Source organism: Chachezhania antarctica, assembly GCF_003646465.1.
Classification (GTDB): Bacteria; Pseudomonadota; Alphaproteobacteria; order Rhodobacterales; family Rhodobacteraceae; genus Chachezhania; species Chachezhania antarctica.
Genome location: NZ_QZEX01000004.1, coordinates 110,456 through 166,996, shown reverse-complemented (window position 1 = coordinate 166,996; position 56,541 = coordinate 110,456). Strand labels below are relative to the sequence as shown.

Genomic DNA, 56,541 nt, shown 5'->3' with positions numbered 1-56,541 from the left:
GCCCTGCATCCGGTTCATGAAGAAGATCCAGACGCCGATCAGCAGAAGCACCGGCAGAAGCGTGATCAGGAACGACTGGAAGCCCGATTGCTGCTGTTTCACGGCCTGGATCGGGATGTTCTCCTCGATCAGCAGGTTCGTGATTTCGGCGTCCTGCGGCTTGATGGTGACGTATTCGTTGCCATCGCTGCCACGGAAGCGGACCTGCTCTCCGTCAAGGGTGACCTGAGTCACCTCCTGGTTCTGGACCCTGTTCACGAACTCCGAATAGGGCATCTCCCGGCTTTGCAGCGTTCCACCGCCACCACCGAAGATGTTGAAGAGCGCGAGGATCAGCAGGAACAGCACGACCCAGAAGGCGATGTTGCGCGCGTTGTTCAAGGAAGGTCTCCTGAAATATCAAGGCGGGGGACAATGTCCCCGCGTTCTGTATAAGATAGAGATGCTGCGCTCAGGTTCAATGCGATAATGGTCAGCGAAGGAACGCGCCGCGTGTGTCGCAGACCGCCTGCCAGCCGTTTTCGAGCCCCGCAAGGGGGGCTGCGACCAGTCTGTCGCCCTTCCAGACCGCGGGCGACGCAACCAGCGCGTCCCGCGGACGGCCGGTTTCGCGCCAAGCCTTGCAGGCTTTCAGGCCTTCGTCCCCAAGTGCGCGGATCCGTAGCTTGTCGTCATACGGACCGGTCAGGCGCCAGCGCCCGTCCCACACCGCATCTGTCCGTGATTCCAGTTCCTCGACCGCCTGCCTTTCCCGGCAAAGCCGCGCCGTGTCGCCCGTTTGCAGCAACCGGCAGCCGCCCAGCGTCGTCTGCTCCCCCCGGATGGCGGCGGCGACCAGCGCCATCAGGGGCGTGCGCCTTGGTGGATAAGTGTCTCCGGCAATCCACGCGACCGCCCGGGCGAAGAGGCGGCGGGCCAATTCCTCGGGAAGCGACGACAGGCCGGCCCTGTCGAACAGCAGATCGCCTGCATCGACGCTCACGATACCGTGCGCGGCCCGTGTCACGGCCCAGTCGAGCGCGGCACGGCTGCGGGCCATGTTGCCCGCCACCTGTGCCAGGGCGGCAGAATCGATGCCCAGCGGCGCAAGTGTCCTTATCGCCTGACGCACGCGGACACGTTCGAAGCGGGGGTCATCGTTGCTGGGATCGTCGCACCACGCGATACCCTGCGCGCCCAGATGCGCGCGCAGGTCCTCGCGGGAGATGTCGAGAAGCGGCCGCAGAAGCTCCACCCCGCCTTCGACGCGACGCGGGGCCATGGCCGACAGCCCGTCCACCCCCGCCGCCCGGCCAAGCCGCATCAGCACGGTTTCGGCCTGATCGTCGCGTGTATGACCCAAGGCGATCGTGGGCAGATCGTGCGCCGCCGCCCATTCGGTCAACAGCCGGTACCGCGCCTGTCGGGCGGCATCCTGCATGTTGCTGGTGGCCTTGGTGCCATCCCAAGACAATACGTCATGCGGAATACCAAGCTGTGCAGCGATCTGCCCGGCGTGGCGGGCTTCGTCCGCGGCCTCGGGCCTCAGCCCATGATCGACCGTCGCGGCACGCAAGCGTGTACCTTCGAGCTCCAACGCCTTGTGGAGGAGATCCATCAACGCCAGCGAATCCCCGCCCCCGGACACGGCGATACCGATGGCGGGCGGAATGTCATTGCCCAAAGCCGCGCGGACCCGGTCCACCAGATCGCGCGGGCCGGACATTACTCGCAGTTCAGGCGAACACGTTCGGCCTCGGCCCGCGTCACGGCAGAGGCGCCCGGGAAGCGGACGCGGACTTCGCCCAATGTCAGGCAGGCCTGACGGCTTTGCCCCAGCTTGCCAAGGGATGTGCCCAGAAGCGTCAGCGCCTCGGCCGCGCGGGGGCCCTGCTGGTCAGCGGTGAAGGCCGCAAGATAGGCCCGCGCGCCTTCGCGGTGATCGCCCATTGCTTCCAGCGCATTGCCGCGGCGCAGGTAGGCATCCACGGCCAGCGGGCTGCCGGGATAGGCCTCGTTGAACTGGCCGAAAAGCTCGGCCGCCTTCTGGTTGTCGCCGGCGTCTGCCGCGGCGACGGCGGCATCGAAATCCGCCCGCTCGCCCACCGCCAGCGCGACGTCGGGTGTACCGGAATCGGGCGTCGACGGCTGCACCGGCGACGGCACCGCGCCAGGCTGCGCATCCCCGCCGCCCAGCGTTGACGTTTCGCCCAGGCTCCCGATATCGCCGCCTTCCAGCTCGACCAGCCGGAATTCGAGATCGCCGATACGGTTGGTGCCATCGGCCACCACCTGTTCGATCCGGTGCTGAAGCGCTTCCGTCTTGGCGGTCAGATCCTGCAACGCGGCCTCGATCGCCGCGACGCGGTCTGGCAGGCTGCTGCCGCTGGTGCCCGACGCCGCACCTGTCGTGGACAGTTCGCGTTTCAGCTTCTGCATCTCGACATTCAGCACCGTCAGTTCCTGACGGATATCGGCCAGCGTTTCGGACCGCGCGCTGTCCTGCGCCGCGACGGGCGCGGCGAGACAGCACAGAACCAGCAATGACAGCAGCGTGCGCATGATCACCCCGACAACCCGCCCGACAGCACCGTCACGGCGCGGCGATTCTTGGCATAGCAGCTTTCTTCGGAACAGATCTCGAGCGGCCGTTCCTTGCCGTAGCTCACGACGCTCAGCCGGTTGCCGGCCACCCCTCGCGAGATCAGGTAATCGCGCGCCTCGTTGGCGCGGCGCGCACCAAGGGCAAGGTTGTATTCGCGCGTGCCCTGTTCATCGGCGTGGCCTTCGACTGTGGCGGTGTAGCTGCCATTGTTGTTCAGCCATTGCGCCTGCGAATTCAGCGTCTGCCGGGCCTGTTCGGTCAGGCTGGACTGATCGACAAGGAACAGCACCCGGTCGCCCACGGCCTGCTGGAAATAGACCGGTGACGACGGGTTCGAAAGCGCGCTCCCGGCGCCCGCCCCTGCAGCGGCGCCTGCGCCGCCGTCCAGGTTCCTGGCATTGGTGCAGGCCGCCGCGGTCAGGACCGCGGCCACCAGCACGCCCATGCGGAAAATATTCATGCCCAGTGCCTCATGTTTGGTTCTTCCGTGACGGTTAACACAGCGCTTGTGTCCTGTGAACGTGGCGTTCAGTTCTGCAATGGCGACCATGCCGCATCCGACGCGCCATCGGGTGTGGGGACCGGGCGCAGGTTGCGCCCCGTGATGTCGATGGAATACAGCCGCGACTGTCCTTCCGCCCCCCGTGTTTCCCGCGTGAACATGATCACGCGGCCATTGGGGGCCCAGGTCGGGCCTTCGTCCAGAAACGATGCCGTGAGCAACCTCTCGTTGTTGCCGTCAGGGCTCATCACGCCGATATGGAACCGTCCGCCCGATTGCTTGGTGAAGGCGATCAGATCGCCCCGCGGCGACCAGACCGGCGTGCCATAACGGCCCTGACCGAAGCTGATGCGCTGCGCCTCACCCCCGCCGGCGGGCATGACGTACAGCTGCTGCGTGCCCGACCGGTCGCTTTCGAAGACGATCCGGCTGCCATCCGGCGAATAGCTGGGCGCGGTCTCGATCGCCGGTCCGTCGGTCAGCCGCCGCAGGTTCCCGCCGTTCACGCCCATCGTGTAGATGTCGGTGTTGCCGCCTTCGGTCAGCGAGAAGATCACCGTGCTGCCGTCGGGCGAAAAACGCGGCCCGAAGCTCATCGTACCGGGTTTCTGTTCCAGCACCTGCTTGCGCACGCGGCCCACGTCCAGGATGTTGATCCGCGGCACGCCGGTGTCATAGCTGGTGTAAAGCACGCGGCCGCCATCGGGCGAAAAGCGCGGGTTCAGCACGATGGACGAGCTGTCGGTCAGATACTGCACATTGGCGCCGTCGTAATCCATGATCGCCAGCCGCTTCAGACGGTTGGCCTTGGGTCCGCTTTCCGACACGAAGACGACCCGGCTGTCGAAATACCCCTGTTCGCCCGTGATCCGGCTGTAGACCGCATCCGACACCTTGTGCGCCACGCGCCGCCAGCCTTCGGGGCCGGCCACGAATTGCAGGCCCGATCCCAGTTCCGATCCGGCGAAGACGTCGTAGATCCGGAACTGCACGATCAGCTGGTTGCCCGACACCGCCACCGATCCGGTGACCAGCGCCTGGGCGTTGATTGTCTTCCAGTCGGTATAGCGCACGGGGGCCGAGAAATCGGTGATCTGGCTGATATAGGCGTTGGCCGGGATCTCCCGGAACAGGCCGGTGCCGGTCAGATCGTCCCGCACCACCTGGGTCAGGTTTTGCGCCACCTCCTGCGCGGCGGGGCTCGTCGCCACGAAGTTCGGGATCGCGATCGGCATCGGTTCGATGACACCTTCCGTGATCTCCAGCCGCAGGGGGCCCGATTGCGCCATGGCCGGCGCCGAGAACCCGATCAGAGCGACACAGGCCGCCAATATGCCAAGAACACCCGTCTTCATCGGATCCGCATCCCTTCAGGGTTGAATGTCATTTCGATGTCACGCCATTGCGCGTATTTTTCCGCCGGCAGATCAAAGCCGCTTGCCCCGCACCGGATGATCGCCCGCCGCGCGGCCTCGAAGGCTTGTTTCGCCGCAGCAGACTGCCCGCCCGAGCTGGATATCAGCCGGATCGAGTTGGTATCGGGCCGTGCGCTCTGGTTCAGGGTCATGCCGACAACCACAGTGGTCTGCAATGCCTCCGACGACAAGGACCCCACGTTCCAGCACGACGCCACGGCGACACGCAGCGCATCCATTTCCTGCGCCGTCATCCGCGGACCGGTCGGCGCCTGTATCGGCGTCGGCGACGAGGCCTGTGCCTCCGGCTCGCTCGCGCCACCCAGCGCTTCGGCCAGCGCGGCCGCGACCGCATCTTCGCGATCCGCCGGATCCTCCGCCGGTTCGTCCACTGGCGGCTGGGTCTGGCCCAGGTTGGCCGGGCGGCTTTGCGGGCGCTGCGACACGTCCGGCGCGCGCGGGGCCTGGACGTCTTCGGGCACTTCCACGGAACGCTCGATCGCGGCTTCGGCCACCGATACGTCCTGTTCGGGCGCGGGCGTCTCGGCGTCCTCGGTATCGCTGATCGCGGGCTGCGGCGCTTCCTGCGGCGTCACCTCTTCGGGTGGAACCGGGGCGGCTTCGGGCGCGATCCGCGGCACGTCGGGCGTTTCCGGCTCAGGCGCTTGTTCAAGCGCCGCGACCGGTGCTGGCGGTTCCGGCGTCGGTTCGGGCTCGGGCTCCGGTTCGACCACGGGTTCGGGTTCCGGCTCGGGCTGGGGTTCGGGCTCCGGCGCGGGTTCGGCGATTTCAGGCTCGGGTTCCGGTTCCGGCTCCGGTTCGGGCGCAGGCTGAGGCTCCGGCACCTCGACTTCCGCCGCGGGTTCCTCCGGCTCAGGCTCCGGCGCGGGCGCTTCCACGGCCGGCGCGTCCTCGACCACCGGCGGCGCCTGTGTCAGCGCGTCGAATTCCTCGGCGGGAATCAGGGCCACATCTTGTATCTCCACAGGCGGCAGGCGGTCGGCCTGGAACTGGCCCGCGACGAGCGCCCACGCGATGAACAGCACGTGCGCCCCGGCAGAGATCTTGGTTCCGGTCTGCATCCGGCCCCTCCGGCCCTATTGCCCGTCGGCATCCAGTGTCGGACCGCCGACATCCGTCACCAGGCCCACATCGGAAAACCCGCCCGCATTCAGGGCACCCATCACTTCCATCACGTCCCGATACGGCACCGCCCCGTCTGACCGCAGGTAGACGCGGCTAGAGGTCCGCTCCTCGGCAATTGCGCGCAGCCGGGTGATCAGCTCCGCGCGCGGTGTATCGGTGGTCATGATCTGAACGGTCCCGTCTGCAAGGATGGTAACGGACAGGGGCTCCTCTTGTTCCCCGGGCAGCGGATTGGCGGCGGTTTTCGGCAGCTCGACCGGCACGCCCACCGTCATCAGCGGCGCCGCGACCATGAAGACGATCAGCAGCACCAGCATCACGTCGACGAAGGGAGTCACATTGATCTCGGCCATGGGCCGCATGGTCTGACGCCTGCGCCGCCCGCGCCTGCGGCCGCCGCCTCCCCCGGATTGAACGCCCGCGCCCATGGCTACCCGCCCGTCTGACGCGACAGGATGGTCGCGAATTCGTCGGCGAAGGCCTCGTAGCCCGACACGATCTTGTCACTGTCGCCCGACAGCTTGTTGTAGAAGATGACCGCCGGGATGGCCGCCAGAAGGCCAAGGCCCGTGGCGAACAGCGCCTCGGCAATCCCCGGCGCCACGACGGCCAGATTGGTGTTCTGCTGCTCGGCGATCTCGATAAAGGCATTCATGATGCCCCAGACCGTGCCGAAAAGGCCGATGAAGGGCGCCGTGGCGCCGATCGTTGCAAGGATCGGCAGCCCGCTTTGCAGCCGTTCGCTTTCGCCGGCCAGCGTCACGTCCATCGACCGGTCGATCCGGCTCATCGCGCCAGGGATCAGCCCGCCGTCACCCTTGTGGCTGCGGCGCCATTCTATCATGCCCGCGGCAAAGATCCGCTCGGAACTCCCGCCGGGATCCGACCCGATGGTGTCGAACAGCGCGTCCAGCGGTTCGCCCGACCAGAACGCCTCGTCGAAGCGCGCGGCTTCGCGTCGGGCGGACCGGTAGGTGATGTGTTTCTGGATGATGATGGCCCACGACCAGACCGATGCTGCCAGCAGCAGCAGGATGACGAATTTCACCGTCAGAGTGGCGCGTGCGAACAGGGCCCAGACCGAAAGATCCACTGCCTGCGCCTGTACCAGTACGTCAGCTTCCATGCTCTTCCTCAACTCGCTCGCCGGGACTGTGCCGCCCCGTTACACCCGTTCCCTTGGCACACGAAAGGCCCGGAATGGCAAGAGCCTATCCCGGACGGGCGCCAAAGGCCATGTCACGCGCGATCCAAGGGGCCCGGATCACGCCCGCAATGCGCAAATCTCCGCCGGCAGGCCGACGGGCCGGCCCGCCTGCGTCATGCAGACCACGGTCACCTGCGCACGGAAGAGCGCGGTCTCCCCCCGGTAGACGGTCTGCGTCAGCCCCATCTTCACGCGGGTGAGCGAGGCAAGCTCCGTCACCACTTCCAGCCGGTCCTCGAACCGCGCGGGGGCAAGGTAATCGGCCTCGATCCGTCGCACCACGAAAACCAGCCCCTTCTCCCGCATGGCGTTCTGATCCAGCCCCAGTTCGCGCACCCAGTCCGACCGCCCCCGCTCGATATAGCGGAGGTAGTTGGCATGGTAGACGATGCCCGCCATGTCGGTGTCTTCGTAATAGACCTGAACGGGAAAGCGGTGGGTCATGTATTGTCCGTCTTGATAAGGCCCGAGAACCCGGCGACAGCCAACAGCGACAACGCCCAACCCAGGGCGATCTGCACCCACAGATAGTACCGCGCATACCGGCCAACCCAACCTTGGGTTTCGTCCGGGATCCAGAACTCCTGCATCTCCATCGCGACGATTGGAAGGAGCGTGTCGGCTGAATAGATCCAGTGATTGAACACTGGATAGGATTTCGCCTCGGGCTGTTGGAGGAAGCAGTCTAGCTGTGATTCAGCCGGTGCGGCTTCCGGCCGGGCGGAAAGCATGCCATCGGTTGTTGTGTAGCTATCCCGGCAGGCCGTCCATTCCGGGCTACGCAGAACGAAAGGATTATTGGGCTTGATCGCGTCATGCTGCGCTGCCGCAAAGAACACGCCACAGCCGATCAGCCAAATGGCAGCCAACCACGCGAACGCCAGCAGCGGTCGCCGTCCATAGCGGGTGGTTACTGCCATAAGCATATCGCCTAACCACAGAATTCGTCGCTCTATGGTACCCACCTTCTGCCGCCGCCATTGCCGCTGTCGCCGCTCTTTGTCGATCAGCACGCGACATGCATCTTCGCCGTGTCCCATCTCGCGCAAAACCTTCGCGCATTGCTCCCAAGGCTGCGGCCAGAAATCTTTGTCAAATTTGGACCAGTCCTGCAGACCCAGCCAACGAATCCGCGCTTTAGCTGAGACGTCTTTCCCCATGAACGCGCCATATCGGCACCGGTCTAACACCAGGTTTCCTTTTTGCGGCCATGAGTCGTCAGTATCGTTGATCGCGCCAAGTTCAGCATTGGATAGGTCGAGTACGCCGTCGACTTTGGTACCGTCTTTCAGAAAAAAACCGCCCAAAACGCGTACACTGTCGGCTTGCAAAGCCCATGAATCGGGGGCTGCGGAAAGCTCTGCCCCCACGCAGCAGAGTTGGCTGCCGATCTCGGCACCAACTAAACTTATCATTCCCTGAGCCTTGAACGCCAAGGGACCGTCTGCATTGAGAAGCAAGCTGCCCGATATACGCGCACGCTCTGCAATCAGCGCATCGGCCCCTTCCGCCCCGAGCAGTTTGGCGCCGCTACAATCGAGGTTGTCACCGATATGGGCGCCTGTGAGGTCGATTGTTCCGGTTGCCTGAAAGGAGGTTTCTGCTCGAGCCCGCAGATGGACGCCTCCGCGAGTAATCAGCCGTTGCGCCTCTAGCCCCGGTACCGCTGAGCCATCAAGGTATAGCCCACCAATTTCGGACGAGTTCAGAGTCGGCGCGTCATCAAAATGGCAGTTGTAGAGAGACAAGTCGCATCGGCACTTCGCCCCATACAAATCCAGTTCATCAGTGACCCGCGCGCCAATGATCGCGACGCCGATCTCGTGTACGGGGTATTCCAGACCTTCGCAGCCACCCAGCATGAGATAGCGGATGAATTCGCCTCGGATCTGGCGGTCCTCCCCGGCGGTCGCTGTAGGGCGGCCGAGCCCAACTAGGACACCCCTGCCCAAACCGATTCCGTCGCGGACCTTCTGTTCCGCCGGAGTCAGGTCCCCAAAATCCGCCAGCTTGCGTCTCACTCCGATTTCTCCATCCGGGCGGCCAGCCGTAAAGCAAAGGACGGATCGTCGGCCGAAGACGGCAGGACCGGGTCGTAGGCGGCGCGGATGACGTCGGCGATTTCGGGGCGCAGGATCGTGTTGCCGTCGACCACCGCCAGCGGGGATTGCCCGCGGAAAGCGGCATCGGACCACATCAGCATCGACTGCACCACGTGGGACAGGGCCAGTACCTCGGCCGGGAGCTTGGCCATCTGGTCGTCGATGCGCAGGAACAGCAGAACCGCCTGGATCGCACCCGTGTCGTCGACGCGGAAGGCGCGGTACTGGCCCGCTTCGGCCTCCTGCAGGCGCGCGGCAAGCTTGTCGATGCCGGGGACGAGCTTCTCCATGTGCTTCGCTGCGGCCAGCTGGGACCAGTCCGACACGCAGAAGACCGGCGCGTTGGTGCCGAGGTCCGGGTCCGTCTCGGCCATCTTGTGCCCGGCGAGCGTGACCACCGCCTCGAACGCGCCCTTGAAGACGCCGATGGTGGCGTCGTCCACGCCGAAGACCACGGGTGCTATGGGGCGGCCCCAGCGGGCGAAATGAAAGCTCCCGTCATCGCGGGTGAATAATCTGGCGATCTCGTCCGGTGTCACTGGCGGGCTCCGTTTCTCTGGTCCGGGGCACGCTACCCTTACCGGCGCGCGGGTCCAACCCTAGCCCAGGGCCTGCGACAGCGCGGCAAAGCGGGAAAAGCGGACCGGTTCCGGCGGCAGCGGGCCGCGGGCCATCCGGGCCTCAATGCCGACACGGTCCAGCCCGCACTGTTCCAGCACTTCGCCAAGGCCGGTTTCGGGCATCGTGTCGATGCGGATGAAGGTTCCCGGTTCGGCCAGCGCCACGATCAGGGCCAGCGCCGTGGGCTGATCGTCGGCCACCACGGGGCCGATCACCTTGCCCCGCCCGAAAGGGCGGATGGCGCCGAAGCCCGCCTCCCCGATCAGGATCCGGCCGGCCTTCAGGATCTCCTTCAACGCCAGGGTCCGGTCCGCGCCGATGGCATCGCGGTCCATCGCGGCCAGCGTCTCAAGTTCCCCCGGCCCGGCCAGCCGGAACCCGGGGCTGTGGACCGGCGGCACGGCGGTCATGATCCCCTGGTATTGCAGGACAGCGCCGGTGGGCACGAAGCCCAGCTTCTCGTACAGCGGCTGCCCGTCGGACGTCGCCGTCAGGTAGAGCGGCGTGTCGCCGGCCAGCGCCATCGCCGCCTCCATCAGCCGCCGGCCAAGGCCGTGGCCGCGCAGGGCTTCATCGACGATGATCAGGTTGATCGCCGCGCGGTCCCCGAAATCGGAGCAGAGCGCCGTGCCCGTCACCCGGTCGCCCTCCATCGACACGACCCCGCGCGACAGGGTGAGCGCGAAGTGCCAGTCCTCCAGCCGATGCGGCCAGCCGGCCTGCTTGGAAAGCGCATGTGCGCCGGGCAGATGGGCGTCGGTCAGGGGATGGAGCGTGATGTCGGCGGTCATGTTGGAGAACTCCGTCAGGGCGCCTGCCGACGGGGTGGCGCATGGCCCTCGATGCCGCGAAACGGGGGCGCGTTCAAGGGCGCGGGCCTAGTCGAACAGGTCGCTTTGCGATCGGGGCGGCGCGATCCCCATATGCCGCCACGCCGCCTGCGCCAGCATTCGCCCGCGCGGGGTGCGCTGGATCAGGCCCTGCTGCAGGAGGTAGGGCTCGATCACCTCCTCCAGCGCATCGCGGCTTTCGGACAGGGCCGCGGACAGGGTTTCGATGCCCACAGGGCCGCCCTGGTAGGATTCGGCGATCAGTTTCAGGTAGCGCCGGTCGGCCCCGTCGAGGCCAAGCCTGTCGACGCCAAGCCGTGTCAGCGCGCTGTCGGCCAGTTCGCGGGTGATGGTGCCGTCGCCTTCGACCACGGCGAAATCGACGACCCGGCGCAGCAGCCGCCCGGCGATCCGCGGGGTGCCTCGGGCCCGCCGCGCGATCTCGCGCGCCCCTTCGGCCGCGGCGGGGGCGCCCAGCAGGCGGGCGTTGCGGGTCACGATCTCGAACAGCTCGTCCTCGGTATAGAATTGCAGGCGCGTGGGGATGCCGAACCGGTCGCGGAGCGGGGTCGTCAGCAGGCCCATCCGGGTGGTGGCGCCGACCAGCGTGAAGGGCTGCAGTTCGATCCGGACCGTCCGCGCGGCAGGGCCTTCGCCGATCACGAGATCGAGCTCGAAATCCTCCATCGCCGGGTAGAGCACTTCTTCCACCGCCGGGTTCAGGCGGTGGATCTCGTCGATGAACAGCACGTCGCGCGCTTCGAGATTCGTGAGGATCGCCGCCAGATCGCCTGCCCTCGCCAGCACGGGGCCGGAGGTCATGCGGAAGTTCACGCCAAGCTCGCGCGCAAGGATCTGGGCCAGCGTCGTCTTGCCCAGACCGGGCGGGCCATAGAACAGCGTGTGATCCATCGCCTCGCCCCGCTGCCGGGCCGAGGCCACGAACACCCGCAGGTTCGCGCGCGCCTCGGCCTGCCCGATGAAGGCATTCAGCGTCTCGGGCCGCAGCGCCGCGCCCGAGGCTTCGGTGTCTTCGGGCAAGGGTTCGCCGCGGAGGGTGGGGTCGGCTTCGGTCATGCGTCTATCCTGCCGGTGCCAGCTTGCGCAGGGCGGCGCGGATCAGGGCGGCGCTGTCGAGATCCGGGGTTTCGCCAAGCACTTCGGCGACGGCGGAGGCGGCCTCGCTGGGGCCGTAGCCCAGGTTGGTCAGGGCCGACATTGCGTCGGATTGGGCGTGGACCGGTGGGGCGGCGGTGGGTGTTGGGTCAGTCGTGGGCTCGATCACCGCGGCTTCGTCGGCGGGGGCGGACTTGTTCGAGGACGCGGGCGCCGACATGGCCATGATCGTGGGCGCCTTGTCCTTCAGGTCCAGCACGATGCGTTGCGCCGTCTTGGGGCCGACGCCCTTGGCGGCCTTCACCATCGCCCAGTCGCCAAGTGCTATGGCGCGGCTGACACCATCGGGGCCCAGCGCCCCGAGGATCGCAAGCGACACCTTCGCGCCCACCCCCTGCACGCCCGTCAGCAGGCGGTGCCATTCCTTTTCCACCAGTGTCGGGAAACCGTAGAGCTGGATCAGATCCTCGCGCACCAGCATTTCGGTGAAAAGCGACACCGGCTCTCCCGGTCCGGGCAGCGCGGCCATCGTGCGGGAAGAACAGTAGACGACGTACCCCACGCCACGAACGTCGATCAGCACGTGATCGTCGGCCCGGTAGGCCAGGATCCCGCTGAGCCGCCCGATCATGCGCGAACCTCGACCGGCAGGCGGCCGCCCGCGTAGAAGGCATGGCAGATGGCCACGGCCAGCGCATCGGCGGCATCAGGGCCGGCCGGGGCGCAGCCGGGAAGTTGCAGTTTCACCATGTGTTCGACCTGTCGCTTGTCTGCGTGGCCCACGCCCACCACCGTCTTCTTGACCTTGTTGGGCGCGTATTCTCCCACGATCAGCCCTGCCTTGGCCGGCACCAGCAGCGCGATCGCGCGGGCCTGCCCCAGTTTCAGTGTGCCCACCGCATCCTTGTTGACAAAGGTCTGTTCCACCGCCGCTGCATCGGGCGCGTAGGCGGCCATGACCTCTTCAAGCTGGTGATAAAGCGACAGGAGGCGCACCGCCAGTTCCTTGCCTTCCGACTTGCACAGCCCGTTGGCAACGTGGCGCATGCGCGGGCCGTCGGCCTCGATCACGCCCCAGCCCATCGTCCTGAGCCCCGGGTCGATCCCCAAAATCCGCATGCTGCTTCGCCTCGCTGCCCGAATCGCCCGCGTTGGCCGCAGGCCTTTACCGGTCGGATTATGGGGCACAGGTGACCGGAACCGGCGCGCCGCGCCCGATGTCCAACCGCCGTGCCCGTGTTTTTTCACCGGCATTTTAAGCATTAGCACGAAAGGCGAACATCCGCCAAGGGTGGCGAGACCGTTTGCAAGTAGCCGCCCCCTTGTGCATTCGCGACATCGACTTTCCCGAAACCGACCGCGATGGCGGAAAACGACCAGCGCCGTCCTGTCGGCGACACGATTTGATCATTTTAACTTTTTGAAACGTTTACAAATACTTCAAGGAAATCCCGACCTATGCAATAGCTGCATATGGACCATGTCTTATCCCGTCTTGCGCGTTCTCAAACCGCTCAATAGATCAGCATCACAACGAGCGTGGGGTGCCGGACAGCGGAACCTGCACGCATCTTTAACACAAGTGTTCAGGAGAACGGCTATGGCTGCATTTGATACCCACCGCACCGCTTACGGCGCACACGGCCTTTTTGGCCGTCTCGGATTCCCTCTCGCTGCGCTGGTTGGCGCTGCAAGCTCGTGGAACGACACCCGTATGACCCGTAACGAACTGCAGAAACTGAGCGATCGCGAACTCAACGACATCGGTCTGGTTCGCGGCGACATCGAGCATATCGCGACCGGTCGCTGATCTCGACGAGACGGACAGGTATGCGGACAGGCCGTTTGCGGCCCGACGCACGCCCCACAAAACGGTGCTCTGTTGGCTCAGGGCACCGTTTTTTTGTGTGCGGGCCACAGGCGGTCGTCACGGTGTTTGGCACAGGAAGCTTGATCGGTGCGGCGTTGCCCTTAACTAATCGGTAGCCCTAACAGATCCCGGAGCCCCCGATGTTACCCCGCATAACGAAGACAGGACCGCTGTTTCTTGCCGCCCTTGCCCTGCCCGGTCTCGCGCTGGCCCAGGACCGTCCGCCAAACCCGGTCGAGCTTGCCAAGATCGAGATCGCGCTGACCGATGCCGGCTACACCAGCTGGGAAGAGATCGAGTTCGATGACGGGCTATGGGAGGTGGACGACGCCATGAAGGGCTCGGACCCCACGGAATACGACCTGAAGATCGAGCCCGAGACGTGGACCATCGTGCGCGAGCGCGTGGACGACTGACCTGCGCGAGCGAATGGACGATAAAGTTCAGGCCGCCTTGCGCAGAAGCAGTGTCGTCCAGTCGCCGATGACCTGACGGTCTGCAAGGGTAGCGCCTTCGCCTTCGTAGACAGCGATCACGCCATCTGCCTGTTCGTTGAGGATGCCCGACAGGATCGCCGCACCGCCCGGGGCGAGGTTCGTCATCAGGTCCGGCGCCAATGCGATCAGCGGGCCCTTCAGGATATTCGCAAAGATCAGGTCGAACGGTGCGGCCGCGGCCAGCCCCGGCGCGCCGAATCCCGCGGCTTCCAGACAGTCGATCTTCCCTGTCAGCCCGTTCGCCTCGACATTGGCCCGCGCCACGTCGACCGCGACCGGGTCGATGTCGCTGGCCAGGATCTGTGCGTCCCACATCCGCGCCGCACCCATCGCCAGCACGGCCGTGCCGCAGCCGATATCGGCCACCTTGGCGGGCGAAAACCCTTCGTCGATCAGCCGGTCCAGCGCTTCAAGGCAGCCCTTCGTGGTGCCGTGATGGCCGGTGCCGAAGGCCATCGACGCCTCGATCAACAGCGGCTCGACCCCGTCGGGCACCGTGTCGGCATCGTGGCTGCCATAGACATGAAACCGCCCCGCCGAAACAGGCGCCAGTTCGCGGCGCACATGGGCGACCCAGTCGGTTTCGGGCACTTCGGAGACGGTGAAAGGCTTCGCGCCATGGGCCGCGGCCAACAGGGCCAGGCCGATCTCGTCGGGCGCTTCTTCGAAATAGCCACCGACTTCCCACAGGCCCGATCCGTCCTCGATCTCGAACACGCCGACACCGCCGGGCGCGGGATCGAGGGTCTCCATCGCCTCGCCAAGGATCTCGGCTTGGGCCTTGCCGGCCAGGGTGGTCAGCGCGGAATAGGTGGACATGGGATCTTCCCTTGGCTTAGCCGGCCAGTCGTGCAGCCTCGGCGGCTTCTTCGGTCATCGTGCGGCTCAGATACCGCACATAGCGCCAGCCGCAATAGCCCGCGACACCGCCGACCAGGACCGACGCGGCCGCCTGCGCATAGATCACGCCATTGGCACCGTACCACGCCGCGAAGACCATCCCCAGTGGCAGCGTGATGATCCCGTCGCGGATCCAGTTGAACCCGGTCGACCACAGCGGCCGGCCCAGCGTGTTGAAAGCCGCGTTGGACACAAACAGCGCCGACACGAACAGGAACGCCACTGCCGCGTAATCGGTGAAGGCATGGACGACAACGGCGGCCTCCGCCGGCAGGCCCAGCCCGTTGATCACGCCATCGGCCAGCCAGGCCAGCAGCAGCCACGTGATCAGGGTATAGCAGGCACCGAAGATCATCGCGTCGCGATAGGCCGTGCGCAGCCTCTCGGGCTGTTTCGCCCCGTAGTTCTGCCCGAAGATCCCGCCGATGGCACCGGACAACGAGAAGATGCCCGCGAAGGCCACCACGGTCATCCGGCCGATCACGGTCCAGCCGGCAATCGCGGCATCCCCGAAAGGCGCGATCACGGCAGTCAGCAGGGCATTGCCCACCGGCGTCGAAAGCTGCGTCGCGATGGCGGGCACGGCGACAGCGAAATGGGCGCGGAAGTTGTTGACCACGTCGGCGATGCTGGGCTTGGCCATCAGGTCGTGCACGTAGATCGTGTAGCGCAGGGCCTGGAAGCACATCACGAGGCGGAACAGGTCCACGCCGTAGGCCGCGCCATCCAGCCCCCATTCCAGCGTGTAGATCATGATCGGATCAAGGATCATCGCCACGACGCCTGCAGACAGCGTCACCATCAGCGACCGCCGCGCATCGCCCTGCGCCCGCAGCGTGCCCATGCCCACCATGCCGAAGGCCATGATCGCGATCGTCGGCAGCGACAGCACAAGGTAGCGCGAGGCGAGAGCGGCCGTGTCCGCGTTCGCGCCCAGAAGCTCCAGCAGCGGATAGCGGAAGACGATCAACAGCGTCGCGACAATCGCCTGCACCCCGCACGCGGTAATGGCCGAGCTTGTCGCCAGCCGCCGCGCCCGGTCCTTGTCACCCGCCCCGATGGCGCGCGAGACCAGCGCCACCGCGCCGATCATCATGCCCACGCCCGTCGACACCGAAACAAGCTGCAGCGCGAAGGCAAAGCCCATCGCCGCCAGCAATTGCGGATCGCCCAGAAGCGAGATCCAGAACAGGTTCGCCGCGTCGACGACGAAGACGAAGGTCATCCCGAAGGCGCCCGTCAGCGTCATCCGCACGACATGGCCCATGGTCGATCCGGTCAGGAAGCGTGCTTGTTCGGCCATTCTCGCGCCCTCACTCTGCCGGGGCCGGCATCGGCGCCGACAGGATGGTTTCGTGCCCGGGCTCCGGATGGCGCGGGATCAGCAGCGACAGGCCCAGCGACACCATCGCCATCCCCGCTGCCAGCGCGAACACCGACGAGGGCGAGACGAGCCACAACAGCCCCAGCAGCACCGGCAGGAACACGGCGGCGATATGGTTGATCGTGAAGGCCACGGCCGCGGTAGGCGCGATATCACCGGGATCGGCGATCTTCTGGAAATAGGTCTTCAGCGCCAGCGCCAGCCCGAACAGGATGTGGTCGATCACGTACAGGATCGCTGCCAGCATCACGCCCCATCCGAACCAGTAGATCCCGCCATAGGCCAGGAACACCAGCGTCAGGCCCACGTACTCGAAGGCCAGCGCCCGGCGTTCGCCGAAGCGGGCCACCAGCTTGCCAAGGAAGGGCGCGAAGCCCATGTTGACGACGAGGTTTATCAGGTACAGCGACGTGATCTCGTGCACCTGAAAGCCGAATTTCTCGACCATCATGAAGCCGGCGAAGACCATGAAGATCTGCCGCCGCGCGCCGGACATGAACTGCAGCGCGTAATACAGCCAGTAGCGTTTCCGCAGCACCATCTGCTTCAGCTGCGGGTGCGGCGCCTCGAACTGGGGATAGGCGAACATGCAGAACAGGGCGATCCCCGCGGTCGTGAAGCCCGCGACCATGAACACGATGTCATAGGTCAGGTTCAGCGTGTCCCACATCATCACGATCAGCACGAACACGACGATGGTCGTCGCCGCCCCCGCCGACATGAGCCAGCCCAAGGTCTGCGGCGCCTTCTCCTTCGGCAACCATTGCAGCTGCAGCGACTGGTTCATCGTCTCGAAGTAGTGAAAGCCCAGCGACGAAAAGAAAGTCAGGAACAGGATCCCGCCCAGCGTCGGGATCCATGCCGTGAAGGCCGTGGCCACGCCCAGCAGAACAAGCGAGGCCAGCGCCAGCACCTGTTCGCGCACGAAGATGATGATCGCGATCACGCCGATGGCAAGGAAGCCCGGGATCTCGCGCACCGTGTGCAGCAGGCCATTGTCGGCCCCGTCGAAATGCGCGACCTCGACCACGAAGTTCGTGATCAATGCGTACCAGGCGTAAAACCCGATGGGCATCGTGAAGGCCATGACGAAGAGAAGGCTGACCGGTCGTCGCCAGAAGGGCAGCGACTCGGCCGCCGCGATGGGTACGATCCGTGTCATGGCTATGGCCATAGCGCCGGGATTGACGTTTGGGTAGATGCAACGTGACGGCGCATGGCCGCTCTGCATCACGGCACAGATCGCCTGCAGCACCCGAAACCAGTGCGCGAGCGGCGGGTCGGCCTCACATCTGTCACCCGGCGGCGCGCTGCCGCACATCCTCGGCAATCGCCGGCGCCTCCATGCGGATCTGGCCAAGCTGGCCCATGGTCGAAGCCGCGTAGGCGCAGAAGTAAAGCCCCTTGCGCGCCGAGGGCCCGCCGCAGACCTTCGGCCGCCCCCGGTCGTCCAGCACGTCGCGGGCCTGTCCCAGCATCGGCCGCAGATCCACCCGGTAGCCCGTGGCCAGCACGATGGCGTCATAGGTGCCGGTCGTGCCATCGACGAACCGGACGATGCTGCCCTCGAACGCCTCCAGCCCCGGCCGGACGGTGATCCGGCCCGCCTTGATCGCGCCCAGCGTACCGATGTCGATCAGTGGCACGCGCCCGTCCTCGCGGATCTGCGTCACCGGCCCTTTCGCGGGGCGCCTCAGCCCGTAGGCCGTGTAATCCCCCAAAGCCCACCGCAGCACCGGCGCGGTAATCGCATCGGCCACGCGCGGCGGAAAGATCTTCTGCAGGACCCCCATCGACTGGATCGGCCGCCCGAACAGCTCCTTCGGCAGCAGGTTCACCGGGCTGCGCACGGCGATATCGACAGGCATCCCGGCCTCCGCCAGATCCAGCGCGATCTCGCCGCCGGAATTGCCGAATCCCACGACGAGCATGCGCTTGCCCTTGAACGGCGCCGGGTTGCGGTATTCCGACGAATGGATCACCGGCCCCGGGAACCCGTCCTGCCCCGGCCACTCCGGCAGAAACGGCCGCTGCGACAGGCCGGTGGCAAAGACCACCACGTCGCCGCGTTCAACGCCGCCGCTGTGGGTCACGGACCAGCCCGCGCCATCCTCGGCCACGCCCGTCACCTCGACCCCGAACAGAAGCGCAAGCCCGTTCGCCTGCGCGTAATCCTCCAGGTACTCTACAACCTGCCCCCGCGACGGATAGCGCGGCCAGTCCTTCGGCATCGGCCGCCCCGGCAGATACGACAACCATTTCGGCGAATGCAGATGCAGCCGGTCGTAGTGGCGATGCCAGCTCGACCCAACACAGGTTTCGCGCTCCAGCACCGCCACGTCCGCCCCATCCTGCTTCAGGCAGGCCGCCACGGCCAGTCCCGCCGGCCCCGCCCCGATCACGATCGTCCGCATCCACAGCCCCCGCTTCTTTGGTCCCCAAATACCTTGGGGGAGTCCGGTTCGCCAGAACCGGGCGGGGGTAAAGCCCCCCCGGACCCCTTCAGTAGAAGCTCTGCGGATCGATATCGACGCTCAACCGCAGATCCCCCTTCAACCGCAACGGCGCAATCCACGCCGCAAGCGCCGCCTGCAACGGCGCCCCCTTGTCGGCCTTCACCAGAAGCCGCACCCGGTGCCGCCCCCGGATCCGGGCAATCGGCGCCGGCGCGGGGCCAAAAACCTCCGCCCCGATCTTGCGCAGGGCCGCATCGTTCCGCGCCAGGTGCTCGCCCAGGTCGAAGACCTGCCCGACATCGCCACCCGACAGGATGATCCCCGCCATCCGGCCATAGGGCGGCACGCCGGCGGCCTGCCGTTCCCCGGCCTCGGCCGACCAGAACGCCTCCTCCTCGCCGCCAAGGATGGCGCGGATCACCGGGTGTTCGGGCTGGTGGGTCTGAAGCAGCGCCACGCCCGGCTTGTCCGCCCGCCCGGCCCGACCCGCCACCTGCCGCATCAGCTGAAACGTCCGTTCCGCCGCGCGCAGGTCGGACCCTTGCAGGCCCAGATCCGCGTCGATCACGCCCACCAGCGTCAGCCGCGGGAAATTGTGTCCCTTGGCCACCAGTTGCGTGCCGATGATGATGTCCGCGGCCCCGTCCGCGATCTCCTCGATCGCTGCCTTCAGCGCGCGGGCGGAACCGAAGAGATCGGAACTCAGCACAGCCAGCCGGGCATCGGGGAAGACCGCCGCCGCTTCTTCGGCCAGCCGTTCGATGCCGGGGCCCACCGCCGCCATCTTGCCCTCGACGCCGCAATGCGGACAGACCTCGGGAATGGGCGCCGACGCGCCGCACTGGTGGCACATCAGGCGCTTCAGGAACCGGTGTTCGACCATCCGCGCATCGCAGTGATCGCACGCCACCTGTTCGCCGCACGCCCGGCAGAGCGTCACCGGCGCATAGCCACGGCGGTTTATGAAGAGAAGCGATTGCTCCCCCCGCTCCAGCCGCGCCTTGATCGCCCCTTGCAAGGTGGGAGAGATCCAGCGCCCGGCCTGCAAAGCCTCGGCCCGCATGTCGATGGCGCGCATGTCGGGCAGTTGGGCTGCCCCGAACCGCGCCGGCAGATCCAGCCGTCGGTACTTGCCGGCCTGCGCATTGGCCCAGCTTTCCAGCGATGGCGTGGCCGAGGCCAGAACCACCCGCGCCCCGCAGAGCGACGCGCGCAGCACGGCCATGTCGCGGGCGTTATAAAGAACGCCGTCTTCCTGCTTGTAGGACGTGTCGTGTTCTTCATCGACGACGATCAGGCCCAGACGGTCGAACGGCAGGAACAGGGCGGATCGCGCGCCCACCACCAGTTGCGCTCCGCCGGTCCCCGCCATGCGCCAGACCCGGCGGCGTTCGGTCATCGTTACGCCGGAATGCCATTCGGCCGGCAAGGCCCCGAACCGCGCCTGAACCCGCGTGATGAACTCCGCCGTCAGTGCGATTTCCGGCAGTAGCACCAGCGCCTGCCGCCCGGACGCCAGGCAGGCCGCGACAGCTTCCAGATAGACCTCGGTCTTGCCGGACCCCGTGACGCCCTTCAGCAAAGTCGTACCATAGCCTTCGGTGGCCATGTCCGCGCGCAGCACCTCGGCCGCCTCCGCCTGCCCGCCGGTCAGTTCCTTGCCCGGCAAGGATGGATCGAGCTGGGGGAACGGGCGGTCGCGCGGGGTTTCCTCTTCGCGCACCGCGCCGCTTTCGGCGAGGCCCTTCACGACGGACGGTGTCACGCCCGCCAGTTCGGCCAGTTCCTTCAGCGTGAAGGCAGGGCCGTGCGCGCCGCCATGTTCCTCCAGCACCTCCAGAACCCGGGTCCGCGCGTCGGTCATCCGCGGCGGCGTGCCATCGCCCAGCCGGAACACCTTCCGCATCGACGGAGGATCGCCCAGGCCCGGCGCGCGGGTGGCCAGCCGCAGCATGGCGGGCATCGGTGTCAGCGTGTATTCGGCGGCGCGGGCCAGGAATTCCTGCATCTCCTCGCGCATGGGCGGGGCATCCAGCACGCGGGTCACGGGGCGGATCTTCGAACGGTCGAAATCCCCCGCGCCCGGTCCCCACACGACCCCCAGCACGCGGCGGGGGCCCAGCGGCACCTCGACGAAATCGCCGGGTGCGCAGCCGCCTTCGGGCGCCTTGTAATCCAGCGTCCGGTCCAGCGGCTGGGTCGTCAGCACCGCCACCAGCGCATCTTCGCGGAATCGTTCGCCATCGAACTCCGGCCCGTCGGGCGCATCCGGATCCGGGCCGAACAGGGGCCCCGGCCCGGTCATCGCAAGGGCCGCGGCAGGAAATCCGCGTGGTATGGGGCTTTCGGCATCACGCGTCCTGCGGTAAAGCCCGGACAAGCAAGTGCCAAGCCCAACCCGAAGGGGACCCCCATGAAATTTTTCGTCGACAGCGCCGATATCGCCGCGATCAAGGACCTGAACGATCTTGGTATGGTGGACGGTGTCACCACCAACCCGTCGCTGATCCTGAAATCCGGCCGCGACATCCTGGAAGTGACCAAGGAGATCTGCGACATCGTCGATGGTCCCGTGTCCGCCGAGGTGGTCGCGACCGAAGCCGAAACCATGATCGAGGAAGGCCGCAAGCTGGCCAAGATCGCCGACAACATCGCCGTCAAGGTCCCGCTGACCTGGGACGGGCTGAAGGCCTGCAAGGTGCTGTCGGACGAAGGCCGCATGGTCAATGTCACGCTCTGTTTCTCGGTCAATCAGGCCCTGCTGGCCGCCAAGGCGGGCGCCACGTTCATTTCGCCCTTCATCGGCCGGCTGGACGACATCAACATCGACGGCATGGACCTGATCGAGGACATCCGCACCGTCTATGACAATTTCGACTTCACGACGCAGATCCTTGCCGCGTCGATCCGCACCGTCAACCACGTGGCCGACAGCGCCCGCATCGGCGCCGACGTGATCACCGCGCCGCCGGAAGTCATCCGCAAGCTGGCCGATCACCCGCTGACCGACAAGGGCCTGGCCACCTTCCTGGCCGATTGGGAAAAGACCGGACAGAAGATCCTGTAAGGGCATCGGGCCCTCTCCGGCCCGGCACCCGATCAAAGATAGGTTCGCGCCCGACCCGTGGGTGGGCGCGAACCGGTTCGCCATGCGCTCCGGTCGCAATGCGTGCCCGACGCACTCGAATGCGAAACGGCTGAAGCCCAGGCACGTGGAGCCAGCCGAGTCTTCCCCGCCACACCCACCACGCCACCGGCAAATTTGTGAAGATTTCCAACTGGCAGGCTGCTAGCTTGGCGCAAAGGCTGGCACGCCCCCTCGTGCCGGTACAGGCAATAACGCGGGGACAGGATGAGCAGTTCTGCCGAAATAGATCCCGAAATCCGGGATACCCTTCTGACGCGCCCGGATGTGATTCTGGACGATCCCGACCTGATGAAGGTCCTTGTAGACGCGACCGAAACCGAACGCGGGCACAACGTGGTCGACATGCGTGGCATGGCCATGCAGCGGCTGGAAGCCCGGCTCGACCGGCTGGAAAACCTGCACCGGTCGGTCATCGCCGCGGCCCATGACAGCATCGCGGGCACCAACCAGATCCACCGCGCGATCATCCGCATGCTGGATCCCGACGATTTCGAAGGGTTCCTGACCGGCCTGGATACCGACGTGTCCGATATCCTGCGGATCGAATCCGTCCGGCTGGTGCTGGAAAGCGACCGTTCGGACGAAGCCGTGACGCTCGACCGGGTGGGCCGCGTCCTGCGCGTGGTCGAACCCGGCTTCGTGCAGGCCTATGTCGGGCGAAACGACCGTGGGCACCGGGTCGTGCTGCGCGAGATCGGGTATTCCGGTGCCGAGGTCTTCGGCCCCGAGGCCGAAAGTATCGGGTCCGAGGCCTGCATGGTGCTCGACCTGGGCCCCGGCCGGCTGCCGGGCATGCTGGTCATGGGGGCGAAAGACCCGCACCAGTTCTCGCCGCAGCAGGGCACCGACCTTCTGGGCTTCTTCGCGGGCGTGTTCGAGCGCACGATGCGGCAATGGCTGAAAACGGCCTGATCTCCCCCGCCGCGCGCGACGCGCTGCAAACCTGGCTCGAGGTGATGGCCGCCATCGATGGTGCTAGCCCGGCCACCGTGACCGCCTATCGGGGCGATGTCGTGGGCTTCCTGTCCTTCATGACCGTCCACCACGGCGAACGCGAAGGGCTGGGCGCGCTGGCAAAGATCACCGTCACCGACATGCGCGCGTGGATGTCGTCGGAACGCCAGACCGGCATCTCGGCCCGGTCGCTGGCGCGGAAACTTTCGGCGGTGAAAAGCTTCTACCGCTGGCTGGCCCGGCGCGAAGGGTTCGAGCCGACGGCGGTGCTGTCCACGCGCTCGCCCAAGTTCCTGAAGAAACTGCCCCGCCCGCTCAGCGAAGAAGCCGCGCGCGAGATGATGGGCGAGGTCGAATTCGACGCCACCGAACCCTGGATCGCCGCGCGCGATGCAGCGGTGGTGACGGTTCTGTATGGCTGCGGCCTGCGGATATCCGAAGCGTTGGGCCTGACCGGCGCCGACGTGCCGCTGCCGAAAAGCCTGAAGATCCGCGGCAAGGGCGGCAAGGAACGCATGGTGCCCGTCCTGCCCGCCGCACGCGAGGCGGTGGCCCGCTATACCGAGCTCTGCCCTTTTGAGCTCACCCGTACCGCCCCGCTCTTCCGCGGGGCCCGCGGCGGCGCCCTGAACCCGCGGCTGATCCGCAGCGCCATGGCCCGCGCGCGCCTGCGCATGGGGCTGCCGTCTACGGCCACGCCCCACGCGCTGCGCCACAGCTTTGCCAGCCACCTTCTGTCAGCGGGCGGCGATCTCAGGGCGATACAGGAATTGCTGGGCCATGCGTCGCTTTCGACGACACAGGTCTACACCGCCGTCGATGCGGCGCGGCTGATGGACGTCTACGAGACCGCCCATCCCCGCGCCCGCAAGTACACCTAGAAAACCTCGTCCAGCTCAACCTCGCGTCCGTTGAAGGTAAAGCTTTCGCCTTCGGTCAGCCCGCGCATGGCCTGGTAGATCGGGCTCTGCTCCGAGATCCCCATGTACTTCCCGCCCTCGACCTCGAAGGCGCTGGTCGAGACCGCGACGACAAAGTTCTTGCCCGAGAACGCGACAACCGCCCCCGGTCCGACTTCATCCGTGACCTCGAAATCCAGGTTCTCCAGCGCGTCGATCTTGGCCTGGTGCGTCTGCACCGGGTGGTCGAAACTGTGCGCCAGCTCAAGACTTTCGCTGGCTTCCGCTACCGCCCCGCGATCCGCCTGGGCGCCCTGCCCCAGGGAAGCATCGCTGAGGTAGCTGCGATAGTGCTCCTTCGCCACTTCCAGCTCCTGCGCTTCCATCTCCATCATCCGCGCATAGATCGCCGCCTTCAGCGCGGCCCGGTCTTGGGGTTGGCTCATCGCTCCGCCCTCCTTCATTTTCGGTTTCCTGTTGATGTGATCACAGGGAGGGCCAAGTTCAATCCGGCGCCGACGATTTTGCGTTGGTTGCCGTCTCGCGAAGGAACGCCTCCCGGGGCGCGTTGCTGCCGGGTCTCCCCGATCGAGCGACGTGCCAGCCTCTCTGTCGGATGCCTCCGGCGGGAGTATTTGGAGAAAGAAGAAGCAGGGGCGCGCTCCCCCTTCTTGTTTCTTCACCAAATACTCCGGGGGAGTCCGAGCCGCAGGCTCGGGCGGGGGCAGAGCCCCCTTGCGGCGGTTGCCGCGTTGACGCCCGTCAGATCAGAAAACCGCCGGCGCCTTCGTGGATCAGAAGCTGCACCTTGGTTTCCACGCCCGCGCCGCCCGAGAACCCGGTCAGCCCCTTCGCACCCATCACGCGATGGCATGGAATGACGACCGCGATCGGGTTTCGGCCGCAGGCCTGCCCCACCGCCTGGGCCGGATGCCCAAGCGCGCGGGCGATATCGCCGTAGGTGCGTGTCTCACCGAAAGGGATGGCCTGCATCTGTGCGCAAACGGCATGCTGGAATTCGTTGCCGCGCACGTGAAGCGGCAGGTCGAAGACCTCCAGTTCACCCGCATCATAGGCGCGGATCTGGGCCGCGGCGCGGCGCAGCAGGTCCGTGGCGGCATCGCGCGTGTCTTCGGCCCAGGTCAGGCGCACGATGGCGCCGTCTTCCTCTGTCACGCGGAGGGTTCCGAAACTGGTATCGACGGCGACGCTGGGCATGTCAGCCACGGTGGCGGCGAACGGCGCCGCGATCAACCCGGAAGCTGCGGGTTGGAAGTCCCGGGCGCGGAAAGGCGCCCGGGTGGATGCTCAGCCCAGGGCCTCGTCGCAGCGGGCGCAGACGCCTTCGTGCGTGTGCGTGCCGACATCGGGCAGGATCTTCCAGCAGCGCTGGCATTTCTCGCCGTCCGCCTTTTCGAACACGACGCCCACGCCATCGACTTCCGGCAGGCGGAAGGCGTCGGACGGGCTGGGATCGCCGGTCAGCGTCAGGGCCGAGGTGATGCAGAGATCGTCCATCGGCATCGCCGCCAGTATGGCGCGGACCGCGTCGTCCTCGACATGGACGACAGGCGCTGCTTCAAGGCTGGCACCGATGGTCTTTTCACGCCGCTGCACTTCCAACGCGGCCGTCACCACGCGGCGCACGCGGCGCATCGCGGCGATGCGGCGCGCCAGTTCGGCGTTCTTCCAGTCCGCAGGCGTTTCCGGGATGTCGATCAGGTGAACCGACGTGCCCTCGCCCGGGTACCGCTCCAGCCAGACCTCCTCCATCGTGAAGACGAGGATCGGCGCCAGCCAGGTGGTCAGGCGGTGGAACAGCAGGTCCAGCACCGTCCGCGCGGCACGGCGTTCAACCGTGTCGCCGTCGCAGTAGAGCGCGTCCTTGCGGACGTCGAAGTAGAACGCCGACAGGTCGCCCGTCGCGAAGGTGAAGACGGCCTGGAACACACCCTGGAAGTCGAACGCGGCATAGCCCTTGCGCACCACCTCGTCCAGTTCGGCCATGCGGTGGAGCACCCAGGCGTCGAGCTCCGGCATCTCGGAGACGTCGATCCGGTCGGCCTCGGAGAAATCGGCGAGCGAGCCCAGCATGTACCGCATCGTGTTCCGCAAACGGCGATAGCTGTCGGCCACGCCCTTCAGGATCTCGGGCCCGATCCGCTGGTCGGCGGTATAGTCCGTCTGCGCCACCCACAGCCGCAGGATATCGGCGCCGTATTGCTTGACGACCTCCTCGGGCACGATGGTATTGCCGAGCGATTTGGACATCTTCACGCCCTTCTCGTCCAGCGTGAAGCCATGGGTCACCACGTTGCGATAGGGCGCGCGGCCCAGCGTGCCGCAGGCTTCCAGAAGCGAGGAATGGAACCAGCCGCGGTGCTGGTCGGTGCCTTCCATGTAGACATCGGCGATGCCGTCTTCGGTGCCGTCTTCCCGGTCGCGCAGGACGAACGCATGGGTCGAACCGGAATCGAACCAGACGTCGAGGATGTCGTCGACCTTGTCCCAGTCGGCCGGGTCGTAATCATTGCCCAGGAACCGTTCCTTGGCGCCGTCCTTGTACCAGGCATCGGCACCCTCGGCCTCGAACGCCTCGACGATGCGCGCATTCACCTTGGGATCGCGCAGCAGGAAGCCCGGATCGGTCGGCAGCGCCCCCGCCTTCTTGAAGCAGGTCAGCGGCACGCCCCATGCGCGCTGCCGCGACAGCACCCAGTCGGGCCGGGTTTCCATCATGGAATGCAGGCGGTTGCGGCCCGAGGGTGGGGTGAACTTCACCAACTCCTCGATGGAGGTCAGGGCGCGCTGGCGGATCGTCTCGCCATACTGGTCCTGCCCGTCGCCGACCTTGCGGTCGATGGCGGCGAACCATTGCGGCGTGTTGCGATAGATGACCGGCGCTTTCGAGCGCCACGAATGCGGGTAGGAGTGCTTGATCTTGCCCCGCGCCAGCAGGCCGCCGACCTCCACCAGCTTGTCGATGACGGCCTTGTTGGCATCGCCCTCGCCGCCCTTGCGGTTCAGGATGTACTTGCCGCCGAAGAACGGCAGATCGGCGCGGAAGCCGCCGTCGTCCATCACGTTGTAGGTGATGACCTGCTCCAGCATGCCAAGGCCACGGTAGAGCTCGTATTCCTCCATCCCGTGGGACGGCGCGCAGTGAACGAAACCGGTGCCTTCCTCGTCGGTGACGAAATCGGCCGCCCGGAAATCGCGCGGGGCGTCCCATTCGCCGTTCGCACCGTCGGCCCCGGCCAGCGGGTGGGAGAGCGAAAGGCACGACAGTTCTTCTGCCGTCACGTCGCGGACGCGGGTCCACTGCCCTTCTTCAAGGCGCGCCTGGGCAAAGACCTGCCCGGCCAGCTTGTCCGCCAGGACAAAGCGTTCACCGACCGAAGCCCAGCATTCGTCCGGCGTCGCCGTGACTTCGTACAGGCCATAGGCATAGTCCGCGCCATAGACGACCGCTTTGTTCGACGGGATGGTCCAGGGGGTGGTTGTCCAGATGACGACATAGGCGCCCAGCAGATCTTCGGTATTGTAGGACTGCTTTTTCGCGATCCGGTCTGTTTGTTCCTCGAAAGGCTTCGGGTTTATACGAGTGGTTTGGTTCTCATGGTCTTCAATTGCCATGGATCGCAGGACTTTCCCCTGCTCACTTTCAATTACCGCATCACGATGTGTTTGAGCGTCGGCGACTTCCTCCACGCGGAACTTCACCCAAACCGTAAAACTTTCCTTGTCGTGGTATTCGACCTCGGCCTCGGCCAGCGCGGTCTTTTCGACCGGGGACCACATGACCGGTTTCGACCCCTGGTAGAGCGTGCCGTTCATCAGGAATTTCATGAATTCCTCGGCGATCACACGCTCGGCATGGAAGTTCATGGTCAGGTAGGGATCGGCCCAGTTGCCGGTGATGCCAAGGCGCTTGAATTCCTCGCGCTGGATATCCACCCAGCCTTCGGCGAACTTGCGGCATTCCTGACGGAAGTCGACGACAGGTACCTCGTCCTTGTTCTTGCCCTTCTTGCGGTACTGCTCCTCGATCTTCCATTCGATGGGCAGGCCGTGGCAGTCCCAGCCCGGCACGTAACGCGCGTCATAGCCCATCATCTGGTGCGACCGGACGATCATGTCCTTGATCGTCTTGTTCAGCGCGTGGCCGATATGAAGGTGACCGTTGGCATAGGGCGGGCCGTCATGCAGCGTGAAGGGTGTGCGGCCCGTCTTCTCGCGCAGGCGGTCGTAGACGCCGATCTCGGCCCAGCGCTCCAGCCAGCCCGGCTCGCGCTTGGGCAGGCCCGCGCGCATCGGGAAGTCGGTTTTCGGCAGGTTCAGCGTGTCTTTGTAATCGACGGTCTTCGTGTCGGTCGGCATGTCGGCGCACATCTCAGGGCGTCCTTCGGTATTGTCTGAATGTTGGGTCGGCAGCAGGCCCGGAACGTGGCGCCCGGGCACGGGAAATCCGGCGTCTCTGACTGGGTCAGAGCGCCGGGCGCGTAATTCGGATCAATATGCGCAATAGCCGGGGCATGGGCGGCTTATAGGCCCGTGTTGGGTGAGCGTAAAGAGACGCCTGCCCTTACATCTGGAACAGCAACCCCACGGCATAGGCCAGGGCGGCGGCGGTTCCGCCGATGGCCAGCGTCTCGCCCCCCGACCGCCACCATGGCGTCAGCGCCCAGCGGCTTTTCAGGGCGCCTATGGCAAAGAAGACGCAGAGCGTCAGGATGGCCGAGACGCGGAAGGCTTCCTCTCCCAGCAGGACGAAAGGCAGAAGCGGCACCAGCCCGGCGCACAGGAACGCGGCAAAGGTGGCCATCGCGGCACGGACGGGGTGCGGATCGACCTCGCCCAGCCCGTACTCGCCTTCGACCATCAGCGCGATCCATGTCTCGCGGTCAGCCGTCACGGCATCCGTCGCGGCCTCCAGCACCCGGCCGGTCAGGCCCTTGCGGCGCAGGATCTCGCGCGCTTCGAGGCGTTCGCCATCGGGGTAGCGGTCGATATGGCGGTGTTCGATCTCGCGGATGCGGGCTAGGTTGTCGGCCTGCGCCTTGGTGGCGGAGTAATTGCCGACCGCCATGGAAAATCCATCGGCCAGCACGTTGGCGAAGCCAAGGGCCAGGACAATGAACGGGGACAGGCCGGCGCCCGCGACGCCGGCCACGATCGCGAAGGTCGTCACCGACCCGTCGATCGCCCCGTAGACGACATCACCCAGCACACCCCTCCCGGGCGGCGCGGCTATGCGCGCCGCCACCTCTCCTGGCGTATGTCCGTGCTCTGGCGAGTCGTGTGGCTGAAGCATCCCGCAACAGGCATTAACCATGTTGCCCGGCGGCCGCCTTGCGTCAGATCAAGGACATCCACGTTTTGCGCTAAAATGAAACGACGCGCCCGGATCGCCCCTTGGCCGGCAAGGAGGATCGCGCACGCGATCCGACGGGGCGGGGGGGGTGGGCCGGCCAAGGAGCGATGCGGGCCTCAGCCCTCCCGATCCCCGCGGGAAAAGAGCCCGGTCAGCGCCGCCTTCACGATCCTGCCGGACGACGGCCGCGCGCCTTCGGAGAACGGCACCGGCCGGCACACGTCGATCGCCGCCAGTCCCACGCGCGCCGTCAGCGCCCCGTTGACGACACCTTCGCCGAAGCGCCGCGACAGTTTCGACAGGAGCGACCCCCCAAGAATGGGTTCGATCATGTCATCCGCCGCCGCCACGGCCCCCGTGGCCACCATGTGCCCCAGCACCGCCCGCGTCAGCCGCCAGCTGCCCACAAGACCGGAGCGTCCGCCGTAGATCTCACCGATCCGCCGGATCATCCGCAACGCATTGGTCAGCGCCGCCACAACATCCGCCAGCGCCAGCGGCACCAGCGCCGTCACCATCGCCACCTGCCGGGCCGAGGCCTCGACCTCCAGCACCGCGGCGCGATCCAGCGACTCCAGCACCTCAAGTTCCACCAGCCGCATCACGTCCACGGGCTCGAACATATCCCCAAGCCGCGCGGCAACCGTCTCGCGGCCGGCCGCAAGCTCCGGCCGGTGCGCATAAAACGCGACCACCCGGCCGGCCGCCGCGCGCGTCGCCTCCAGATCGCCCGCCATCAGAGCTGCCTCTGCCTCCGACCGGATCCCGTCGAGCCGCGCCAGCCGGCCGATGGCCGCCACCTCGCGGATCGCCAGCAGCAGCGCCACCACGACGAAAGCCACCAGGAGTGCGGTGATGATCCAGCCCAGCACCGGCACACGCGCCACCAGATCCGCCGCAAACTGCCATGCCGCGACCGACAGAAGCGCGGTCACCACCGCCCCGGCCAGCGCCCAGAACCACCGCGACAGGCGGGACGTGCGCTTTTGCCGTCCCGCCAGCCGGGCGGCGGCGACCATCGCGCCGCGCTCGGCCATGGCACCGGTATCGTCCACCGGGGGCGCGTCGCCTACATCGGGCACCGCGCCGTCGCGGTCCTCGTCCAGATCAAAGATCACCGGTCCGCGGCTCATGCCCAGTTCCCCCCGTTCCATTCATACAGGACATCCGGCAGCCCTTCGGCATTGCCCGTCCCGTCGCCAAAGCCTGCCGCCGCGAACCCGTGGCGTTCGTAGAACCGCCGGGCCTGCGCGTTGTCCTGAAAGCACTGCAGCCACAGCCGCTCGCAACGCCCCATCGCGTCCTGCAACAGCGCGCGGCCATGCCCCTGCCCGCGGGCGTCCTCGGCGACGTAAAGCGCGCAGATCTCGGCCCCGTCGCGGGCCAGGAACGCAGTAACCTTGCGGTCGACCGTGGCGACCGTGACCCAGCCCTTGTCGACAAGCTGCCCGCAGAACCCCACCGCCTCGGCCCCGGAATGCTGTTTCGGCATCCATGGCGTGCCGGTCTCGAACCCGTGCAGGATCGCACCCATCGCGCCGGCATCCAGCGGCCTGCCCTGTCGAATCATGCCCGTCACAGCCGGTCCCCGATAAGGAATTCCGCCGCGCGGTCCAGCCGGATATGCGGCGGCCCGTCACCGGGCTTCAGCGTCAGCGGCGCGGGCGCGAAGTTCATGTGGCCGAAATCGTCCTGCAGCCATTCCGTCTCCCCCGCCCGTGCAGACGCAAGAATGCGGGTCGGATCGTCGGGCAATTCACCGGGATAGAACGCCGCCTGCTTGCCGGTCTCAGCCAGGATCCCGCGGACACATGGAAGCTGACCGCCGTTATGGGCGCGCATTTCCTCCGTCGTGGCGCGGAGGGCTGCGATGGACATGGCCGCCGTCTGCGCGCCCGCGAACTGCGCCCGGTCGCGGGCCTCGCGGATCAGCGCCTCCATGATCCCGGTCAGGCGGGCGTGCTGGGTGTGATGCAGGTGGTCGGCCTTCGTGGCCGCGAACAGGATCTTTTCCACCCGCTTGCCCATCATCAGCTGCGTCAGGAAGGAATTCCGCCCGGGCCGGAACGCGCCCAGGATCTCGGCCATGGCCAGCCGCATGTCTTCCACCGCGCGCGGCCCCGAATGGATCGCGCCCAGCGCATCCACCAGCACGATCTGCCGGTCGATCCTGGAAAAGTGATCGCGGAAGAAGGGCCGCACGACACGGGCCTTGTAGGCCTCGAACCGCCGCTCCATCTCGCGCAAAAGCGCGCTTCGCCTGGCCGATCCGTCACTGGGCAAGGGCGCGAAGGTCAGGACGGGAGAGCCGGCCATTTCCCCGGGCAGCAGGAACCGCCCCGGCGTGCAATCGTAGAACCCCGCATCGCGCGCAGCGATCAGGTAGGCGGTGAACCGGTCGGCCAGCGTTCTGGCCACCGTTTCGTCGAATTTCTCCGTCACGTCGGTTTCGCGGACAAGCGACAGGTACTCGGCCCCCTCGGCCCGCCCTTCCAGCCGGTCCAGCACATCGGCCGACCAGTCGGCATAGCTCCGGTCCATCAGCCCCAGATCCAGAAGCCATTCGCCCGGGTAATCGACGATATCCAGGTGCACGACCCGCGGTCCCTGGATCGACCGGAAGAACCCGCCGGGCTGGACGCGCAGCGACAGGCGCAGTTCGCTGACCGCGCGGGTGCTTTCGGGCCAGTGCGGCACATGCGCCGTCAAAGCATCCCGATGCGGTTCGAATTCGAAGCGCGGGATCGTGTCGTCGGGCTGGGGCTGCAGGTAGGCGGCGAGGATCCGCCCGTCGCGCTGCGCCGACAGGCCCGCCATCCGGCCCCGGTCCAGCAGGTTGGCGACCAGCGAGGTGATGAACACCGTCTTGCCCGCGCGGGCCAGCCCGGTGACCCCCAGCCGGATCGTCGGTTCGTAGAACGCGCCCGACACCGCGTCGCCGACCCCTTCGACGCCGCGCATCAGCCCGTCGGCGATTGTTGTAATGACCACGACCGGTTACTGCCCTTGTTGCCTTGCACCCTACATAAGGCCCACCCGCCCTGCTCGCCAGTGCGAAGCGGCTGCGACTTGCCCGCGCCCCCGGCCCGGTCTAGGAGGCGGACCATGCCCCGCTATGCCCTTCGCGTCGAATATGATGGCCGCCCCTTCGCGGGCTGGCAACGCCAGGCCGACCAGCCGTCGGTCCAGGGCGCGATCGAGGCCGCGCTGGCCAGGCTGGAACCGCGCGACCACACCATCGCCGCCGCCGGCCGCACCGACGCGGGTGTGCACGCGCTGGCGCAGGTCGCGCACTGCGACATGAACAAGGACTGGGATCCGTTCCGCCTGTCCGAGGCGCTGAACTACCACCTGAAGCCCGCGCCCGTTGCGATCACCGCCGCCGCATTGGCCGACAACGACTGGCACGCCCGCTTCTCGGCCGTTGAGCGCCGCTACCTCTTTCGCATCCTCATCCGCCGCGCGCCTGCGACGCTGGCCGCCGGCCAGGTCTGGCGGATCGGCCACGATCTGGACGCCGGCGCAATGCACGAGGCGGCCCAGCATCTTGTCGGGCTCCACGATTTCACGACCTTCCGCGCCTCGATCTGCCAGGCGAAAAGCCCGGTCAAGACGATGGACGCGGTCGACGTGACCCGGGCCCAGGGCCTCTTCGGCCCGGAGATCCACATCCGCTGCCGGGCCCGGTCGTTCCTGCACAACCAGGTGCGCAGCTTCGTGGGCACGCTGGAGCGTGTCGGTGCGGGGGCATGGGCGCCGGAGGATGTGGCAAAGGCCCTCGCCGCCTGCGACCGCGCGGCCTGCGGGCCGGTCTCCCCGCCGCACGGTTTGTACCTTGCCGGCGTAGGCTACCCGGACGATCCGTTCGGCGGCTGAAAAACCGGGCTGTTTCAGGCCGTATCCCTGGCTCGGACGGCACATTGATCACACTTTTGCTCATAAAACCTATCCCTCCGTGCAGGCATCCCTACCAATGCGCCACTATAAGCGCGCAGGTTTCAGACTATCTTGGTGTCGGGGTCTGAAAGGTCCGAGTCAGCGTCTCTGCGGAAGTTCGTGAGCGCGGGACATCCGGTCCGCAATTGCCGTCATCGCAGGGTGAAACCCGGGCGGGGCGTCTGAGTTTGCGGACCGGTGTCTCCGCTGCGCGCGTCAGCTCCTGTCCGGCAACGGCGGCAGCGTGCGCAGATAGGCCACGATGGCGTCGAGATCGTCGCTCGTCATCTACGACAGGTAACCGAAGGGCATTGGTGGCAGCATCCGGCTTCCGTCAGGCCGTAGGCCGTTGACGATCATCGCCTTCAGCTCGCCTTCCGAATAGCCCGCCAGCCGCAGAAAAATCTCTGCCGACGACCTTCAGAGCCGCCTCATACTCCGGCCAACCCGCGTTGATCCGGTCATCCGTGCCAGCGTAGTGCAAAATCAGCGGCGCTTCTATGGCCGCGACATCTTCGGTCGAGGGCTGGCGGCCATGGAACGTAATCCGAGTCCAAACACGACAGTCCCGTCCTTCTTCTCTTCCTCAAATACTCCCGCCGGAGGCGGTCGGCCGCACGGGCGTTCACAGGCATCAAAACAATCGACGCCGGCCCGCGCGCGTGGCGGTGGGGGCATGCCGAAGGCATGACCCCGGGTGGGCGGGCGGGCCGACACGCGCGCGGGACGGCCCCCGAGGCGTTACTCGGCCGCTTCGGCGTAGGCTTCCATCGGCGGGCAGGTGCAGGTCAGGTTGCGGTCGCCCCACACGTTGTCGACCCGGTTGACCGGCGGCCAGTACTTGTCGACGCGGAACGAGCCCGGCGGGAAGCACGCCTGTTCGCGGCTGTAGGGACGATCCCACTCGCGGATCAAATCCTCCATCGTGTGGGGGGCGTTCTTCAGCGGGTTGTTGTCCCTGTCGATCCGGCCCTCTTCGATGTCCCGTATCTCCGACCGGATCGCCAGCATCGCGTCGCAGAACCGGTCGAGCTCGGCCTTGGTTTCGCTTTCCGTCGGCTCCACCATCAGCGTGCCGGCCACGGGCCAGCTCATCGTGGGCGCGTGGAAGCCGCAATCGGCCAGCCGCTTGGCGATGTCGTCCACCGTCACGCCCGCGCTGTCGAGGAAGGGGCGCGTATCCAGGATGCATTCATGCGCCACCCGGCCCGTGCCGCCCTTGAACAGCACCTCGTAGGCACCCTCCAGCCGCTTGGCGATGTAGTTGGCGTTCAGGATCGCGACGCGGGTGGCCTGTGTCAGTCCCTCGCCGCCCATCATCAGGCAATAGGCCCACGAGATCGGCAGCAGCGACGGCGAGCCATAGGGCGCCGCCGCCACCGGCCCTTCGGCGCCCCCGGTGGACGGGTGGCCCGGCAGGTGGGGGATCAGGTGCTCCTTCACGCCGATCGGGCCCATGCCGGGGCCGCCGCCTCCGTGGGGGATGCAGAAGGTCTTGTGCAGGTTCAGGTGGCTCACGTCGCCGCCCAGATCGCCCGGGCGCGCCAGCCCCACCATCGCGTTCATGTTGGCCCCGTCGATGTAGACCTGCCCGCCGTGCTGGTGGGTGATCTCGCAGACCTCGCGCACCGTTTCCTCGAACACGCCGTGGGTCGAGGGATAGGTGATCATGCAACCGGCAAGGTTCTCGGCGTACTTCTCCGCCTTGGCGCGGAAATCATCCAGGTCGATGTCCCCGTTCGCCGCCGATTTCACCGCGATCACGGTCCACCCCACCATCTGGGCACTGGCCGGGTTGGTGCCGTGTGCGCTCATCGGGATGAGGCAGACCTTCCGGTTCTCCTGCCCTTGCGCAATGTGCCAGGCACGGATCGTCAGAAGGCCCGCATATTCGCCTTGCGCGCCCGAATTGGGCTGCATCGAGAATGCGTCGTAGCCGGTGATCGCGCAGAGCTTCTGCGACAGGTCGCCGATCATCTCGGCATAGCCCTGCGCCTGATCGGCCGGCGCGAAGGGATGCAGCGCGCCGAATTCGGGCCACGAGATCGGCATCATCTCGGCCGCGGCGTTAAGCTTCATCGTGCAGGACCCCAGCGGGATCATCGCGCGGTCGAGCGCCAGGTCGCGGTCGGCCAGGCGCCGCATGTAGCGCATCATCTCGGTCTCCGCCCGGTTCATGTGGAACACGGGATGGGTCATGTAATCGCTGGTGCGGTCCATCCCTTCGGGGATCCGGTCCGGCTCGCCACGTCCATCGTCCGACAGCGGCTCCAGCCCTTCTGAATCGATCCCGAAGGCCCGCCAGACGGCGCGGACGGTATCGGCGCGGGTCAGTTCGTCCAGCGTGATGCCAACCTTCGTGCGGCCCACGCGGCGAAGGTTCAGGCCTTCGTGCACGGCCGCCTGAAGCACACCGCGTTGCAGCAGACCGCAATCCACGGTGATCGTGTCGAAGAAATGATCCGGGCAGACGGAAAAGCCCGCGTCCTGCAGACCGCGCGCCATGCGGGCGGTCAGGCGATGGATGCGATGCGCGATGGCCTTCAGGCCAACGGGTCCATGGAAGACACCGTAGAAGGACGCCATCACCGCCAGCAGGGCCTGCGCCGTGCACACGTTCGACGTGGCCTTCTCGCGCCGGATATGCTGTTCGCGGGTCTGCAGCGACAGCCGGTAGGCACGGTTGCCCTGCGCATCGACGCTGACACCGACCAGACGGCCCGGCATCGCCCGCACATAGGCCTGCTTCGTCGCCATGTAGGCCGCGTGCGGGCCGCCATAGCCGATCGGCACACCGAACCTCTGGGTCGAGCCCACGGCGATATCCGCGCCCATCGCGCCCGGTTCCTTCAGCATCGTCAGCGACAGCGGGTCGGCGGCAACAACGGCGATGGCCTTGGCTTCGTGCAATTTCGCGATCACATCGGTGAAATCGCGCACGTCGCCATAGGTGCCCGGATACTGGAAGATCGCGCCGAAGACCTTGTCGGCCTCCAGATCCTCCGGTGCGCCGACGATGATCTCGATCCCCAGGGGTGCTGCGCGGGTCTGCATCACGCCGATGTTCTGGGTGTGGCAGTTTTCATCGACGAAGAACGCCTTGGCCTTCGACTTGGCCACCCGTTCCGCCATCGTCATCGCTTCGGCACAGGCCGAGGCCTCGTCCAGAAGCGAGGAATTGGCAACCTCGAGCCCCGTCAGATCGCCAACCATTGTCTGGAAGTTCAACAGAGCTTCCAGCCGGCCCTGGCTGATCTCGGCCTGATAGGGCGTGTAGGCGGTGTACCATGCGGGGTTTTCAAGGATGTTGCGCTGGATCGCGGGCGGGGTGACGGTGCCGTGGAACCCCTGCCCCAGGAGCGAGGTCAGAACCTTGTTCTTGTTCGCTACCGCACGCATCTTCGCCAGCAGGTCGCGCTCCGACAACGGCGGCTCGAACGCCAGCGCCGCCTCCTGCCGGATCGAGCCGGGCACGGTGTCGTCGATCAGCGCCTCAAGCGACGGCGCGGCGACGGTCTTCAGCATCTCGTCCATCTCGGCCGGAGACGGGCCGATATGGCGGCGGTTGGCGAAATCGTAGGGATCGTAATCGTTGGAGCTGTCGGCCATGGGCGTTCTCCTTGTTGCCGCGGCGTTGGCCGCGCTCTGCGCGGGGCCGGTGCCGGATAATATGTGGGCGGCGCGCGGACATCGCGCACCCGTCCCGGCCCCTTCAGGGGCGGTATCGCCGGTGCCTGCGGGCCTCAGGCCCGGGCAGGTGCACCAGCACGTTCACCAGCGTCCCCGCGGGATCCCGCAGGACGGCGCGGCGGACGCCCCATGGTTCGTCCACGGGGCCGTATTCGGGCGCGTGACCAAGGGACCGGGCCCGGTCCAGCACGCCGTCCAGATCGTCCACCTCGACCGAAAGCGGAGGCACCGGGGTGCCGGACCCGCCTTCGGACATGGTGGAAAGCTGGATCGGGCCCGGGCCTTCACCCGCCAGTGTCACGATCCAGCCCATGTCCATGGCCACCTGAAGGCCAAGGACCTGTCTGTAGAAGTCCGCCACCTGCGCCGGGTCGGGATGGGCAATGTTCGCCGTGATGCGCAGGACGGCCATGCCTTACTCGATGAACTTCGCGTAGGCGGCTTCGTCCATGTAATCGTCCATCGGGCTCATGTCCGAGACCTTGATCTTGAAGAACCATGCATCGCCCTGCGGGTCCTCGTTGACCATCGACGGATTGTCGGTCAGCGCCTCGTTCACTTCGACGATCTCGCCGTCCAGCGGCGCAAGGATATCCGACGCCGCCTTGACGCTTTCGATGACGACCGCTTCGTCATCCTTCGTCACCTCGGTGCCCACTTCGGGCAGTTCGACGAATACCACGTCGCCAAGCTGCTCGGCCGCGAAGCTGGTGATGCCGACCGTGACAACGTCGTCCTCGGCCAGAAGCCATTCATGTTCTTCGGTAAATTTCATGCCTGAACCGTCCCTGATGGTTTAGCGTTTGAAGTTGGGCGACACGAAGGGCAGCGCCGTGACCGTCACCGGCTGACGCTTGCCCCTGAGTTCGCCATACAGATTGGTGCCCGGAACGGCCTTGTCCAGCGGCACGTAGCCCATTGCCACCGGCCCGCCGACCGTGGGCCCGAACCCGCCCGAGGTGATCGCGCCCAGGGGCTCGCCGCCCTCGGGGTCGGCAAACAGCTCCACCCCTTCGCGCATCGGCGCGCGGCCTTCGGGTTTCAGCCCGACGCGCTTGATCTTGGCGCCGTCCGCGATATCGCGCAGGACGTTCTCAGCCCCCGGGAACCCGCCCTCGCGCGCGCCACCGGGGCGACGGGCCTTCTGGATCGCCCAGATCAGCCCCGCCTCGACGGGCGAGGTGCCAAGGTCGATATCGTGGCCGTAAAGGCAAAGCCCGGCCTCAAGCCGCAGCGAATCGCGCGCGCCCAGGCCGATGGGCTCGACACCCTCGACCGCCAGCAGCTTGCGCGCGACGGCTTCGGCCTTGTCCGCGGGCACCGACATTTCGAACCCGTCTTCGCCCGTGTAGCCCGAGCGCGAGATCCAGACCGGCACCATGTCCGCGTCCACCGACAGGTCGGCCGCGATCACGTCCATGAAGGACATGTCCCTGACCGCAGGGCACAGCGGCGCCAGAGCAGCTTCGGCTTTCGGCCCCTGCAGCGCGATCAAAGCGCGGTCGGTCAGTTCGGTCAGTTCAATTCCGTCGGGCAGATCGGACCGCATGTAGGCGATATCATCGTCCTTGCAGGCCGCGTTGACGACGACGAACAGGTCGTCACCCATCCGCGCGAACATCAGGTCGTCACGGATCCCGCCATCGTCCGAGGTCAGCAGGCCATAGCGCTGCCGCCCGTCCTTCAGGCCCAGCACGTCCATCGGCACGAGCCTTTCGAACGCCGCCGCCAGGGTCGCCCAGTCGGCGCCTTTCAGCAGCACCTGGCCCATATGGCTCACGTCGAACAGGCCCGCTGCTTCCCGCGTGGCCTTGTGTTCGGCCATGATGCCCGCGAACTGCACCGGCATGTCGTAACCGGCAAAGGGCACCATCCGGCCCCCCAGCTCCCTGTGCAGCGTTTTCAGGGGCGTGATCTTTTGTTCTGTCATCGGCTAATCCCTTCTTCGCAAGCCAGGCTTGCAGGCCGATGCCCCCTCTGTCCGTGATGCCTGAGGCCTTTCGCCCTTCGGCGGGCACGGGGTTCCCCATGCCTCTCTCCAGAGTGTTTCCAGCGCATCCGGTCCCGCAGCCTGAGAGTTTCCGGGGCGGTTGCTCCTTCGGCACCGGACACGGGGTTGCCCCGATCCGGTTCTCCCGGTTGCGCCTGTAATGCTGTCGTACCTTTCCTTTACAAACGAAACAAGCACCCGCGGCGAAACCCCGCGATCAGGGGGAGGTATGCCTGGAAAATGCTGAAAAATTCAGCCCGCTTCCATTCCGACAGCGCCGAAAGATACCGGCCCCATTCGAAACGCTTCCCCGTGCCAGGTTGGTCGACAACGTCCCCGACTACCGCGTTGCGTATGGTGTTCGAGCCCGCGAAAGCCATGATCGATGCATCTCGCAAGCCCGCCAAAGACACGTCATCAGTCGTCATCCGTGGGGATCGTTTCGGGCGCCACGCCGTTCCGCATCGGGAGATCGTGTTCGCGCGCCTCGGGCTGATCATTGGCTGTCCCTCCTGACGCGGCACAACATCGTGCCCGGATCGGAGAGCCGTCAAGCACATGGCTTGCGCCCTGTGAAACGAGTTTCAAATTTCCCCGAAGGGTCTTGCAGCCGCCTTTGCCCTAGGCGATGGCGGCAGGGCGGGTAACAGTCGGCGCGACAATGAACTGGAGAACAAGATGACCCACCGAACCTACGGCGGGCCCGAAGCGGGGCATCCGGGGCAGGACAAGCTGCTGACCGGACGGGCAGTCTTTACCGAGGCCTACGCGATAATCCCGCGCGGCACGATGCAGGACATCGTGACTAGCCTTCTACCCTTCTGGGACAATACCCGCGCATGGATCCTGGCCCGGCCACTGTCGGGATTTTCGGAAACCTTCTCGCACTACCTGATGGAGGTCGGCCCCGGCGGCGGAAGCACGCAGCCCGAGCCCGACCCGGGCGCCGAGGCGGTGCTGTTCGTGACCGAAGGCGCTGTGGACCTCGAATACGGCGATACGGCCCACCTGCTGAACGCGGGCGGCTATGCCTACCTGCCGCCCGGTGTCGAATGGCGGCTGAAGAACCCAGGCCACGAACCTGCGCGCTTTCACTGGATCCGCAAGATCTACGAGGCCGTGCCGGAGATCGACGTGCCCGAGCCATTCGTGAGTTCGGACGGCGAGATCGACCCGCAGCCCATGCCCGACACCGAGGGCCGCTGGTCCACGACCCGCTTCGTGAACCCGCTCGACATGCGCCACGACATGCATGTGAACATCGTCACGCTGAAGGCCGGCGCCTCGATCCCCTTTGCCGAAACGCACGTGATGGAACACGGGCTCTACGTGCTGGAGGGCAAGGGCGTCTACCGGCTGAACCAGGACTGGGTCGAGGTCGAGGCAGGCGATTACATGTGGCTCCGCGCGTTCTGCCCCCAGGCCTGCTATGCCGGGGGCCCGGGCGACTTCCGCTACCTGCTCTACAAGGACGTGAACCGGCACGCGATGCTGCGCAGGCCGTAGGTGCGGCGGCCGGGGTGCGGTGCGTGGGGACCACGCACCCTACCGGGCGTCGGAAGGCGATCACCGTCACGGGAACCTTTGGCGCCGGGAGGCGATCACATTCGCGGGAACCCTGGCGTAGGGTGCGTGGTTTCCACGCACCGCGATCCGGATCCCGGTCCCGGGTTTCCAAGTTCGAGAGAACATTGCCGACCGTCTGCCTCCGGCGGGAGTATTTGGAGAAAGAAGAAACAGGGGATGCCGCCCACTTCTTTGGTCTCCAAATACATCAGGGGAGTGGGGACAGCGTCCCCACTCCGCCGGTTGCAGGCGCCGTCGGTTATTCCTTCGGCAGGACCCGCAGCGACAGTTCCATCAGCTGTTCCGACGACGGCTCGGACGGGGCGCCCATCATCAGGTCTTCGGCGCGCTGGTTCATCGGGAACATGATGACCTCGCGGATATTGTCCTCGTCCGCCAGCAGCATCACGATCCGGTCTATGCCCGCCGCACAGCCGCCATGGGGCGGGGCGCCGTAGGTGAAGGCGTTGACCATGCCGCCGAAGCGACGGTCGACTTCCGCTTTCGGGTAGCCCGCGATCTCGAAGGCCTTGTACATGATGTCCGGCTTGTGGTTCCTGATCGCGCCCGAGATCAGCTCGTACCCGTTGCAGGCGAGGTCGTACTGGTTGCCCAGCACTTTGAGCGGATCGCCTTCCAGCGCCGCCATGCCGCCCTGGGGCATCGAGAACGGGTTGTGTTCGAAGTCGATCTTGCCGGTTTCCTCGTCCTTCTCGTAGATCGGGAAGTCGACGATCCAGGCGAAGGCAAAGCGGTTTTCGTCGGTCAGGCCCAGTTCCTTGCCGATCACGTCCCGCGCCTTGCCCGCGACCCGTTCGAAGCTCTCCGGCTTGCCGCCAAGGAAGAAAGCCGCGTCGCCAGCTTGCAAATGAAGCTGTTCACGAATCGCCTCGGCACGATCAGGACCAATGTTTTTTGCAACAGGGCCAGCTGCTTCAACCCAACGCCGGACAAAGCCATCAGCCGAGTTGATGCCGCGGTTCTTAACAAACCAAGTGTAAAGGCCATCAATGTGTTTGGGACTCAGTCGCTCCGAGGCAGGTATTTCCATTCCAAGTTCGATTAATGCCTGTTTCTCAGTCTCATCAATCCGCGCACTTTCGATCATGCGCCAGAAAATATACCCCATGCCCGGCAGGCCTTCGCCCTGCGCAAATGCGTTCATGCGGTCGCAGAACTTGCGGCTGCCGCCCCTGGGGGCCGGGATGGCGCGGATTTCGGTGCCGTCCTGTTCGAGGATCTTGGCGAAGATGGCAAAGCCCGAGCCCGCGAAATGCTCCGACACGACCTGCATTTCGATCGGGTTCCTGAGGTCCGGCTTGTCCGTGCCGTACTTCACCGCCGCCTCCTTATAGGGGATCTGCGGCCAGCTTTCGGGCGCGTCGACCTTGCGGCCGCCGCCGAACTCCTCGAACACGCCGGCCACGACGGGGGCGACCGTATCGAAAACGTCCTGCTGCTCGACAAAGCTCATTTCCAGGTCGAGCTGGTAGAAATCGGTGGGCGAGCGGTCGGCGCGCGGGTCTTCATCGCGGAAGCAGGGCGCGATCTGGAAGTACTTGTCGAAGCCCGACACCATGATCAGCTGCTTGAACTGCTGCGGCGCCTGGGGCAGCGCGTAGAACTTGCCCGGGTGCAGGCGCGACGGCACTAGGAAATCGCGCGCGCCTTCGGGGCTCGATGCCGTGATGATCGGCGTCTGGTATTCGCGGAAGCCCTTGTCCCACATCCGCTTGCGGATCGACGCCACGACATCCGACCGAAGCGTCATGTTCTTCTGCATCACCTCGCGCCGCAGGTCGAGGTAACGGTACCGCAGGCGGGTTTCTTCCGGGTATTCCTGATCGCCGAAGACGATCAGCGGCAGTTCCGGCGCGTCGCCCAGGATTTCCAGATCGCGGACATAGACCTCGATCTCGCCGGTGGGGAGCTTGGGGTTCACCAGTTCGGGCGCGCGGGCCTTCACGGTGCCGTCGATGCGGATGCACCATTCCGACCGCACCTTTTCCAGCTGGGAAAAGGCCGCGCTGTCATTGTCGCACAGCACCTGCGTCACGCCGTAATGGTCGCGCAGGTCGATGAACAGGACACCGCCGTGATCGCGCACGCGGTGCACCCAGCCCGACAGGCGCACGGTTGCGCCGACATCGGCCGAGTTCAGATCGGCGCAGCTATGGGTTCGATAGGCGTGCATCACAGGCTCCTTGCGGGATGAGCGAATTAAGGGGGGAAACCCGCGCCGCATACACCGCGACCGCGACGGTAAGTCAAGGGACAGGGTGGTGCCAAATTGGGCGCGCGACGCGGTTTGCAGGTGCAAGGCACCAAAATGTTTAGCAAATCGAAAAGACGGTGTATGATTCGTTGCGGCGCCGTGGTGGGCGCATGACGAAAATATGGGGGACAGTATGTGGGAAACCCTGTTTCACCGGATGGCCAAACGGCTCCTCGTCACGGGAACGCTGAAGATCACGTACCCTGACGGCACGACCAAAACCTATGGCGATGGCACGGCTCCGCGGGCCGCGATGGCCGTCAGGGACAAAGCTGCGCTGAAGGCGATCTACGTCAATCCCGAGATGGGGTTCGGCGAAGGGTACATGGAGGGCACCGTCACCACCGACGACCTTCTGGGGCTGATGCAGCTGATCCAGCGCAACTACAAGACAGAGACCATGCCGGGTTTCGCGAAGTTCGTCTACAAGGCGCGCTACTACGTGCGCGACTTCGCGATGCGCAACAACGCGGACACGTCGAAGAACAATGTCGCGCATCATTACGACATCTCCGACGATCTCTACAGGCTCTTCCTGGACGAGGACATGCAGTACAGCTGCGCCTATTTCGCCTCGCCCGAGATGAGCCTGGAGGAGGCGCAGGCGGCCAAGAAGGCGCATATCGGCCGGAAGCTGTGCATAGAGCCGGGGATGCGGGTGCTGGACATCGGCTGCGGCTGGGGCGGCCTGTCGATGACGCTGGCACGGGACTTCGGCGCACAGGTGACGGGCGTGACCCTGTCCGAGAATCAGTTCGCCACCGCACAGCAGCGCGTGAAGGAGGCGGGCCTGACGGACCGGATCGAACTTCGGCTGCAGGATTACCGTACCATCACCGATCCGTTCGACCGGATCGTTTCGGTGGGCATGCTGGAACATGTGGGCTCGCCTCACTTTGCCGACTACTTCTCGAAGGTCGGCGAATTGCTCTCGCCCGACGGGCTCGCGCTGATCCATACCATCGGCCGGTCATCGCCACCGGTGCCGCAATCACCGTGGCTGAACAAGTACATCTTCCCCGGCGGTTACGTGCCGTCGCTGTCGGAACTGGCGGTGCCCATTGAAAACGCGTGGATGTACCTGAACGACATCGAGATCCTGCGCCTGCATTATGCGATGACGCTGCGCCACTGGCTGGCCCGGTTCGAAGACAATCTTGATACCGTGCGGGCCATGCATGACGACCGCTTCATCCGGATGTGGCGGTTCTACCTGATCGCCTGCATCATGACGTTCGAGGAACAGGAGCTGGGCGTCTTCCAGATCCAGCTGAGCCACAAGAACAACGTGGTCCCGATCACGCGGGATTACCTGTATGATTCGCCCCGTGCGCATCAGCAAGCCGCCGAATAGGCCCCCGCCACGGGCACACCAAGCCATTGGAAGGCGCGCCGTTTCGTGACGCGGCGCGCCCCTGCGACAGGCCCCCTTGCACCTGCGCCGCCCATCCCTATAACGCAGGACAATTTGGGCGCCCCCATTCCGGGGCGCCGTGCCGGACTTCTAGGGGACACCAATGCCGAAGCGCACCGACATCCGCTCGATCATGATCATCGGGGCGGGACCGATCGTCATCGGCCAGGCTTGTGAATTCGATTACTCGGGCGCGCAGGCCTGCAAGGCGCTGAAGGAGGAAGGGTACCGGGTGATCCTGGTAAACTCCAACCCAGCCACGATCATGACGGACCCGTCCTTGGCCGATGCCACCTATATCGAACCGATCACGCCTGACGTGGTGGCGAAGATCATCGAAAAGGAACGCCCCGATGCGCTGCTTCCCACGATGGGCGGGCAGACCGGGCTGAACACCTCCCTCGCGCTCGAAGAAATGGGCGTGCTGGACAAGTTCAACGTCGAGATGATCGGCGCCAAGCGCGAGGCCATCGAAATGGCCGAAGACCGCAAGCTGTTCCGCGAGGCGATGGACCGGATCGGGCTGGAAAACCCCAAGGCGACCATCGTCGCCGCCCCCAAGGTCAACGGCAAGTACGATGTCGAAGCGGGCGTGCGCTACGCGCTGGAAGAGATCGAACATATCGGCCTGCCCGCCATCATCCGCCCCGCCTACACGCTGGGCGGCACCGGCGGCGGCGTGGCTTATAATCGCGAGGATTACGAACGGATCTGCCGGTCCGGTCTCGATGCCTCCCCCGTGGCGCAGATCCTTGTCGATGAAAGCCTGCTGGGCTGGAAGGAATTCGAGATGGAGGTCGTCCGCGACAAGGCGGACAACGCGATCATCGTCTGCTCCATCGAAAACGTCGATCCTATGGGCGTGCACACGGGCGATTCCATCACCGTGGCCCCCGCCCTGACGCTGACCGACAAGGAATACCAGCGGATGCGGACCGGCTCGATCGCGGTGCTGCGCGAGATCGGCGTCGAAACCGGCGGGTCGAACGTGCAGTGGGCGATCAACCCCGAAGACGGCCGCATGGTCGTGATCGAAATGAACCCCCGTGTCTCCCGGTCCTCGGCACTGGCGTCGAAGGCCACCGGCTTCCCCATCGCCAAGATCGCGGCGAAACTGGCCGTGGGCTACACGCTGGACGAGCTCGACAACGACATCACCCGCGTGACGCCCGCCAGCTTCGAGCCAACCATCGACTATGTCGTCACCAAGATCCCGCGCTTCGCGTTCGAGAAGTTTCCGGGCGCCGAGCCACACCTGACCACCGCGATGAAATCCGTGGGCGAGGCGATGGCCATCGGCCGGACCTTCCACGAATCGCTGCAGAAGGCGCTGGCATCGATGGAAACCGGCCTGACCGGTTTGAACGAGATCGACATCCCCGGCGCGCCGGACAAGGCCGCCGTCACCCGCGAGCTGACGAAACAGACCCCGGACCGGCTGCGCACCATCGCGCAGGCCATGCGCCACGGCCTGTCGAACGATGAAATCTTCGCGGTCACCAAGTTCGACCCGTGGTTCCTGGCCCGTCTGCGCGAAATCGTGGATGTCGAAGACCAGGTCCGCCGCGAAGGCCTGCCCATGACCGAAGGCCCCCTGCGGGCGCTGAAGATGATGGGCTTCACCGATGCACGGCTGGGCGAGCTGACAGGCCGCGACGAAGACAATGTCCGCCGCGCGCGCCTGAACCTCGACGTGACGGCCGTGTTCAAACGGATCGACACCTGCGCCGCGGAATTCGAAGCGCAGACCCCCTACATGTATTCCACCTACGAATCCCCCGTTATGGGCGAGGTCGAATGCGAAGCCCGCCCCACGACCCGCGAAAAGGTCGTGATCCTGGGCGGCGGTCCGAACCGGATCGGCCAGGGGATCGAGTTCGACTACTGCTGCTGCCACGCCTGCTATGCGCTGACAGATGCCGGGTTCGAGACGATCATGATCAACTGCAATCCCGAGACGGTCTCGACCGACTATGACACCTCCGACCGGCTCTATTTCGAACCGCTGACCTTCGAACACGTGATGGAGATCCTGACGAAGGAGCAATCGAACGGCACGCTGAAGGGCGTGATCGTCCAGTTCGGTGGCCAGACGCCCCTGAAACTGGCCGATGCGCTGCAGGAGGCCGGGATCCCGATCCTCGGCACCTCGCCCGATGCCATCGACCTTGCCGAAGACCGCGAACGCTTCCAGCACCTCGTGCAGGAACTGGGCCTGAAACAGCCCCGGAACGCCATCGCCTGGTCGAACGACGAAGCGCGCACCCATGCCGAAACGCTGGGCTACCCGCTGGTCATCCGCCCCTCCTACGTGCTGGGCGGCCGCGCGATGGAAATCGTCCGCGACACCGCGCATCTCGAACGCTACATCGCCGAGGCCGTCGTGGTCTCGGGCGACAGCCCCGTGCTGCTCGATAGCTATCTCGACGGGGCGGTGGAACTGGATGTCGATGCGCTCTGCGACGGCAAGGATGTCCATGTCGCCGGCATCATGCAGCATATCGAGGAGGCCGGCGTGCACTCGGGCGACAGCGCCTGTTCGCTCCCGCCCCACTCGCTCCCGCGCGAGATCATTGCCGAAGTCGAGGTCCAGACCCGCGCGCTGGCGCTGGCGCTGAACGTCGTGGGCCTGATGAACGTGCAATTCGCGGTCAAAGATGGCGAGATCTACCTGATCGAGGTCAACCCCCGCGCCTCGCGCACTGTGCCCTTCGTGGCTAAGGCCACCGACTCGGCCATCGCCTCCATCGCCGCCCGGCTGATGGCGGGCGAGCCGCTGTCGAACTTCCCGATGCGCGCGCCCTATGCCGATGTCAGCTACGACAGCAAGCTGCCCCTGGCCGATCCGCTCACGCTGGCCGATCCCAACATGCCGTGGTTCTCGGTCAAGGAGGCGGTGCTGCCCTTCGCCCGCTTCCCCGGCGTCGACACGATCCTCGGCCCCGAAATGCGCTCGACCGGCGAAGTGATGGGCTGGGACCGCAGCTTTGCCCGCGCCTTCCTGAAGGCCCAGATGGGCGCCGGGATGGTCCTGCCGTCCTCGGGCTGCGCCTTCATCTCGATCAAGGACGCCGACAAGTCGCCCCAGACACTGGAAGCCGCAAAGACGCTGGTCGCACAGGGCTTTTCCATCGTCGCCACCCGCGGCACGGCGGGCTGGCTGTCCGAACAGGGCGTGCCCTGCACGACGGTCAACAAGGTTTACGAAGGCCGGCCCAATATCGTCGACATGCTCAAGGATGGCGGCGTGCACCTCGTGATCAACACCACCGAAGGCGCCCAGGCGGTCGAGGATTCGCGCGAGATCCGCGCCGTGGCCCTGATGGACAAGATCCCCTACTACACGACCGCCGCCGCCGCCCAGGCCGCGGCCCTGGCGATCGAGGCACAGGCCGAAGGCGATCTCGGCGTGAAATCGCTGCAATAGCACCTGCAACAAGAGTTGTCCGCATCGCGGTTGACCCCGGGCGCCGGCTCTTCGATGCTGGCGCCCTTCACGACACTCAAAGGATCACCCCGATGCACCTCCTGCCGAAACTCGCAGCCCTCCTCTCCCTCGCCCTCCTCGCTGCCTGCGACGTGCCCTTCGTCCCGCTGATCTGATCCCGTCCCCGGGGCTTCTTCTCTTTCCAAATACTCACCTGTCCAACGCCCCGCGGCGGTTGTCCCGGCTTGGCGCTTCACGCATATCCCGCCCCATGGCCAAGCTCTATTTCAACTACTCGACGATGAACGCGGGCAAGTCGACGGTGCTGCTGCAGGCCGCGCACAACTACCGCGAAAACGGGATGGAGCCGTACCTACTGACCGCCGCCATCGACGGCCGCGCGGGCCCCGGCCGCATCGCCTCGCGCATCGGCATCGGGGCCGAGGCCGACACCTTCACGCCGCAGGACGATCTCTTCGCAAAGATCGAAACGCGGCTGGCCCAAAACCCCATCGCCTGCATCTTCGTGGACGAGGCCCAGTTCCTCACCAAGCCCCAGGTCTGGCAACTGGCCCGCGCCGTCGATGACCTGAACGTCCCGATCCTCTGCTACGGCCTGCGCGTCGATTTCCGGGGAGAGCTCTTTCCCGGCTCCGCCGCCCTCCTTGCCTGGGCCGATGAAATGCGCGAGGTCCGCACGATCTGCCATTGCGGCCGCAAGGCCACGATGGTCATCCGCCGCGGGCCTGACGGCGCGCCGCTGCAGGACGGCGACCAGGTCCAGATCGGCGGGAACGAAACCTATCTCTCGCTCTGCCGGCGCCACTGGCGCGAGGCCATGGGCAAGGACGACGGTTAACCCTCACAATCCGCCGGCCACGCCGCGCCCGGGGCGGCGGGGGTGGGTGGGTGGGGCGCTGCCCCGGGCGCGGAGAGCGGTCAGCTCATGCGCGTCCCCAGCGGCACAGCCTGATCCGGCCCGATGAGCACGATGCCGCCGTCGGCATCCGCCAGACCCAGCACCAGCACTTCACTGCGCACCGGCCCGATCTGGCGCGGCGGAAAGTTCACCACCGCCATCACCTGCTTTCCGACCAACTCCTCCGGCGTGTAGTGCGCTGTGACCTGCGCCGAAGATTTCTTCTCTCCGATCTCGTCGCCGAAATTCACCCACAGCTTGATCGCGGGCTTCCGCGCCTCGGGAAACGGCTCCGCGCGGACCACTTCACCCACGCGGATATCCACCTTCAGGAAGTCGTCGAACGTGATCTCGGGATCGGGCTCAGCCACGGGACAGTTCCTTCGACCGCGCCGCCGCCGCCGCAACGGCCTTCGCCATCAGCGGCGGCAGACCGTCCAGATCATTCATCAGTACGTCCAGCGCCGCCGCCGTCGTTCCCGCGGGGCTCGTCACGTTGACCCGCAGCTGCCCCGGATCCGCATCCTCCGGCAGCGCCAGCTGCCCGGCGCCTGCCATCGTGGCCTTGGCCAGCCGCATCGCCAGTTCGGGCGCCAGTCCCTGCGCCACACCTGCCGCGGCCATCGCCTCGATCATCAGGAACACGTAGGCAGGGCCCGATCCGGAAACCCCCGTCACCGCGTCCATCTGGGATTCGCTGTCCAGCCGCACCGTCTCGCCCACGGCCCGAAGCAGCCCCTCGGCCTGATCCAGTTGCGCGGGCGTCACCGTCTCGCTGCCGATCAGCGCGGTGATTCCCTGCCCGATCGCCGCCGGCGTGTTGGGCATCGCGCGCACGATGGGCGCACCTACACCCAGAACCTCCTGGAATCTCTCCAGCAAGGTGCCTGCCGCGACTGAAATGAACAGGGTCGACCCATCGTCCAGCCCCGTGATCGACGGCAGCGCCTCCCCCATCATCTGGGGTTTCACGGCAATCACCACGATGGCGGGCTTTTCGGGAAGGTCGGCATTGATATGCACCCCCTGCCCCTCAAGCCAGTCCGACGGGTTGGGGTCCTTCACCCAGACCGAATCTGCCGGCAGCCCGCCCTTCAGCCAGCCGTCCAGCATGGCCGATCCCATGCGCCCGCAGCCCAGAAGCACCAGTCCCCGTGCTGCAATATCGGAAAAATCCATGTCGCGTTCCCTTCCACCCGCAAGGCCGGAGGGGATGCGTTTCCGCCCCGGCCAAATTCGCCGGGGCCGTCGTTCGAGACGTCCCGGCCTGTCAGCCGGGACCAGACTTACGCGCGCCCGTAAGCCTCTGCAATCGCGACCTGCAGCGCGTCCTTTGGCGTCCGTTCGCCCCAGATCAGAAGCTGCAGCGCGGGGTAATACCGCTCGGCCCCGGCAACGGCCGCGTTGATCATCGTGTCGATCTGGTCGGGCCCGGCCATCTGGCCACCGGCCAGAACCAGCCCGTAGCGGTAGACCATCAGCCCCTGCTCCTGCCAGAACGAAAACGCGCCCACCCATGTCCGGTCGTTGATGTCGTTGATCAGCTCGAACAGCGCGGGCTTGCGCGCTTCCGGCGGGTCCAGTTCGAAGGTGCAGACCAGACGCAGCGTCTCGTCATAGTCCGACCATGCAAGCGTCAGCGAATAGGTTCGCCACTGCCCTTCCACCGCCATGGCGATCTGGTCATCGCCCATGCGGTCGAAATCCCAGTCGTGATACGACGCCAGCGTCTCGACCATGTCGATCGGATGGATGTCGATGTCGTGATCCTGCTCGAGTAGGGCCATTTTGCCACCTCACTGTAGGCTAGAGCGTCAGGGCGCCATACGCCCCTAATTCTAGGTGCCTGCTCAAATGGACGGGGGCGGGGCCCCGGCCCACACCATATATGGTGCTGGTAAGGCGGACCTGTGGCAACCCTAAACTTGGGGATAAGGGGAATTGCTTGTGGATGGATATGGGGGCAGGCACAATATGCCGCATTAAGCAGCAGCAAAACTCCGGCGCCGCGATCGGCGGGTCGGGGCCGGGAAACTCATGTGGGGGAACGGGATGGCCGGGCGGGCTACGCGCCCCGGCCCAACCGCAGAACCCGTCGGCGCCCTGCGCGGGGCGCCGACGGTCCGGCATTCAGGCCAGCAGTAATCCGCTTACTTGCTTTCCAGCGCGGCGATGCGCGCTTCCAGCGCGGCGTTTTCTTCGCGCGCCTTCTGGGCCATGGCGCGCACGGCGTCGAATTCCTCGCGCGTGACCAGGTCACGGTCGGCCAGCCAGCGGTCGAGCATCGACTTCATGGCCGTCTCGGCCTCGTCGCGCGCGCCCTGGGCCACGCCCATCGCGTTGGTCATCAGGTGGGATATGTCGTCAAAGATCTTGCTGCGGGTTTGCATGGGTCATCTCTCTGTCGCTTTGCACCCTATATGGGCAGGCAGGGCCGCGCGGGCAAGGTTGACTTCGCCGCGGGACCGAAGGCAATGACTGGCGCCATGCAAGCTGTGATCCAATTTCCCGATATCTCGCCCGAGCTGTTCACGATCTCTGCCTTCGGGATGGAGTTCGCGCTGCGCTGGTACGCGCTGGCCTATATCGCCGGCATCGCCATCGCGTGGCGCATGGCCGTGGGCGCGGTGAAGCGCCCGGCGCTCTGGCCCGGCGACACGCCGCCCATGAGCCCCCGGCAGATCGAGGAATTGCTGACCTGGATCATCCTGGGCGTGATCATCGGCGGGCGGCTGGGCTTCGTGCTGTTCTACCAGCCGGGCTTCTATCTGGAGAACCCGGGCTTGATCCTGCAGATCTGGCAAGGCGGCATGGCGTTTCACGGCGGGCTTCTGGGCGTGATCGTGGCCTCGTGGCTTTACACGTGGCGGCAAGGCATCCCGCAACTGTCCGCCGCCGACATGATCGCCTTCACCGTGCCGCCCGGGCTGTTCCTTGGCCGCATGGCCAATTTCATCAATGCCGAGCTTTGGGGCCGCCCCAGCGATCTCCCCTGGGCCGTCGTCTTCCCCGGCTACTACGCGCAGGACTGCGCCGGGATCGTGCCGGGCTACTGCGCGCGTCACCCGTCGCAACTCTATGAAGCGGCACTGGAAGGCCTGATCCTTGGCGCCGTGCTCTTGTGGCTGGTCTATCGCCGCAACGGGTTCCGCTGTCCCGGGCTCGTCAGCGGCACGTTCTTCGCGGGCTACGGCATCGCGCGCTTCATCGTCGAATTCTTCCGGCAACCGGATGCGCAATTCGTCGAGCCCGGCAATCCGCTGGGACTGGCCTTCCATGTCGACGGCGTGGGCCTGACCATGGGGCAGACCCTGTCGCTGCCGATGATCGCGCTTGGTCTGTGGCTGGCCATCCGCGCGAGGCGCCGCGCGGTCGTGGCGCCATGACGCTGGAAGACCGGCTGATATCAAGGATCCGCGCCACCGGGCCGATGAAGGTGGCCGATTACATGGCCGAATGCCTGTGGCACCCGGAATTCGGCTACTACAGCATGCGCGATCCGCTGGGGGCCGCGGGCGATTTCACCACCGCCCCCGAGATCAGCCAGATGTTCGGTGAACTGATCGGCCTGGCCCTTGCGCAGGCTTGGATGGATCAGCGCTGCCCCTCCCCCTTCGTGCTGGCGGAACTGGGCCCCGGGCGCGGGACGCTGATGGCCGACCTGCTGCGCGCCACGAAAGGTGTTCCCGGGTTTCACGACGCGGCGACGGTGGCACTTGTCGAAGCCTCTGGTCCCCTGCGGAAAGCGCAGGCCGCGGCGCTGAAGGGGCACGCTCCCGTCTGGTGCAACACGGCAGGCGACCTGCCCGACGGCCCGCTGTTCCTGATCGCCAACGAATTCTTCGATGCCCTGCCCATCCGCCAGTTTCAGCGTGGGCCCAGCGGCTGGCACGAACGGCTGATCGCGGCGGGGCCGGACGGCCTGCATTTCGCGCTGGGGCCCGAGGCGCCGCAACATGCGCTGGCGGATCGGCTGGCCGACACGCGCGACGGCGACGTGGTCGAGATCTGCGAACCCGCCACCCCGATCATGGCCGAGGTCGCCCACCGCATCGGCCAGCACGGCGGCGCGGCGCTGATCATCGATTATGGCGGCTGGCATTCGCTGAGCGACACGCTGCAGGCGCTGCGCGATCACAAGGATTGCCCGCCCCTCGACACGCCGGGCGACGCCGATCTGACGGCCCATGTCGATTTCGAACCGCTGGCTTCTATCGCGTCCGAGGCCGGCTGCCACCCCGCCCCGCTGACCCCGCAGGGCGTGTTCCTTGAACGGCTGGGCATCACGGCGCGTGCGCAGGCATTGGCCCGCGGGTTGCAGGGTTCGGCGCTGGAAACTCATATCGCCGCGCATCGCAGGTTGACGCACCCCGATGAAATGGGAAACCTGTTCCAGGTGCTGGGCCTGACCCCGGGCGGAGCAGCGCCAATTGCAGGAACCGGCACATGAGCCAGGCGACACTCGACATCATCACCTCGGACAGTCTGGCCCCCGTCCGGCACGGCTTCTTTTCCCGCCGCGGCGGGGCATCGTCGGGGATCTTCGCCGGGCTGAACTGCGGGCAGGGATCGTCCGACCAGTCGCAGGCCGTGTCGATGAATCGCGCGCGCGTGGCCGGCGCCATGGGGCTGGACCCCGACGCGCTGATCGGCCTGCACCAGGTCCATTCGCCCGACGTGATCACGGTGACGGAACCGCTGCCGGAGAAGCCCAAGGCAGACGGGATGGTGACCAACGTGCCCGGCCTCGCGCTGTCCGTGCTGGCGGCCGATTGTCAGCCGGTTCTCTTCGCGGATGCCGAGGCCGGCGTGATCGGGGCCGCCCATGCGGGCTGGCGGGGTGCCCTGGGCGGCGTGCTGGAATCCACCGTGGCTGCGATGGAAGCACTTGGCGCCAACCGCGCCAACATCGCCGCCGTGATCGGGCCCAGCATAAGCCAGCGCGCCTACGAGGTCGGGCCGGAGTTCTTCGAGGATTTCATGGTCGAAGATCCCGAATACGCCCGTTTCTTCGCAAATGGCGAAAGCGACCGGATGATGTTCGATCTTCCGGGCTTCGGGCTCTATCGCTTGCGGCAGGCGGGCGTGGGCTCGGCCGAATGGACCCGGCACTGCACCTATTCCGATCCCGAAAGGTTCTTTTCCTTCCGCCGCACGACCCATGCGGGCGAGGCGGATTACGGGCGCATGATCTCGTGCATCCGGCTCTAGCCGTATCGCCTCAGGCGCTGCGGCTCAGCCGGTCTTCCAGCACTTCGAACGGCACGCCCGGATCGTCCTTGGCGGTGCGGATCACCAGCGATGTCTTGACGCTGGCGACGTTGGGCGTGGACAGCAGATCGTCGGTCAGGAAGATCTGAAAGCTCGACAGGTCGGGCGCCACGCACTTGATGATGAAATCGACCTCGCCGTTCAGCATGTGACATTCGCGGACCAGCGACCAATGGCGGCAGCGCTCCTCGAACGCCGACAGTTCCGTCTGCGCCTGGCTTTCCAGTCCGACCATCACGAAGACCTGAACCTCGAATCCCAGCTCGCGCGAATTCACGTCGGCATGGTAGCCGCGGATCAGGCCCTGTTCTTCCAGGGTGCGCACCCGGCGCAGGCAAGGCGGGGCTGATATGCCAACGCGTTTGGCCAATTCGACATTGGTCATCCGCCCATCGGCCTGCAGTTCGGAAAGAATCTTGCGGTCGATCGGATCCAGACGGGCGTCGGGCATTCAGTGCTCTCCAGCAATTTGCGTTTCTTATAACAGGGACACCGAAACGCGCAATAATATTTCGCCGCGGCGCAACATTGCGCAGCATGTTCCGTGCTTTTTGCAGAAGTCCGGTTAACCCTTCAAGTCCCGTAGTGACAGGGCTATATCCGGTGTCCGGCAGGATCGTCTCCCCTGCCGCAGCGTAAGGAGCAGCCCCACATGTCCGACCCCCGCCACGTCAAGGTCCTGATCATCGGTTCCGGCCCGGCAGGCTATACTGCCGCCGTCTATGCATCGCGCGCGATGCTGGAGCCCGTGCTGATCCAGGGCATCGAACCGGGCGGTCAGCTGACCACCACAACCGAGGTCGAGAACTGGCCCGGCGACAGCGAGGTGCAGGGCCCCGACCTGATGGTGCGCATGGAAGAACATGCCCGCGCCATGGGGACCGAGATCGTCAGCGACATCATCACCGATCTGGACCTGTCCGAACGCCCGTTCACGGCCACGGCCGACAGCGGCGCCGTCTACAAGGCTGACGCGGTGATCCTTGCCACCGGCGCCCGCGCCAAGTGGCTGGGCATTCCGTCCGAGGAGAAGTTCAAGGGCTTCGGCGTCTCGGCCTGCGCCACCTGCGATGGCTTCTTCTACCGCGGGCAGGAGATCGTGGTGATCGGCGGCGGCAACACCGCCGTCGAGGAAGCGCTCTTCCTGACCAACTTCGCGTCGAAGGTCACGCTGGTCCACCGCCGCAACGAATTGCGCGCGGAAAAGATCCTGATCGACCGTCTGATGAAGAACCCCAAGATCGAACCGCTGTGGCACCACGTGCTGGAAGAAGTCGTGGGCACCGACAGCCCGCTGGGGGTCGAGTCGGTGAAGGTCCGCCATGTCGATACCGGCGTGGTGTCCGAGATCCCGACCAAGGGCGTTTTCGTGGCCATCGGCCATGCGCCGTCCAACGAACTGGTCATCGATCAGCTGGAAACCCACATGGGCGGCTATGTCGTCACCCAGCCCGACAGCACCGCCACGTCGATCCCCGGCGTCTTTGCCGCGGGCGACCTGACCGACCACAAGTACCGCCAGGCCGTGACCAGCGCCGGCATGGGATGCATGGCAGCCCTTGAGGCAGAACGCTTTCTGGCCGAAAACGAATAGGCCGGTGCCCTGCCCTTCTCCAGGAACCGGCGAGGGGCAGGTATGGGAGAGCGGCCCGTGACGGCACTCTGGCGCGGAAGCTGGGCGACACGGGCGCGCATTGCCTCGGGGCTGGTGCTGTTCGCCTTCGCGCTGACCCATTTCCTGAACATCGGGCTGGGCCTGTTTTCGGCCGAGCTGATGGCGCAAATGCAGGATTGGCGCGTGGCCGTCACCCGATTTCCGCCGGTCACCGCGCTTCTGATACTTGCGATTCTGGTGCACGCGGGCCTTGCGCTGATGAAGGTGGCGCAGAAGCGCAGCCTTCGGATGGCGGCCGCCGATTGGGTGCAGCTTGTACTGGGCTTCCTGATCCCGTTTTTCCTGATCGCGCACGTGGTGCACACCCACGTGGCGCATGTGCTTTACGACGTCGATGACAGCTTCGCCTTCCTGATCCGGCTGGTGTGGGGCACCACAAGCGGGCTGCAGCAGTGCCTGCTGCTGCTGATCGTCTGGACGCATGCCTGCATCGGCCTGCACATGTGGCTGCGGCTGACGCGCTGGTGGGCCCGCTGGACGCCCGTCCTGTCGGGCGTGGCCGTCCTGATCCCGGCCTACGCGCTGACGGGCTACCTTGTCGAAGGCCGCCGCATCGTTGCCGCAACCAGCGACCCGGAGACGTTTCAATCCTTCGCCGCGTCGGTGAACTGGCCCGACGGCGCGGCTTTCACGCGTCTCGCCCAGATCTCGGACCGGGCGTTGATCGTGTTCCTTTGCCTGCTGGCGGCCGCCATGTGCTGGAACATCCTGCGCCGGATCATCGCCGGGCGGTCGTCGATCCGGGTGCATTATATCGACGGGCCCGACGTGCATGCACAGAAGGGAATGACACTTCTGGCGATGTCGAAGGTGAACAACGTGCCCCATACCGCGCTGTGCGGCGGCCGGGGCCGGTGTTCCACCTGCCGGGTGATCGTCGAGACCGGGGGCGAAGACCTGCCACCGCCGGAGCCGGGCGAATTGCGGACGCTGCGCGCGGTCCGTGCGCCGCCCAATGCGCGGCTGGCCTGCCAGATCCGGCCCATGTCCGACCTGACCGTCTTCCGCGTCTTCCAGCCCGACGGGCGCCGTGGCCGCGCCCATGCCAGCCAGGGCGAAGAACGACGGCTGGCGATCCTGTTTCTCGACATGCGCGGCTTCACCGCCCGCACCTCGGGGCAATTGCCCTATGACGTCGTCTTCCTGCTGAACCGGTTCTTCGATGCCGTCGTCCCCCCGATCCAGCGCGTGGGCGGCACCGTCGACAAGTACCTGGGCGACGGTTTCCTTGCGGTGTTCGAAACCGCCGATGCCGAAAGCTCGGCCCGCGCGGCGCTGGAGGCGATCCGCCAGATCGGCTCCGCGCTCGACGGGTTCAACGAGGCGCTGAAGGTGCACGGCGACCCCGAGATCAAGATCGGTGTGGGCGTGCA

General features: G+C 66.0%; 53 protein-coding genes and 1 riboswitch (2 of these 54 only partly in view). Of the genes, 15 read left to right on the top strand and 38 right to left on the bottom strand.

Annotation, left to right across the window (positions count from 1 at the left end; translation table 11 throughout):
• The 15 genes from ftsH to ruvC form a co-directional block, all read right to left on the bottom strand.
• A protein-coding gene (gene ftsH, locus D4754_RS09850) for an ATP-dependent zinc metalloprotease FtsH (protein WP_121062995.1) crosses the window boundary here: on the bottom strand, positions 1-381 show its 5' end (the start). The gene continues 1,539 nt to the left of window position 1, outside the view; 381 of the gene's 1,920 nt are visible here — the first part of the coding sequence; it begins with the start codon at positions 379-381; its stop codon lies off the left edge, out of view.
• A 91-nt stretch (positions 382-472) separates the two neighbouring features.
• The gene (gene tilS, locus D4754_RS09845; protein ID WP_121062993.1) at positions 473-1,705 is read right to left on the bottom strand and encodes a tRNA lysidine(34) synthetase TilS; all 1,233 of its coding nucleotides are present in this window, start codon (positions 1,703-1,705) and stop codon (positions 473-475) included.
• Positions 1,705-2,541, bottom strand: coding sequence for a tetratricopeptide repeat protein (locus D4754_RS09840; protein ID WP_121062991.1), 837 nt, complete (start codon positions 2,539-2,541; stop codon positions 1,705-1,707). The genes tilS and D4754_RS09840 overlap by 1 nt, the downstream gene beginning before the upstream one ends.
• Positions 2,542-2,543: 2 nt before the next feature.
• On the bottom strand, positions 2,544-3,044 hold the full coding sequence (gene pal / locus D4754_RS09835; RefSeq protein ID WP_121062989.1) for a peptidoglycan-associated lipoprotein Pal: 501 nt from the start codon (positions 3,042-3,044) through the stop codon (positions 2,544-2,546).
• 68 nt (positions 3,045-3,112) lie between these two features.
• Positions 3,113-4,441 carry a Tol-Pal system beta propeller repeat protein TolB gene (tolB, locus tag D4754_RS09830; protein ID WP_121062987.1) on the bottom strand — a complete coding sequence of 443 codons (1,329 nt, stop codon included), beginning with the start codon at positions 4,439-4,441 and terminating at the stop codon, positions 3,113-3,115.
• Positions 4,438-5,583, bottom strand: coding sequence for an energy transducer TonB (locus D4754_RS09825; RefSeq protein ID WP_121062985.1), 1,146 nt, complete (start codon positions 5,581-5,583; stop codon positions 4,438-4,440). Before D4754_RS09825 ends, tolB begins: the two co-directional genes overlap by 4 nt.
• A 15-nt stretch (positions 5,584-5,598) precedes the next feature.
• Positions 5,599-6,075 carry an ExbD/TolR family protein gene (locus D4754_RS09820; RefSeq protein ID WP_121062983.1) on the bottom strand — a complete coding sequence of 159 codons (477 nt, stop codon included), beginning with the start codon at positions 6,073-6,075 and terminating at the stop codon, positions 5,599-5,601.
• A gap of 2 nt (positions 6,076-6,077) precedes the next feature.
• The gene (tolQ, locus tag D4754_RS09815) at positions 6,078-6,773 is read right to left on the bottom strand and encodes a protein TolQ (protein ID WP_121062982.1); all 696 of its coding nucleotides are present in this window, start codon (positions 6,771-6,773) and stop codon (positions 6,078-6,080) included.
• A 138-nt stretch (positions 6,774-6,911) separates the two neighbouring features.
• The gene (ybgC, locus tag D4754_RS09810) at positions 6,912-7,298 is read right to left on the bottom strand and encodes a tol-pal system-associated acyl-CoA thioesterase (protein ID WP_121062980.1); all 387 of its coding nucleotides are present in this window, start codon (positions 7,296-7,298) and stop codon (positions 6,912-6,914) included.
• Complete coding sequence (locus D4754_RS09805) at positions 7,295-8,875, bottom strand: hypothetical protein (RefSeq protein WP_121062978.1); 1,581 nt, start codon at positions 8,873-8,875, stop codon at positions 7,295-7,297. Before D4754_RS09805 ends, ybgC begins: the two co-directional genes overlap by 4 nt.
• Positions 8,872-9,495, bottom strand: coding sequence for a hypothetical protein (locus D4754_RS09800; RefSeq protein ID WP_121062976.1), 624 nt, complete (start codon positions 9,493-9,495; stop codon positions 8,872-8,874). The genes D4754_RS09805 and D4754_RS09800 overlap by 4 nt, the downstream gene beginning before the upstream one ends.
• 60 nt (positions 9,496-9,555) lie before the next feature.
• Positions 9,556-10,368 (bottom strand): GNAT family N-acetyltransferase, encoded by an 813-nt coding sequence (locus D4754_RS09795; protein WP_121062974.1) that lies wholly within the window; start codon positions 10,366-10,368, stop codon positions 9,556-9,558.
• 87 nt (positions 10,369-10,455) lie between these two features.
• On the bottom strand, positions 10,456-11,484 hold the full coding sequence (gene ruvB / locus D4754_RS09790; protein ID WP_121062972.1) for a Holliday junction branch migration DNA helicase RuvB: 1,029 nt from the start codon (positions 11,482-11,484) through the stop codon (positions 10,456-10,458).
• A gap of 4 nt (positions 11,485-11,488) precedes the next feature.
• Positions 11,489-12,154: a Holliday junction branch migration protein RuvA gene (gene ruvA / locus D4754_RS09785; RefSeq protein ID WP_121062970.1), complete on the bottom strand. Its 666-nt coding sequence runs from the start codon at positions 12,152-12,154 to the stop codon at positions 11,489-11,491.
• On the bottom strand, positions 12,151-12,642 hold the full coding sequence (gene ruvC / locus D4754_RS09780) for a crossover junction endodeoxyribonuclease RuvC (RefSeq protein WP_121062968.1): 492 nt from the start codon (positions 12,640-12,642) through the stop codon (positions 12,151-12,153). Before ruvC ends, ruvA begins: the two co-directional genes overlap by 4 nt.
• A gap of 481 nt (positions 12,643-13,123) precedes the next feature.
• Between ruvC and D4754_RS09775 the strand changes: the two genes are divergently transcribed.
• Together D4754_RS09775 and D4754_RS09770 are read left to right on the top strand one after the other, a co-directional pair.
• On the top strand, positions 13,124-13,333 hold the full coding sequence (locus D4754_RS09775) for a DUF1127 domain-containing protein (protein ID WP_121062966.1): 210 nt from the start codon (positions 13,124-13,126) through the stop codon (positions 13,331-13,333).
• A 200-nt stretch (positions 13,334-13,533) separates the two neighbouring features.
• On the top strand, positions 13,534-13,809 hold the full coding sequence (locus D4754_RS09770) for a PepSY domain-containing protein (protein ID WP_121062964.1): 276 nt from the start codon (positions 13,534-13,536) through the stop codon (positions 13,807-13,809).
• 27 nt (positions 13,810-13,836) lie between these two features.
• Here the strand turns inward: D4754_RS09770 and D4754_RS09765 are convergent, their stop codons facing one another.
• The 5 genes from D4754_RS09765 to D4754_RS09745 form a co-directional block, all read right to left on the bottom strand.
• Entirely contained in the window at positions 13,837-14,709 is an 873-nt protein-coding gene (locus D4754_RS09765) for a 50S ribosomal protein L11 methyltransferase (protein WP_121062962.1), read from the bottom strand.
• A 16-nt stretch (positions 14,710-14,725) separates the two neighbouring features.
• A complete protein-coding gene (locus D4754_RS09760) occupies positions 14,726-16,093 on the bottom strand; it encodes an MATE family efflux transporter (RefSeq protein WP_121062960.1) in 1,368 nt (455 codons plus the stop codon).
• Between the two features lie 10 nt (positions 16,094-16,103).
• A complete protein-coding gene (locus D4754_RS09755) occupies positions 16,104-17,336 on the bottom strand; it encodes an MFS transporter (protein WP_121063391.1) in 1,233 nt (410 codons plus the stop codon).
• Positions 17,337-17,469: 133 nt separating this feature from the next.
• Complete coding sequence (locus tag D4754_RS09750; RefSeq protein ID WP_121062958.1) at positions 17,470-18,588, bottom strand: flavin-containing monooxygenase; 1,119 nt, start codon at positions 18,586-18,588, stop codon at positions 17,470-17,472.
• An 88-nt stretch (positions 18,589-18,676) separates the two neighbouring features.
• Positions 18,677-20,935 carry a primosomal protein N' gene (locus D4754_RS09745; protein WP_121062957.1) on the bottom strand — a complete coding sequence of 753 codons (2,259 nt, stop codon included), beginning with the start codon at positions 20,933-20,935 and terminating at the stop codon, positions 18,677-18,679.
• Between the two features lie 108 nt (positions 20,936-21,043).
• Here D4754_RS09745 and fsa point away from each other — a divergent pair, with 108 nt between their 5' ends.
• The 3 genes from fsa (at position 21,044) to D4754_RS09730 (ending at position 23,613) form a co-directional block, all read left to right on the top strand.
• Positions 21,044-21,697, top strand: a complete 654-nt coding sequence (fsa, locus tag D4754_RS09740) for a fructose-6-phosphate aldolase (RefSeq protein ID WP_121062955.1) — start codon at positions 21,044-21,046, stop codon at positions 21,695-21,697.
• 285 nt (positions 21,698-21,982) lie between these two features.
• A complete protein-coding gene (locus tag D4754_RS09735; RefSeq protein ID WP_121062953.1) occupies positions 21,983-22,690 on the top strand; it encodes a DUF484 family protein in 708 nt (235 codons plus the stop codon).
• Positions 22,672-23,613 (top strand): tyrosine recombinase XerC, encoded by a 942-nt coding sequence (locus D4754_RS09730; RefSeq protein ID WP_121062951.1) that lies wholly within the window; start codon positions 22,672-22,674, stop codon positions 23,611-23,613. The genes D4754_RS09735 and D4754_RS09730 overlap by 19 nt, the downstream gene beginning before the upstream one ends.
• Here D4754_RS09730 and D4754_RS09725 read toward each other — a convergent pair.
• The 7 genes from D4754_RS09725 to D4754_RS09695 all read right to left on the bottom strand — a co-directional run bounded on the left by D4754_RS09725 (position 23,610) and on the right by D4754_RS09695 (position 31,996).
• Positions 23,610-24,077: a hypothetical protein gene (locus D4754_RS09725; protein WP_121063389.1), complete on the bottom strand. Its 468-nt coding sequence runs from the start codon at positions 24,075-24,077 to the stop codon at positions 23,610-23,612. The two genes, D4754_RS09730 and D4754_RS09725, sit on opposite strands and share 4 nt — an antisense overlap.
• Positions 24,078-24,393: 316 nt before the next feature.
• Positions 24,394-24,849, bottom strand: a complete 456-nt coding sequence (locus tag D4754_RS09720) for a methylated-DNA--[protein]-cysteine S-methyltransferase (protein WP_121063387.1) — start codon at positions 24,847-24,849, stop codon at positions 24,394-24,396.
• A 90-nt stretch (positions 24,850-24,939) separates the two neighbouring features.
• Entirely contained in the window at positions 24,940-28,023 is a 3,084-nt protein-coding gene (gene ileS / locus D4754_RS09715; protein ID WP_121062949.1) for an isoleucine--tRNA ligase, read from the bottom strand.
• A gap of 193 nt (positions 28,024-28,216) precedes the next feature.
• Positions 28,217-28,945, bottom strand: coding sequence for a VIT1/CCC1 transporter family protein (locus D4754_RS09710; protein WP_121062947.1), 729 nt, complete (start codon positions 28,943-28,945; stop codon positions 28,217-28,219).
• Positions 28,946-29,121: 176 nt separating this feature from the next.
• Positions 29,122-30,138, bottom strand: coding sequence for a YcjF family protein (locus D4754_RS09705; RefSeq protein ID WP_121063385.1), 1,017 nt, complete (start codon positions 30,136-30,138; stop codon positions 29,122-29,124).
• The gene (locus D4754_RS09700) at positions 30,135-30,575 is read right to left on the bottom strand and encodes a GNAT family N-acetyltransferase (RefSeq protein ID WP_121062945.1); all 441 of its coding nucleotides are present in this window, start codon (positions 30,573-30,575) and stop codon (positions 30,135-30,137) included. Before D4754_RS09700 ends, D4754_RS09705 begins: the two co-directional genes overlap by 4 nt.
• A 5-nt stretch (positions 30,576-30,580) precedes the next feature.
• On the bottom strand, positions 30,581-31,996 hold the full coding sequence (locus D4754_RS09695; RefSeq protein WP_121062943.1) for a YcjX family GTP-binding protein: 1,416 nt from the start codon (positions 31,994-31,996) through the stop codon (positions 30,581-30,583).
• Positions 31,997-32,110: 114 nt separating this feature from the next.
• Here D4754_RS09695 and truA point away from each other — a divergent pair, with 114 nt between their 5' ends.
• The gene (gene truA / locus D4754_RS09690) at positions 32,111-32,881 is read left to right on the top strand and encodes a tRNA pseudouridine(38-40) synthase TruA (protein ID WP_121062941.1); all 771 of its coding nucleotides are present in this window, start codon (positions 32,111-32,113) and stop codon (positions 32,879-32,881) included.
• 801 nt (positions 32,882-33,682) lie between these two features.
• On the opposite strand, the gene gcvP is transcribed toward truA, so the two are convergent.
• From gcvP to D4754_RS09660, 5 genes are all read right to left on the bottom strand, one after another.
• On the bottom strand, positions 33,683-36,550 hold the full coding sequence (gcvP, locus tag D4754_RS09680; RefSeq protein ID WP_121062939.1) for an aminomethyl-transferring glycine dehydrogenase: 2,868 nt from the start codon (positions 36,548-36,550) through the stop codon (positions 33,683-33,685).
• Between the two features lie 103 nt (positions 36,551-36,653).
• Entirely contained in the window at positions 36,654-37,043 is a 390-nt protein-coding gene (locus D4754_RS09675) for a VOC family protein (protein ID WP_121062937.1), read from the bottom strand.
• Between the two features lie 3 nt (positions 37,044-37,046).
• The gene (gene gcvH, locus D4754_RS09670; RefSeq protein ID WP_121062936.1) at positions 37,047-37,406 is read right to left on the bottom strand and encodes a glycine cleavage system protein GcvH; all 360 of its coding nucleotides are present in this window, start codon (positions 37,404-37,406) and stop codon (positions 37,047-37,049) included.
• A gap of 21 nt (positions 37,407-37,427) precedes the next feature.
• Positions 37,428-38,561, bottom strand: a complete 1,134-nt coding sequence (gene gcvT / locus D4754_RS09665) for a glycine cleavage system aminomethyltransferase GcvT (protein WP_121062934.1) — start codon at positions 38,559-38,561, stop codon at positions 37,428-37,430.
• A gap of 119 nt (positions 38,562-38,680) precedes the next feature.
• A riboswitch (glycine riboswitch) is annotated at positions 38,681-38,779 on the bottom strand.
• A 21-nt stretch (positions 38,780-38,800) separates the two neighbouring features.
• Entirely contained in the window at positions 38,801-39,049 is a 249-nt protein-coding gene (locus D4754_RS09660) for a hypothetical protein (protein ID WP_121062932.1), read from the bottom strand.
• Between the two features lie 250 nt (positions 39,050-39,299).
• Between D4754_RS09660 and D4754_RS09655 the strand changes: the two genes are divergently transcribed.
• Positions 39,300-40,127: a bifunctional allantoicase/(S)-ureidoglycine aminohydrolase gene (locus tag D4754_RS09655; RefSeq protein WP_121062930.1), complete on the top strand. Its 828-nt coding sequence runs from the start codon at positions 39,300-39,302 to the stop codon at positions 40,125-40,127.
• 319 nt (positions 40,128-40,446) lie between these two features.
• On the opposite strand, the gene aspS is transcribed toward D4754_RS09655, so the two are convergent.
• Positions 40,447-42,381: an aspartate--tRNA ligase gene (aspS, locus tag D4754_RS09650; RefSeq protein WP_121062928.1), complete on the bottom strand. Its 1,935-nt coding sequence runs from the start codon at positions 42,379-42,381 to the stop codon at positions 40,447-40,449.
• Positions 42,382-42,583: 202 nt separating this feature from the next.
• Between aspS and D4754_RS09645 the strand changes: the two genes are divergently transcribed.
• From D4754_RS09645 to D4754_RS09635, 3 genes are all read left to right on the top strand, one after another.
• Entirely contained in the window at positions 42,584-43,816 is a 1,233-nt protein-coding gene (locus D4754_RS09645; RefSeq protein WP_240453825.1) for an SAM-dependent methyltransferase, read from the top strand.
• Between the two features lie 163 nt (positions 43,817-43,979).
• On the top strand, positions 43,980-47,303 hold the full coding sequence (gene carB / locus D4754_RS09640; protein ID WP_121062924.1) for a carbamoyl-phosphate synthase large subunit: 3,324 nt from the start codon (positions 43,980-43,982) through the stop codon (positions 47,301-47,303).
• A gap of 271 nt (positions 47,304-47,574) precedes the next feature.
• The gene (locus D4754_RS09635; protein WP_121062922.1) at positions 47,575-48,162 is read left to right on the top strand and encodes a thymidine kinase; all 588 of its coding nucleotides are present in this window, start codon (positions 47,575-47,577) and stop codon (positions 48,160-48,162) included.
• Positions 48,163-48,242: 80 nt separating this feature from the next.
• Here the strand turns inward: D4754_RS09635 and D4754_RS09630 are convergent, their stop codons facing one another.
• The 4 genes from D4754_RS09630 to D4754_RS09615 all read right to left on the bottom strand — a co-directional run bounded on the left by D4754_RS09630 (position 48,243) and on the right by D4754_RS09615 (position 50,612).
• Positions 48,243-48,593, bottom strand: coding sequence for a tRNA-binding protein (locus D4754_RS09630; RefSeq protein WP_121062920.1), 351 nt, complete (start codon positions 48,591-48,593; stop codon positions 48,243-48,245).
• Positions 48,586-49,401 (bottom strand): pyrroline-5-carboxylate reductase, encoded by an 816-nt coding sequence (gene proC / locus D4754_RS09625; protein WP_121062918.1) that lies wholly within the window; start codon positions 49,399-49,401, stop codon positions 48,586-48,588. The genes D4754_RS09630 and proC overlap by 8 nt, the downstream gene beginning before the upstream one ends.
• A 107-nt stretch (positions 49,402-49,508) precedes the next feature.
• Entirely contained in the window at positions 49,509-50,009 is a 501-nt protein-coding gene (locus D4754_RS09620; RefSeq protein ID WP_121062916.1) for a type III secretion system chaperone family protein, read from the bottom strand.
• Between the two features lie 363 nt (positions 50,010-50,372).
• Complete coding sequence (locus D4754_RS09615) at positions 50,373-50,612, bottom strand: accessory factor UbiK family protein (RefSeq protein ID WP_121062914.1); 240 nt, start codon at positions 50,610-50,612, stop codon at positions 50,373-50,375.
• A gap of 96 nt (positions 50,613-50,708) precedes the next feature.
• Between D4754_RS09615 and lgt the strand changes: the two genes are divergently transcribed.
• The 3 genes from lgt to pgeF are packed head-to-tail and all read left to right on the top strand — an operon-like array spanning position 50,709 to position 53,433.
• A complete protein-coding gene (lgt, locus tag D4754_RS09610) occupies positions 50,709-51,608 on the top strand; it encodes a prolipoprotein diacylglyceryl transferase (protein ID WP_121062912.1) in 900 nt (299 codons plus the stop codon).
• Positions 51,605-52,672 (top strand): class I SAM-dependent methyltransferase, encoded by a 1,068-nt coding sequence (locus D4754_RS09605; RefSeq protein WP_121063383.1) that lies wholly within the window; start codon positions 51,605-51,607, stop codon positions 52,670-52,672. The genes lgt and D4754_RS09605 overlap by 4 nt, the downstream gene beginning before the upstream one ends.
• A complete protein-coding gene (gene pgeF, locus D4754_RS09600; protein ID WP_121062910.1) occupies positions 52,669-53,433 on the top strand; it encodes a peptidoglycan editing factor PgeF in 765 nt (254 codons plus the stop codon). The genes D4754_RS09605 and pgeF overlap by 4 nt, the downstream gene beginning before the upstream one ends.
• Before the next feature lie 10 nt (positions 53,434-53,443).
• On the opposite strand, the gene D4754_RS09595 is transcribed toward pgeF, so the two are convergent.
• Positions 53,444-53,944 (bottom strand): Lrp/AsnC family transcriptional regulator, encoded by a 501-nt coding sequence (locus D4754_RS09595; protein WP_121062909.1) that lies wholly within the window; start codon positions 53,942-53,944, stop codon positions 53,444-53,446.
• Between the two features lie 201 nt (positions 53,945-54,145).
• On the opposite strand from D4754_RS09595, the gene trxB reads away from it, so the two are divergent.
• Together trxB and D4754_RS09585 are read left to right on the top strand one after the other, a co-directional pair.
• Positions 54,146-55,087 (top strand): thioredoxin-disulfide reductase, encoded by a 942-nt coding sequence (trxB, locus tag D4754_RS09590; protein ID WP_121062906.1) that lies wholly within the window; start codon positions 54,146-54,148, stop codon positions 55,085-55,087.
• A 57-nt stretch (positions 55,088-55,144) separates the two neighbouring features.
• On the top strand, positions 55,145-56,541 hold the 5' portion of the coding sequence (locus tag D4754_RS09585; protein WP_240453824.1) for an adenylate/guanylate cyclase domain-containing protein. Its footprint extends 289 nt past the window's final position; only the first 1,397 of its 1,686 coding nucleotides appear in the window; its start codon is at positions 55,145-55,147; the stop codon falls past the right edge of the window.

Bases quoted from the DNA above. Each gene is read 5' to 3' on its own strand.
- ruvA (WP_121062970.1), bottom strand. From the start codon at position 12,154: ATGATCGGGCGGCTCAGCGGGATCCTGGCCTACCGGGCCGACGATCAC.
- D4754_RS09755 (WP_121063391.1), bottom strand. From the start codon at position 17,336: ATGACACGGATCGTACCCATCGCGGCGGCCGAGTCGCTGCCCTTCTGG.
- D4754_RS09660 (WP_121062932.1), bottom strand. From the start codon at position 39,049: ATGACGACTGATGACGTGTCTTTGGCGGGCTTGCGAGATGCATCGATC.
- D4754_RS09765 (WP_121062962.1), bottom strand. From the start codon at position 14,709: ATGTCCACCTATTCCGCGCTGACCACCCTGGCCGGCAAGGCCCAAGCC.
- D4754_RS09750 (WP_121062958.1), bottom strand. From the start codon at position 18,588: ATGCGGACGATCGTGATCGGGGCGGGGCCGGCGGGACTGGCCGTGGCG.
- truA (WP_121062941.1), top strand. From the start codon at position 32,111: ATGCCCCGCTATGCCCTTCGCGTCGAATATGATGGCCGCCCCTTCGCG.
- D4754_RS09675 (WP_121062937.1), bottom strand. From the start codon at position 37,043: ATGGCCGTCCTGCGCATCACGGCGAACATTGCCCATCCCGACCCGGCG.
- proC (WP_121062918.1), bottom strand. From the start codon at position 49,401: ATGGATTTTTCCGATATTGCAGCACGGGGACTGGTGCTTCTGGGCTGC.
- D4754_RS09820 (WP_121062983.1), bottom strand. From the start codon at position 6,075: ATGGGCGCGGGCGTTCAATCCGGGGGAGGCGGCGGCCGCAGGCGCGGG.
- fsa (WP_121062955.1), top strand. From the start codon at position 21,044: ATGAAATTTTTCGTCGACAGCGCCGATATCGCCGCGATCAAGGACCTG.
- D4754_RS09725 (WP_121063389.1), bottom strand. From the start codon at position 24,077: ATGAGCCAACCCCAAGACCGGGCCGCGCTGAAGGCGGCGATCTATGCG.
- D4754_RS09595 (WP_121062909.1), bottom strand. From the start codon at position 53,944: ATGCCCGACGCCCGTCTGGATCCGATCGACCGCAAGATTCTTTCCGAA.
- D4754_RS09605 (WP_121063383.1), top strand. From the start codon at position 51,605: ATGACGCTGGAAGACCGGCTGATATCAAGGATCCGCGCCACCGGGCCG.
- D4754_RS09700 (WP_121062945.1), bottom strand. From the start codon at position 30,575: ATGATTCGACAGGGCAGGCCGCTGGATGCCGGCGCGATGGGTGCGATC.
- aspS (WP_121062928.1), bottom strand. From the start codon at position 42,381: ATGCACGCCTATCGAACCCATAGCTGCGCCGATCTGAACTCGGCCGAT.
- D4754_RS09620 (WP_121062916.1), bottom strand. From the start codon at position 50,009: ATGGCCCTACTCGAGCAGGATCACGACATCGACATCCATCCGATCGAC.
- ybgC (WP_121062980.1), bottom strand. From the start codon at position 7,298: ATGACCCACCGCTTTCCCGTTCAGGTCTATTACGAAGACACCGACATG.
- tolQ (WP_121062982.1), bottom strand. From the start codon at position 6,773: ATGGAAGCTGACGTACTGGTACAGGCGCAGGCAGTGGATCTTTCGGTC.
- gcvP (WP_121062939.1), bottom strand. From the start codon at position 36,550: ATGGCCGACAGCTCCAACGATTACGATCCCTACGATTTCGCCAACCGC.
- D4754_RS09720 (WP_121063387.1), bottom strand. From the start codon at position 24,849: ATGCCCAGCGTCGCCGTCGATACCAGTTTCGGAACCCTCCGCGTGACA.
- D4754_RS09840 (WP_121062991.1), bottom strand. From the start codon at position 2,541: ATGCGCACGCTGCTGTCATTGCTGGTTCTGTGCTGTCTCGCCGCGCCC.
- ileS (WP_121062949.1), bottom strand. From the start codon at position 28,023: ATGTGCGCCGACATGCCGACCGACACGAAGACCGTCGATTACAAAGAC.
- pal (WP_121062989.1), bottom strand. From the start codon at position 3,044: ATGAATATTTTCCGCATGGGCGTGCTGGTGGCCGCGGTCCTGACCGCG.
- gcvH (WP_121062936.1), bottom strand. From the start codon at position 37,406: ATGAAATTTACCGAAGAACATGAATGGCTTCTGGCCGAGGACGACGTT.
- D4754_RS09645 (WP_240453825.1), top strand. From the start codon at position 42,584: ATGGGGGACAGTATGTGGGAAACCCTGTTTCACCGGATGGCCAAACGG.
- D4754_RS09735 (WP_121062953.1), top strand. From the start codon at position 21,983: ATGAGCAGTTCTGCCGAAATAGATCCCGAAATCCGGGATACCCTTCTG.
- D4754_RS09795 (WP_121062974.1), bottom strand. From the start codon at position 10,368: ATGACCGCCGACATCACGCTCCATCCCCTGACCGACGCCCATCTGCCC.
- lgt (WP_121062912.1), top strand. From the start codon at position 50,709: ATGCAAGCTGTGATCCAATTTCCCGATATCTCGCCCGAGCTGTTCACG.
- D4754_RS09705 (WP_121063385.1), bottom strand. From the start codon at position 30,138: ATGAGCCGCGGACCGGTGATCTTTGATCTGGACGAGGACCGCGACGGC.
- carB (WP_121062924.1), top strand. From the start codon at position 43,980: ATGCCGAAGCGCACCGACATCCGCTCGATCATGATCATCGGGGCGGGA.
- D4754_RS09615 (WP_121062914.1), bottom strand. From the start codon at position 50,612: ATGCAAACCCGCAGCAAGATCTTTGACGACATATCCCACCTGATGACC.
- D4754_RS09760 (WP_121062960.1), bottom strand. From the start codon at position 16,093: ATGGCCGAACAAGCACGCTTCCTGACCGGATCGACCATGGGCCATGTC.
- D4754_RS09635 (WP_121062922.1), top strand. From the start codon at position 47,575: ATGGCCAAGCTCTATTTCAACTACTCGACGATGAACGCGGGCAAGTCG.
- D4754_RS09775 (WP_121062966.1), top strand. From the start codon at position 13,124: ATGGCTGCATTTGATACCCACCGCACCGCTTACGGCGCACACGGCCTT.
- pgeF (WP_121062910.1), top strand. From the start codon at position 52,669: ATGAGCCAGGCGACACTCGACATCATCACCTCGGACAGTCTGGCCCCC.
- D4754_RS09825 (WP_121062985.1), bottom strand. From the start codon at position 5,583: ATGCAGACCGGAACCAAGATCTCTGCCGGGGCGCACGTGCTGTTCATC.
- D4754_RS09770 (WP_121062964.1), top strand. From the start codon at position 13,534: ATGTTACCCCGCATAACGAAGACAGGACCGCTGTTTCTTGCCGCCCTT.
- D4754_RS09710 (WP_121062947.1), bottom strand. From the start codon at position 28,945: ATGCTTCAGCCACACGACTCGCCAGAGCACGGACATACGCCAGGAGAG.
- tilS (WP_121062993.1), bottom strand. From the start codon at position 1,705: ATGTCCGGCCCGCGCGATCTGGTGGACCGGGTCCGCGCGGCTTTGGGC.
- tolB (WP_121062987.1), bottom strand. From the start codon at position 4,441: ATGAAGACGGGTGTTCTTGGCATATTGGCGGCCTGTGTCGCTCTGATC.
- ruvB (WP_121062972.1), bottom strand. From the start codon at position 11,484: ATGACCGAAGCCGACCCCACCCTCCGCGGCGAACCCTTGCCCGAAGAC.
- trxB (WP_121062906.1), top strand. From the start codon at position 54,146: ATGTCCGACCCCCGCCACGTCAAGGTCCTGATCATCGGTTCCGGCCCG.
- D4754_RS09655 (WP_121062930.1), top strand. From the start codon at position 39,300: ATGACCCACCGAACCTACGGCGGGCCCGAAGCGGGGCATCCGGGGCAG.
- D4754_RS09730 (WP_121062951.1), top strand. From the start codon at position 22,672: ATGGCTGAAAACGGCCTGATCTCCCCCGCCGCGCGCGACGCGCTGCAA.
- ruvC (WP_121062968.1), bottom strand. From the start codon at position 12,642: ATGCGGATTTTGGGGATCGACCCGGGGCTCAGGACGATGGGCTGGGGC.
- gcvT (WP_121062934.1), bottom strand. From the start codon at position 38,561: ATGACAGAACAAAAGATCACGCCCCTGAAAACGCTGCACAGGGAGCTG.
- D4754_RS09745 (WP_121062957.1), bottom strand. From the start codon at position 20,935: ATGACCGGGCCGGGGCCCCTGTTCGGCCCGGATCCGGATGCGCCCGAC.